This window comes from Caldisericum exile AZM16c01 (assembly GCF_000284335.1).
Taxonomy (GTDB): domain Bacteria; phylum Caldisericota; class Caldisericia; order Caldisericales; family Caldisericaceae; genus Caldisericum; species Caldisericum exile.
The window spans coordinates 922,747-980,417 of record NC_017096.1 but is presented as its reverse complement, the minus strand read 5'-3'; the positions used below and the strand labels follow the sequence as shown (position 1 = coordinate 980,417).

The window sequence follows — 57,671 nt, the reverse complement described above, 5'->3', positions numbered from 1 at the left end:
CTTTATGAATATTATGATAAACCTGAGGATCTGAAAAAGGCAAAAAGGGAACAAATAGAAGGTGCACTTGCATTTTTGCCTTGGTGTATTGCAGTTGATAGTTTTCAGCACTATATTTACACAAGTGATGCCGATGAAAATAAACGTGAAGAATATTTTGAAAATCTAATGAAGGATCTTGCATCTGGCGTTGATTGGTCGGGTCTTGAAGAAAGACTCAGAATTCTATGGATGCAACAACTTCATATTTTTGAAGTGCCATTCTACTACATCGAATATGGTTTTGCGCAGCTTGGTGCACTTGCCATGTATAAAAACTATAAAGAAAATAGAGAAAAAACAATTAAGAATTACAAAGAGTTTCTAAGCCTTGGCTATAAGAAACCAGTGCCAGAACTATACAAGGTGGCCGGGATAGAATTTAAATTTAGCGAGGACTATGTAAAGGATCTTGTTGACTTTGTAAGAGACGAATTAAAATTACTCGACTAAAAAACCTCTTGACTTATTTTTAAAAATCATTATCCTATATAGGAATTGAATTTATGATTTAGGGAGGTAACTAAATGCCGATATTAAAAGCATCGAAAAAATCTGTTAGAAAAGATGAAAAAAGAAGAGAAAGAAATGAATACTTTAGGGTTGCTTTAAAGAGAGCGCTCGACTTTGCAAAAAAGAGTGGATATACTGAAGAGAAGGTAAGAGAAGCAATTAAAATTATTGATAAACTTGAAGCAAAGGGTATACTTCATCCAAATACTGCTGCAAGAAAAAAGTCAAGATTAATGGCAAAATTTAATCAGGCAAAGAAACAAGAAGCAACCATATAACTCAAGAGACTTTTGTTAAAATATAATTTCGTAGCGTCAGGGGAAGGTCAATCTCCCCCCTTTTTGATTTTATGTCAAATTCGACAAAGACGTTGTATTGCTTTACTATGTTATCAATGTTAATTCTTTCAAGATTTTTTATAATTTCTTCAAGTGTTTTAGTTCTAAGATATGTTCCAAAAAGTGATGCAATATACTCATTAATAGATTTGAGGTTTAATCCTTCCTTATTTTTTAGGTCATTTACGATTAGATATATAGACAAGGTTTTTAAAATTTGTGATAACACAAGATTTTCTTGTCCTTTGTCTTTCAAAAAATAATCAAGCATTCTGACTGCTTCATCTTTGTTTAGAAATATTATTGCATTAACAAACTCAAAGATATCCTCTTCACCTAATTCTTTTACAAGTTCAACAATTATTTCTCTTCTAATCTCCTTTTTATCTCCGACATAGAAGGCAAGTTTTTTAATTTCAGATGAAAGGGCATAAAAATTTGTATCAAGTCTCCTAATTAATTCCTTTATTGCATCTTTTGTGATTGTCTTTCCATACTCTTTTGCCTTCTTCTCAATCCAAAGTTCCACCTGATTGAGAGGAACGGTGTAATCTTTAACAATAATAAAGTTCCCTCTAAGGGTACTTAAATCTCTTTGGTTTAAAACAAGTATCACTTTCGAAAAATCTGGAATTGGAGCACTTAAAATTTTCTGCAAGTTCTGTTTAGAGATTTGTTCCCCATCTTTTATAATTACAAGTTTCAAAGAAAAGAAGGGGGGCAAAGAAATTGTGTTTACAAATTCTTGGTATGTTAAATTTGCCCCCGTAAGCTTTATGTAATCAAGATTGTTTGTATTATTACCAAAAATTTTATCTATATATTTTTTGACAATCTGTTCCTTAAGGTAGTGGTCTTCTCCTAAAAGTATTACCAAAGGCTCTTTTGGGAGTTCGCTATCAAGTTCTCTTAAAAGTTCTATTGCAGAAATTTCCCTCATGGATATATTTTCTCAAGCATACGTGGGAATGGTATTGTTTCTCTTACATGTGGGAGTTTTGCTATCCATGCGAGAGTTCTCTCTAACCCTATACCAAAACCACTGTGAGGGACTGTACCATATTTTCTTAGGTCAAGATACCACTGGTAGTTTTCAATTGGAAGATTATTTTCTTGCATTCTCTTCAAAAGTAAATCATAATCATGAATTCTTTGGCTTCCACCAATGATTTCTCCATATCCTTCAGGCGCAAGTAGGTCTGCTGCAAGAACTGTTTCTGGATCATCTGGATCTGGTTGCATGTAGAATGCCTTTATTTCTTTGGGGAAGTGGTGTATAAAGACTGGTTTTTCGAATTCGTTTGAAAGTGCTGTTTCTTCGTCTCCCCCGAAGTCATCACCAAACTTCACATTAAAGCCTTTCTTATTGAGAAGTTCAATTGCATCCCTATAGTGTAACCTTGGGAAAGGCGGCACTACTTTTTCAAGTGGCTTAATGTCTCTTTCGATAATTTCCAATTCTGTTTTGCAATGTTTTAAAACTTCCTGAATAACATATGAAACCATCTCTTCTTGAAGTTTTAGGTTCTCTTCAAATGTTAAATACGCCACTTCCGGCTCAAGCATCCAAAACTCCATAAGGTGTCTTCTTGTTTTTGATTTTTCTGCTCTGAATGCAGGACCAAAACAATAAACTTTTCCAAAAGCCATTGCCGCTGCTTCCATATACAGTTGACCGCTTTGTGAAAGGTATGCTTTTTCACCGAAATAATCTGTTTCAAATAATGTTGTTGTACCTTCGCATGCAGCGGGTGTTAGAATCGGTGCATCAATAAGAGTAAATCCTCTTGAATCAAAAAAGTCCCTAAGTGATTTTGCAATTCTGTGCCTTATGCGTAGGATTGCCCATTGCCTTTTTGATCGTAGCCATAGGTGTCTGTGTTCCATCAAAAATCCTACGCCATGCTCTTTTGGTGTTATGGGGTAATCCTGCGTAAGATGAACAATTTCAAGTTCTTTGAGGTCAAGTTCGTAACCAAAAGGGGCACGTTTTTCTTCTCTAACAGTTCCCCTTACAATAACTGAAGACTCCTGAGTAAGTCTTTTTGCCTTCTCAAAAGTGTCCTCGCTTACTTCGTTTTTCGAGACAACGCACTGCATAATACCAGTGCCATCACGCACAAGTACAAACACAATTTTTCCACTTGTGCGCATGTTGTAAACCCATCCTTTTATCTCTACAAATTTTCCAACATTATCTTTTGCTTCGTTTATATACATAGGGTTTTTCTTTTCCCGGCAATTTTTCCGGGGCTGAGGTATTTATTACCGCCATTTTATCTGCCCATCCTCAGCAGGCGGAATTTGGGCTGTTAGTTTTTATTATAATCAAATTTCTTCAGTTTTTGATGCACATTTAGGACATTTTGGGTAGGGTGGAATAAATTCAAGAATATTGTCTCTTACAATTTCAAAAGTATCAAGATAGGAGCCCTTGTAGGTGAATTCACTCAATTCTTCTATTGGACGCTCTTCTTTTCTATTTTCGATAAACGTTTCAGGGATATAAGTTTCGTCTACCTCAATTTTCAGTTTTTCGTCAAATTCTTCAAGACAGACAACGCATGTTAATCGAAGTGTTGCTAAAATTTCTCCTGAAACACGTACTTCCCTTTTACCAAGATTTTCAAAATTAAGATGAATCTTTACAGGTTCAACAATTTTTACTGGCATCGAAACATTAGAAAAGTCGATAACTTCATCAATTTCTATCTTTTCTTCATTAATAATTCTGTCTATTTGCAATTTCATTTACAATTTCCTCCTTACTTTCTTTTATTGCTGTAAGTGCTTTCTCCAAAACTCCCTCTACTTTAGCCAATATTTCATTTGCATACTGTAATGCTTCTTTTCTGATGCGTTCTCCCTCTTCCATCGCAGTTTTAAGTATCTCCTCTTTTTCTTTTTTTGCCTCTTCAATGATGTATGACTCACTTACCTTTTTTCTAAATTCTTCTTCTGCCTGTTTTAAAATGCGCATCTTTTCATCGTAGGCATCTTGCAAAATCATATCTTTTTGCTTCGTAATATTAACTGCTTGTTTTACCTCATCTGGAAGCATTGCTTCGATTCTTATAAGACTGCCTAAGATCTCATCCCTATCAACTGTAATGTACTTTGAGAATGGAACTTTTTTTGCATTTTCTATAATCTTTTTCAAATTTTCTATTTCATCAATTATGCTTCTGCCCATGCTCATCTCCTTAATTTTTCTTTTAATCTTTTATTCACTTCTTTTGGAACAAACTGTGATACATCACCACCGTTAAGAGCGATTTCTTTAATAAGGCTTGAACTTATAAATGCGGTATGTGGTGTTGCAATCATGAAAATTATTTCGAGGTCTTTCAACATTGTTATATTTGCTTCAAACATCTCCTTTTCATATTCAAAATCCTTATAGGAGCGGAGTCCTCTTAATACCAAATTTATTTTATGCTCTTTCAAATAATCGACCAGCAATTTATCAAGTTTGTCTACTTTCACATTTTTAATATGAGTTACACAACTTTTAACAATTTCAATTCTCTCATCTAAAGAAAACAGAGTATTTTTTTCGTCCCTTTTGGCAACAAGTACAGCAACTTCATCAAAAATTTTGCTTGCTCTTTCAATTATTTCAAGATGCCCATTTGTGATAGGGTCAAATGTTCCTGGATATGTAACTATCTTCTTCATACTTAAAGTATAGATAAAAGAGAAAATCTTGCAAATTCTTTTCAAAAATCGTAAAATAGGTATATGAAAAATGCAATTAACAAAATATTGATATTTTTAATTGTAGTATTGTTATTTACAGGATGTGCACAAAGTAATACTGAGGTTGTTAAGGTTCCAAATTTTATTGGAATGAAGGCAACAGAGGCGCAGTCTCTTGCAAAAAATAACGGCCTTATCCTTCAGGTTGTTACAACCCAACCAAGCGCAACTTATCCTATTGACACAATTATTTCACAAGATCCGGCGGAAGGTGCGGAAGTTAAAAAAGGCGGCATAGTTAAAATCATTTTGAGTTCTGGTTTTTCAACGATTACAGTCCCTGATGTTGTGAATAAGGATTTTAAAGACGCAAGGCAACTCATTTTTGATGCAGGACTTACCATAGGGGAAATAAAAGAGGTTGAAGTTGACGTACCCATTGGAACTGTTATTTCTCAGTCACCAGATCCAAACACAATTGTACAGCCGGGAACAAAAGTTGATTTAACAGTTAGCATTGGTACTTTTGTTATCGTCCCAAATGTAATCGGTAAGAGTGTTGACGAGGCAAAGACGATTTTAGAAAGCGCAGGTCTTGTGTTGTATAAAGTTGATGTGTTTAATCAAGAGGTTCCAAATGCTCCACCAAATACAGTTCTTTATCAATATCCAATGCCGGATGCGAAAGTGCAAAAAGGTACACAAGTTCTTCTGAGGATTTCAAAATGAAATTTATAGTTTCTCCTTCGATTATTTCAGCAGATTTTACAAATATTAAAGAAGAAATAAAAAAGGTGGAATACTTTCAAGATAGTTTCCTTCACCTTGATATAATGGACGGTAACTTTGTTCCCAATATTACTTTTGGGCCTTTTATAGGGGAACAGTTGCGAAACATAACTAATATACCATTTGACACCCATCTTATGATTAATCATCCAGAAAAATTTATTGAAAGATTTGCAGTGTTTTCAGATTACATTACATTTCATATTGAAGAAACAACATTTCCATTTAGGCTTGTGAATACTGTAAAAGGATTAAACAAAAAATGCGGTGTTTCGCTTAATCCTTCGACACCCATTGAGCATGTTTTTGACTTGCTGCCTTATGTTGATCTGCTCTTGATTATGAGTGTTGAGCCAGGTTTTTCAGGTCAAAAATTCATAAAAGAAACTCTTTTAAAAATTGAGAAGGCTTATGAGTTTAGGAAGAAAAATGGTTTAACATTCTTAATCTCTGTTGATGGTGGAATTAACGAGGAGACGATACAACTGGTTCTTGAAAAAGGTGTAGATGTCCTTGTCATGGGAAATTTCTTCTTTAAAAACGATTTTAATTTTGTAAAAAGTGTGATTAATAAGTATAGAAAGTAATTTAGGGCCCCTTGGGGGCCCTAAATGTTTAATTAGGTAATAAATACTTTTTTAATTTGTCAACAATAACTCTTTTTGGGACAGCGCCAACTATCTGATCAACCATCAAGCCGTTTACAAATATTCCAAGCGTTGGAATACTCATGATGCCATACTCAATTGCAAGGTTTTGGTTTTCATCTACGTTAACCCTTACAACTTTTAATTTCCCTGCGTATTCTTTTTCAAGTTCCAATACAATTGGCTCAATCATTTTGCAAGGTACACACCATTCAGCCCAAAAATCCACAAGAACCGGTATCGGGGAATTTAAAACTTCATCCCTAAAGTTTGTTTCATTTACTTCCATTTTTCACCTCACTCATTAAGTAGTGCATCAATTTCTTTGGATAAGACATCCTCCATATTGGGATCATATCCAATAAGCATTTTTGCAATTCTACCGTTTTTATCGATAACAAAGAATCTTGGAATACTGTTAACTCCGTAAAGACTTGCAACTTGGCTATTAGGGTCCGTTACAACAAGGTATTTCATCCCTTGTTCATTTATAAATTGTTGTACTTTACTCACGTCTCCAGTGTCAAGATTAATTCCAATAACAACGACACCTTTATCTTTATATTTTTCGTAAATTGCTTCAACATGTGGGATAGTCATTCTACAAGGACCACACCATGTTGCCCAGAAATCAAGAAGGACCACTTTGCCTTTGAGATCAGATAATTTTATAACATTTCCATTGTTGTCCTTCCAAGAAAAATCAGGAGCAACTTCTCTATTACTTCCTGTTTGTGTGGTCGTATTATTGGTGTTCGTTGTATTGCTTGTGCTTGTTTGCGAGCAACCAGTAAGAAGCCCTGCAATAAGCAAAATTACAGCTATAACTATAACAATTTTTTTCATTTTTTCACCTTCCTTTATGGAATTATAATTGAAAACATTTAATTTGTCAATAAGCTTTTTTGACTTTGAAAGTCCTTTATCATTTTACTAATCGCATCTTTTAACCAGTATTTTTTACCAAACCTGTATTCGTAATACAGATTCAGAAGGATTTGCAATTCTTTATCTTTCCTCTTTCTTTTTGCAAATTCAAGGATTGTTTCGTTCTCACTTTTATCGTTTCCAATGAGGTTTATTATTTTCTTCGTTATTATATCTATTTGATTTCTCTTTCTTTTCTTTATCAAGGAAGAAACTAATATTAACAAGCCAATTATTAAAACGGAGTAAATATTTGATCTCAGAACTTCTACTAAGTTGAGAGTGTTTTTCCCAAAATTCGTGAAAGTTTCTTGTATATTTGAAAATAGTCTTACTTGTGATTCAACATTGTATGTTACAAAGTTTTTGTACCAAAACATCCTTATTGAGTCAGCAAATAAACTTATTTTACTAACTTGCGTTTGCGAAGGTGGCGTTGGGTCAATCCTAACCCAGGCATTGTTCATATAAACTTCTGCCCACGTATGAGCATCTTTTGCTCTCACAATGTAATATTTGAGGGTATCATTCCACTCCGTTGTTACAAAACCAGACACAAGACGAGCGGGGATATTTGATGCTCTTGCAAGTATAACAAACGCTGTTGCAAAGTGCTCACAATAGCCACTTGCATGGTTTAACATAAAATCGTCTATATTTCTTGCGGTTGGGTTTAAAGAATATTCGTTTGATGTTTTTAAATAGTTGAGTATTGCGTTTAGTTTGTCTGTTTGCTTAGATGAGTTCTTACTAATTGAATTTGCAAGTTCAATTATTTGAGGATTAACACCTCTCACGTCTAAGTACCTTTTTAAATCTTCGTTTGATAATTTTTCTTTCAGTGGAAAGTCCTCGAAAAATGAATCATATTTTACGGTTTTAAAAAAGGGAGTTTCAAAGAAAAGATTCCCGATGTTATCTTTGTATATAAGGTTAAAATTTCCATAAATTCCTCTTGCATAATCAACCATAAATATTACATTGGTATTATTTGGTTCGAGGTAAATTGTAGCCTTTTTCATAGTTCTTTCGAGAAAAACGCCTAATAAATCTGGATAAACTTTCTCTTTTTGCTCGCTTTTGTACCACTTTCCGTTTAAAAAAGTCGTGTATCTTAATCCCGAAATGTAAAGTGGCATATTTTGTTTATTTTTTTCTATCCTCATCACTATGGAGTAATCAAGCGTAATTGGATTTGAATCTATTGAGACATCTTCAGAGAAATTTGAAGTTGCCTTAGCGCCAATTGGATTTCCATGAATTACTCCCAAAGTGAAGCGTGGAAGGGAGAAAAATAGAATAAGCGAAAATAAGAGTGAAGTAGCAATATATATAAATATGTCTTTTTTATCTGGTGCCGATTTTTTTAAAGGTATGGAATTTTTGAATTGAGTTTGTATAAGAAAAAAGAACGACGATATGAGGAAAAATATTGCAACAATACCGAATCCGAAGGCTATTGTTCCAATAGATGAAAGAAGCGAAAGCATTAGCCCTACAACAAAAATCTCAAAGTAGTCCTTTGGGTCGTTTGAAAGAACGAATTTGGCACTTATGGAGGCAAGAAGCAAAGACGATACCACTACAAATAAATCTGCTCTAACTGCAAGAAGAAAGAGGAAAGTAAGCAGTGGAAAAATTTCAAATCCTTTTTTAAAGTCTTTTGATACTCGTGTATCCTTTAAGATACAAGCAAGAATAGGAAAAATTAGAAGCAATATAAGTCCATTGTAAATAAGCATGACAAAAGCAATGGAGGAAAGTGAAAAAAACAGAAAAGAAATACAAAGACTACTAAATTTAAATAAGTTCGATATTTTCATAGGTAATTCCCTTTGTATTTCTGATAGGTTCATTATCTTCACGAGTAACTTCTGATAGATACTGCATTATTCTTAAATAGTCTTCAAAATTTGTGCACTTAAGATTTATTTTTGGACTTATAAAGTCAAAATTTAGACGTATATGGAATAGCTTGTATACAAGTGATGCAATTTTTACTACTACAATCTCAAAACCCTCTTCGGTAAATAATTTTTTTGAGTTGTTAAAAACTATAGTATAGTTTGAGCCTTCTGAGTTTGCAAACATAATTACTTTTTCTTCACCTAATTTTGCAGAAATTTTCCAAGAAATTCTCCTTGCATCAATTCCTTCTTTATAATCGTCAACTGAGTAAAAGTCTCCATCGTTTTCTTGTCTCAAAGCGTTCAGTTGAATTGAATTTTTTTGTGAAATTAATATATCTCTTATTTCTGGAAAAACAAAAAATACTTCATTTGATGTAATTTCTTTTTCCCTTATAAAGAAGCCGAAAGGATAAGAAGACCTAACCTTAATCTTTCCAATTTCAAATTTACCTCTTTTGTTAAATGTAAAACTGTTACTCTTTTTCTCGTTTTTTTCTACTACATCAAAATGGAAATTTTTTCCCATGAGTTCAACATCAATAACAAACTTTTTCCTATCTTCTTTGTTTAACAATATAACAGAGAGGAAAGTTTCTTTTCCTACATAAATCTCTTGCGGGGATTCAATTTTAATATCAATATGAGAGAGATTCCTTACCGCAAGATATGAAGAAACTCCCATTAGCGATAAAGCAATTGCAAAAATAAGGTAAATCATATTATTGCCCGAGTTAAATGCCGCAAATCCTATAATTATCAAAACTAATATGTAGAGGATACCTTGACGAGTTATCCTAATTTTACTATATGGGAACTTGCGTTTCAAAAACAATGTTTTCAATGATTTCATCTTTAAACTTCTCTTCATACTCTTTGAAAATTAGCCTGTGTTTAAGAACGGGTTTTGCAAGTTTTTTTACATCTTCAGGAATTACGAAATTTCTCCCCATGATTTTTGCAAATGCCTTTACTGCTTTTACAAAGTCTATTGCACCTCTTGTGCTTAATCCAAGTCTTATAAATTTTGACATACGCGTTTTCCTAACAATTTCGTATATGTAATTCAAAACGGATTCCTCTACAAGAACCTCTTTTGCCTCACTAATAATATCCATTAGCTCATTTAAGGATAGCACTGGGTTTAAATCTTTTGCTTCAAGTTTCTTACCGTTTTGAAGAATTTTTATCTCTGTTGTAGGCTCTGGGTATCCAACTTCTAAAGAAAGCATGAATCTATCAAGTTCGCTTTCAGGAAGTGGATATGTGCCTGCAAATTCAACTGGGTTCTCTGTTGCAATAACTATAAAAGGATTTGGAAGTGAGTAGCGCTTGTTTTCAACCGAAACTGTCCTTTCGCTCATTCCTTCGAGCAAGGCAGATTGCGTTTTTGGTGGTGCTCTGTTAATTTCATCTCCGATTACAATATTTGCAAATATTGGGCCCTTTCTAAATTCAAACTGTGAAGTTTCTTTATTAAAAACAGTTATTCCAATTATATCTGTGGGTAATAAGTCTGCGGTAAATTGAATTCTCGAGGTTGCAACATCGATTGATCTTGCAATTGACTCTCCAAGAGTTGTCTTGCCGACACCTGGTACATCAATGTATATGAGATGTCCTTCTGCAATGAGAGGTACAAGCGAAAGAAGAATAATTTCTCTTTTTCCTAAGATAACCTTCTCAATATTATCCACTATCTTTTTTATTCTCGGATCTATTTCCATTCAAACTCCTCCCTATGTTCTAAAAGGTATTTAATTTCATCGTTTTTGTCCTTTATTTCTCCTTTTAATTTTAAAGAAGTGAGAATATCGAAGATTTTTCTATACTGTGGGCCTTCTTTTAATCCCAACTCTTTTAAGTCAGACCCTCTGAGTTCATTTTTAATGAATCTCAGTTTTTCAAGATAATCTTTGAAGAATTTTTTAACTTCTCCTTTTGTTTTGTAATAATATGCATGAACGTATGTTAAATCAAGATTATTTAGTTTAATAACAATAGAAGGTAGGTCCTCTTTACTGAAACTTTCTTTAATGTTTTTGAAAACCTCGATTGCCTCCTTTATCTTAAGGATTTCATGTTTTCTAATTCCAAAGATTTTGTTAACTTCTTCCTCATTTATATGGCATTTTGAAAGGTAAATAAGAAAAAGGAATGCATGTATTCGCTTGGTTGTATCTTTTTCAGTCTTATAAAATGATTTTATTGCACTAACTGTTGCTTTTGGGATGCCGTTAATTCTAAAAATTTCTTTTAAAATTCCGTAGTTTGTAAAAAATTGAATCACTTGATCTATTTCATCTTTTGCTATTAACTCTTTGAGTTCTTCTTGTACTCTCTGGGATTTACTTGAAAATAATGCCCCAATTTCGACTGCTTTCTTAAGAAGGATTTCACTTTCTCTTGAAAACTTGAATTTTAGTTCAACCATATATTTTATTGCTCTAAAGATTCTTGAAGGATCTTCTATAAAAGAAAGTGGTTTTAAAACTCTTATAATACCTTTAAGAAGATCCTCGTAACCGTTAAAATAATCGTAAAGGATGCCAAAATTTTTCTCTCTTATATCAACTGCCATTGCGTTAATGGTAAAGTCTCTTCTTGCAAGATCCTCTTTCAAAGTAGCCTTCTCAATTACCGGCACAAGAGAGTTATCTACATAATATTCCCTTCTTGCTGTAACAAAATCAAAATTCATACCATTGAAAACAAAATGGACTGTTTGTGTTTCTTCAAATATCTCAATTGTGCCATTAAATTTTTCTTTTAACCTTTTTCCAAAACTTATTGCGTCATTTGTCACAAAATCAAAATCTACGATTTTCTTGCCAAGAAGTGCATCTCTCACTGCTCCACCAACAAGGTAGATTTCAAGATTTAATTCACTTGCAATTTTACCAAATTCTTTTAGGAGTTTAAAAATTTGTTTACTTGTTGCATTTTCAATTACCTTCGAAATGTATTTTTTGTCGGGAAGTTGTGTTGTTGTTACGTTTCTTGGGATTTCTTTCATCATATCTTCAAACTTATATGCCTTAAGTAGGTCACTTCGTGAGATGATACCTATAATGTGTCCGTTGTGTTCTACAAGCACTCTCCCGACATCTTCATTTACCATTTTATCTTCAATTTCCCTTAAGTTATCAAATGCTTTAACCATAACAATCTTTGGAGAAAAAAATTGTTTCACAGAACTGTTCTTTTTTCCAAAAAGGTAGGCCTTTTCTACATTTTTCTTTTCTATGATGCCAATTATTTCTCCGTTTTCTTCTACTGGTAGTCCAGAGAAACCCATTTTTACCATTATTTCAAGTGCTTCTTTAATTGTTGCATTTGATGAAATTGTTTTTACAGGTGAACTCATTATGTCTCTTGCTTTGAGTGAATAAAAGTTTGCAAGATTAACTGCTTCAAGGATTTTGTTAACGACAATTTCGATTGGCTCGCCCTTTACTGTTCCTGACACTGCAGTTGGATGTCCTCCTCCGTTAAATGTATCTGCAATCTCTGTAAGACTAAAGGATTCGTGGACGCTTCTTCCTATAATGTGCACAGTTTCTCCGATTTTAACGAGGACAAAGATCACATCAAGGTCAATCATTTCAAGAATTTTGTGTGCTAAAATTGATACTCCTGGCACATATTTTTCCAAGCTTGCATGGGTTATTCCAACTTTGTGTCCATTTATGTTGTATTCTTTTAGCTTTTCAAGGAACGTTCTAAGCAGAGAAATTTGTCCCTCCTGAAGAAAAGGCGATGTAAATCTGTGAACGAGTTTCATGTCAACGCCAAATGAGAAGAGAAATTCAAGTGCCCTAAAATCATCGCTTGTAACGGATGGGAAAGAAAGTGAACCCGTATCTTCATAAATACCTAAAGCAAGTATTGTAGCTTCGATTGGAGTAAGACGCACCTTTTTTAGCATTAAAAGGTTTACAAGTATCGTTGTGTTAGCGCCAACATTTTTTCCCACTACAATTGCGTTTTCTATATCTGTTTCTCCTGGATGATGATCAATTACAACAATTTGGGCGTTCTTGTTCTGAAGGAGTTCTACGCCATTTCCAATTCTATTTTTTAGCCTTGTATCAACAATAACGATCCTTGATATATTTTCAAAAAAATCTTTTGGAAGATCTCTCATTTTTTTGAAATTGAGAACATCAGAGAACAGTGCAATGATTTTTTGAGCGTTTATATCCGTTGATCCTGGATGAATAACAACTGACCCAGGGTATAGTTTGGAAGCTGCAAATGCAGAGGCGATGGCATCAAAATCTGCCCCTGCGTGTGTCAGAATTGCCGTGTTATTGCTCATTAAAAGAGTTTATCAACCCCTTCGGCTGATACTCTGTAATAGATGAGTGGAGGTGGCTCAATAGGTGTGTCACTTACTTCTATAAGTGAATTAAATCTATTTAATGCTTCTTCTAATTTTGCTTCATTGTTTGAAAGGACAGTTCCAATTTGCTGTCCTTTTTCAATGTAGTCTCCTAATTTTTTGGGGAATATTATACCACATGAAAGGTCGATAACATCATCTTTTTTTTCTCTTCCCGCACCCAAGAATTGAGCAAGTCTTCCAATGCCCTTTGTATCAATTCTCGAAATATACCCTGTTTTTTCTGAAATTATATCTTTCTTAAATTTTGCTTGTGGAAGGAGATTGAAATCGTTTATTACTTGTTTGTTTCCTCCTTGTGCTTCAATGATTTCGGCTAATTTTTGGAGTGCCTTTCCACTTGCTATTGCTTCTCTTATAAGGCTTTTACCCAATTCTCTATCTGAAGCCCTCCCGCCTAATACTAACATTTCACTTCCAAGTGTTTCTATTACCTCAAACAATCTCTTACTTCCTTTTCCCTTAAGTATATTTATGCCCTCTTCAACCTCAATAGAGTTTCCTATTGCATCACCAAGAGGCTCGTTCATGTCGGTAATATATGCAACAGTTTTTCTACCTAATGAGTTCCCAATCCTAACCATTGCTTCCGCAAGCTTAAGTGCATCACCAAGATCTTCCATAAATGCACCATTACCAACCTTAACATCAAGCACTATCGCATCAGTTCCGGAGGCAATTTTCTTACTCATAATACTAGATGCAATAAGTGGTATACTGTCAACAGTTCCTGTAACATCCCTAAGTGCGTAGATCTTTTTATCTGCAGGAACTAACTCTTCACTTTGAGAAATAATTGCTCCACCTACTCTATTTACGATATTTATAAACTCTTCGGTAGGAACTTCTACTCTAAATCCTGGAATCGATTCAAGTTTATCAATTGTTCCACCCGTATGTCCTAAACCTCTTCCAGACATTTTTGCAACTGGAACTCCCAAGGATGCAACGATTGGCACAAGTGGTATTGTAACTGTGTCTGCAACACCACCAGAACTGTGTTTATCGACTTTTATGCCATGTATTTTTGATAAGTCTATTGTTTTGCCACTATGAATCATGATATCCGTAAGAGTGGACAGCTCTTTATCGTCCATTCCTCTAAACCAGACAGCCATAAGAAATGCAGCTACTTGATAATCTGGAACGATGCCTTCAACATAACCCATTACGATTTCTTTTATTTCGTTATCTTCAAGGTGCTTTCCGTATTTTTTCTTTTCGATAATCTCGACAATACTCATTTAAACCTCCTGAAGAAACTCGCTTAAAATTAAAGAGATTTTCTCTCCACATTCCTTTGCAATTTGAACAACTTTCTCGTGTTGGACTTCTCCCTCTGCAAAGGCGTTGTCAGTAATACAGGAAAGCCCTACGACCTTCATTCCGTAATAACGAGCAAGTATCACCTCAGGCACAGTTGACATTCCAACTGCATCAATTCCGAGTCTTTCCATAAGCAGTAATTCTGCAATAGTTTCGAAACTTGGCCCCATAACTGCACAATAAACACCTTCCTTGATTGGAATGCCATGTTTATATGCGATTGTCTTAATGATCCTTCTATACTCTTCATCGTATACATTTGTCATGTTTACAAATTTTTCGTTTCCAGGCTCTCCTCTTAACGGGTTATCCGCAAATATGAAATTCACGTGATCTCTTATAAGCATCAAATCTCCTGCTTTGAGAGTTGGATTCACGGCACCAGATGCATTTGATACAATGAGATTTTTGATGGAAAGTGCATGTGCGGTTCTTACAGTCATTGTGACTTCCTTCATTGAATACCCTTCGTAGTAATGGAATCTTCCGTTAAAAAACACAACATTATATTTTCCTAATTTTGCAAAAACTAATTCAGATGCGTGTCCCAATACTGTCGAAATTGGGAAGTGTGGAATATCCTTGTACGGTATTTTTTCGTAAATTTCTGCGTTTTCAAGCATACTTCCAAGTCCTGTACCTGTGATGATTGCAAATTGAGGTGCGTATTTTTTCTTAAATTCTTCAAAAAATTTATTGAGTTCTTCCACTTTTTCCTCCTATTCTATTGATGCTAAGTAATAGTAAAATGGTTGTCCACCATATACAAGGTCGAATTCAAAATCAGGAAAAATTTCCTGAAGTTTTGAGAGCATTGCCTTTGCGATTTTTTCTTCTGTATCCCTGCCATAGTAAATTGAAATAAATTCGTGCCCTTCAATTTTATCTTTTACATCCTCAAGTAATTTAATGAAGGTTTCTTCAGGATTTGTGCCAGTTGTTGCTAAATTGTCATCAAAGAATCCTATTATGTCGTTCTCTTTGATTTGGAGACCGTTAAAACTTGTGTCTCTTACTGAGTAGGTAATTTCAATAACATGAATACGGTTTAAAACTTCATTTGCAATCTTTAAATTTTCTTCAATTGACTCTTCAGAATTAAATGAGAGTATTATGGGAATGCCCTGTGCCGGGTTTTTTGTAGGTATTATCTCAACCCTTTTATCTTTTGAGAGTTTCTTTGCTTCTTGTGATGCAAGGACAACATTTGGATTATTTGGCAGAACAATTACAGTATCTTTAGAACATTCGTTAACTGCGTTTAGAATGTCCTGAATAGATGGGTTCATTGTTTGTCCGCCTTCAACAACCTTTTCTACTCCAAGGCTTTCGAATAATTTCCTAAAACCATCACCCTGTGCAATTGAGACTATAGAGAATGCGAATCTACTTTCAATTTTCTTTGGTTTTTCTTCTTTTGTCTGTGCAAATGTATCAGTTTGAATTTGCATGTTCTCGATATGAGCCTCTTTTATATCACCTTTGTCAAGAATGTAAGCAATAACTTTATTGGGCTCATTTGAATGAATGTGAATTTTTGTAAGGTCCTCTGCATCAGCAACAACTATGCTATCCCCGAATTGCTCGAGGTCTTTTCTTATTAAGTCTCTTGGATAACTTCCAAGATAGCACAAAAGCACTGTATCAAATTTGTATTCAAGAGATTCTGGGCCAATGTGGGCTTCACCTATTACTTCTTCGGTTTCCTTTGCTTTAGTAAGTTCACCTTTAAGTGCTTTGTATCCGCCTTCGAATATATATACAAGTCCTTGACCACCCGAATCAATAACACCTGCTTCTTTTAAGACAGGAAGCATTTCTGGTGTTCTTTTAAGTGTTCTTTTCCCTTCTTCAATTATATAAGATAAAAGCGCAAGGATATCCTCTTTATTGGCAAATTCAATAGAAGATTGCGCCATGGTTCTTATTATTGTAAGAATTGTGCCTTCAACAGGCTTTATAACCGCTTGGTATGCAACCTTTGTTGCATTTTGGAGAGCTCTTGAGAAAACAAATCCGTCAATATGTTCTACGTTATCTACTGGTTCAAAAAATCCCTTTAAAATTTGAGAAAGTATTACGCCTGAATTTCCTCTACCACCTATTAAAGCACCTTCACAAAGAGCCTTTGCATAGTCTTTCATACTTTGTGGTTTTTTCTTGTCCACATTTTCTATTGCAGTTTTGAGTGTAAGGTACATATTCGTGCCAGTATCTCCATCTGGCACCGGAAATACGTTCAATTTATTTACTTCTTCCCTTTTTTCTCCAAGGTATTGTAAGGCACCTCTAAAGAAATTATCAAGGTCATTGAGTTCAAGGTATTTCATTATTCTTCTCCTTTAATTCCCTTTATTATTACATCGACGTCAACATTTTTGATTTTTGTTAATTGTTTTACTTTATATGAAACTTGCGAAATAATTGTATTTGCAATTTCTAAGACATTCGTACCACCTTGAATGATTACGTATAAAGTTATTTTTACATTGTCGTTACTTTTTATGTCAACGTCTACCCCTGCCTCGTACTCTTCTACTTTAAGCGTCCTCAAAATCTTATCATAGAAAGTTTTAGGTGCAAGGCCAACAACACCATAACACTCTATTGTTGAATATGCTGCTATTTTTTTAATTGCATTTTCGGTTATTATAATCTTTGCCATTTTTAACCTCCAAAGTTTTATAAATTATAACATAATTGGGAATTTTTGAAAATTTATCGAAAACTCTATTAAACATTTTAGAAGATACTTTATTTTGTACCTAAAATTACTTTAAATTCCACGTATCTCAGATTAAGTCTTATTATACAAAGACAGGGTGAATCTTGATTAAAATCTCATATCTCTTGCAAGTTTAGATTTGTGCCTTGCAAATTTAAATTTGCCTACCAACTCTTTAGGTATCTCAATTCCTTCTTCCAATATGAACCTGACGACTCTTGTTTTCTTTAACTACCTCTTCACTTTCACTTATGGGTGCAACTTCAAAATTTGCTCTCAATCCTGCAAGTGCCTTTACAAAACTTGAAGATTCCAAATTATCAGTGTGGACATTGCTGAAATCTATAACTTTACCCATATTTACCTCCCAATTATACTAAAAAATTGTTATGAAAATTACGATTTAATTGGTTTTTGGATAAGGGAAATATGCTATTACATTGATATTATTTGCAGTAATTGAACTTAAAAGATGCCGTTATAAAATTTGGCTAAATTGGAACAAGATTTTTTAAATTGTTCAAATACAGCACCGTGTTGCCTCACATAATTTTCTATATGAAATATTATCTGGTTGCCTCATCTAAATTATATATGAAATTATTCTGAGTCAAAGGAAAATCAGTATATGATTTTCTCTCTTCTTTCTCTTTCCTTTCCATTTTCCTTATCTTTTTATCATATGCTTTTGAAAGTTCTTTTGAGATTTTATCTAAGTCTCTTTTAAGTAAAAGAGGATTTAGTGTTTCATACATTCTCCTGAGATTCTTCTTTATTTCTTCAGATACTAACTCACATTCAAGAATCCTTTGATAGGGTGTCTTGGGTTTGTCGTACTTCTTTAATACCTTACTCCCAATTCTTGTTTTCTCTTTTAGTTTCATTGAAGGTAAGAAAAAGTTCGTATAGAGCCTCAATGTATTGTAGAGTTCATTCATTATCTTCAGTTCCTCATCCGTATCATACCTTATGTATCCTACAGCCCTTCTTACCACAGAATAGTTCTTCTGTTCCACAAAGCAATTATCATTCTTTCTATAAGGTCTTGCCCTTGTAAATGTGATATGCTCTTTTTCACAATAATTCAATAGATGTGCATTGATGAATTCACTTCCATTATCTGAATCAATACCTTTTATTGAAAAAGGGAATCTCTTCCCAATCTCCTTTAATGCATTGAATGTCCATATCTGTGCTTTGTTTTTTATTGCCTTTGTTTCTGTCTATCCAGTATGTATGTCAGTCACATCAAGGGAATAGAGAAATTCTCCTCTTAGATTACCTCCATCATGACCAACAAGGTCTACTTCAACAAAGCCTGGCTCTTTCTCATTCCATTCAGAGAATGTCCTTATCGGAATGCTATGCTTTAATAGAGTCCCAGGTTTAGTTAGTGTTTTTCCTTTCATCTTTAACTTAAACTTATCCTTTTCTTTCTTAAGCAACCTATCTATTGTAGCAGGACTTATTGAAAGCAACTTTTCTTTTATCTCTTTAGAGTAAGGGAACTCATTAAAGTTCTCTAAGATAGGTATTATTTCTTTCATATACACATTCAGTCTTTTCCCACATAGGTAATCCGACATCTTCCATAGATATACAAGGGCATTGAAGACTTCTTCACCGTATACCCTTTCCCTTTTTCTCTTCCTTATCTTAAGTCCTTTACCACTATACAGATCATCGCCTATGAATACAGTTCTTTTTCCATTTTCTAAATCAACAACAACTTTACTTCCATATGTTCTCAATACATATGATGCATAACATCTTGAGTATCCTGTGAGTTTCACAAATTCATCAAGCATCCTGCTTTTCTCTTTCTTCGTTAACTTCTTGTATATCGCTGCCTCTTCTCTTATCACAGCCTTTCTCTCTTTCAAGGATAGACTCATAAAACCTCCTTCTTCCAGTTTCTTTAGAACTTCTTCTACTTTTTTCATCATTTTACCTCCGTTTCTATTTTTGAATAGATTTTTATGTGAGGCAACGATTCAATTTCATATAGATTTTTGATGAGGCAATTCGAGCACTTGCAAATATTAACAAAATCTATAAAATATATAGGTAATTTTTGAAAAAAGCACTATATAGTTTGGAGGTAAGATATGGCAAATAAATGCGAAATTTGTGGTAAAGGGCCTATAACAGGGCATAGTGTAAGTCACTCAAATAGAAAAACTAAAAGAAGATTTCTTCCAAATCTTCACAAAGCTAAAGTAATGATAAATGGGGAAATAAAAGTGTTGAGAGTTTGCTCGGATTGCCTCAATAAATACAAGATATAGTTAGATTATGGAAATCCGTTCCCTTTATTTTGATGGAAGCATTCTTCATATCTTAGACCAGAGATATCTTCCTTTTGAAGTTATAGATGTGCAGTGTAAAACTGAATGTGATGTATGGGAAGCAATTAATAAAATGAAAATTAGAGGAGCGCCTGCAATAGGCGTTGCCGCTGCCTATGGAATGTATTTAGGACTTAGAAATTTTGAAGGTTCAACTGAAACATTTATCCAAAAGGCAAAAGAGTTGAAGGATTACCTTGATAGTGCAAGGCCAACTGCAGTAAACCTTGCATGGGCGACAAAAAGAATCCTTGATAAAATTCTTTCAAATGGGGAAAAAAGCCCTGAAGAATTAAAACAAATAGCGCTTATTGAAGCAAAGAATATTGAAAATGAAGATATTGAGAGAAATTTCAAAATTGGGGAATTCGGATCTGAATTATTCACAGATGGTGATACAATAATGACAATCTGTAATACGGGTGAACTTGCAACAATAAAACATGGCACAGCATTTTCTGTAATTAAAAGGTCTTTTGAAAAGTACAAAAATATTTCAGTAATTGCGCTTGAAACGCGCCCGTATTTGCAAGGTGCTCGTCTTACAGCGTTTGAATTAAAAGAGGCAGGAATACCCTTTAGACTCATAACAGATAATATGGCTGCATTTGTGATGCAAAAAGGTCTTGTCTCAGGGATAGTTACAGGCGCAGATAGGATTGCATCAAATGGTGACACTGCAAACAAGGTTGGCACATATATGCTTGCAGTTTTAGCACACTATCACAAAATACCTTTTTATGTTGCAGCACCTCTTTCGACAATTGACTTAAACATTGAAAGTGGTAAAGAAATCCCAATTGAGGAAAGAAATTCTGATGAAGTAACACATTGTATGGGACAAAGAATCGCTCCCAATGGAGTTGAAGTTTATAACTTCTCTTTTGATGTAACTCCTCATGAATTGATCACTGGGATTATTACAGATAAAGGGATTGCATACCCGCCTTTTAAGAAATCAATTAAAAAATTATTCGAATTTTAAAGAGGCTTTAACTGCTTCTATATCTTCAACAATGAGGGTAATAAAACCCTCTTTTTTTGCTTTATAAGATATTAAAGCCGTATAAATTGGTACAAATTCTTTCCTTCCGTCAAAATGCTCTAAAATTTCTTCTTCTTCGATAATAAGTGTTGTTCCTTTTTTTCCTTTCAGGAACTCCTCAATATGGATAATATCTTCAAAATCGTTTTCCTTAAAAATTGGTATATCGATTTCATTTTTTAACTCATTTATAAAAATTAAATCCGAGTCTTTATTTATTCCTTTAATGTATATTCCATCTGCACCTAACTCAGAAAGCCTGTAAGAGAAAATTCTGTAGTTTTCAAAGTTTACCTCTTCTTTTTCAGAAATCTTCAATTTGTTTAAGTCAAGTAATCCTAATATTTTCAAATTAGCCCTCCTTTACGAGTTCATATACCTTATTAAAAAGGAATCTTCTATATGCTATTATAAGATAGTGGTCGCTTAATAGGTTTATAAGTGTTGAAGTGTTAATTGCTTTTTTAAGTGCAAGGGTTGATTCCTTAGGAAAAATTTCGTCAAATATGGCACGAACAAGAATAACTTTACGTCCGTTTATAAGAGGCGCGAAAGTAAGGGGGTCAAACAAGAAACACTCTTTTTTAAATTTAATTCTATCAATATCCGATAGATTTTTAATCTTTTTGAGTATTTCCCAATAATCCTTATGTATTTCGGCACACTTTTCGTAAGTGCAGCCATAAGTTTCATAGTTTGTGTGCGTTTTGTACTTTTGTCGGATAACTTTTGTTGCTATACTCTTCCAAGTGATATATTCAAAGTTTCCGCCAGTAACCGCAAGTAACCCGTTTTTAATTCTTTCTTCAACGCCCATTAAAATCGTGCCAATCATTCCTCCAAAACTAAAACCCAAAAGTGTAAAGCCACTTTTATCCAAGCCCTTACTTTCAAGATAATTCAAATTTTCTCTTATATCTATAATTGCTTGCCTATAGTCCCTTATAGTATCTTCTAAATCGTCTATAAGAAATTTCTCACCATCCTTATACCCTTTAATTCTTCTTTCATTATGAAAGGGAAGTATAGGCGTAAGAAGTGGAATTCCAATCTTTGCAAACCTATGCCCGAAGTATTCAAGGTGCCTTACATTCCTTTCTCCCATTCCATGTAATAATATGATAACCCTGTCGAAAGAGCCTCTTGTGGGAAAGAATAGATATGCAATATTTATGTCATTTTCTTTAAAGTTAGACTTAATAACGCTATCTGAAGTAATTCTTATAATTTTGTAATCCGTAAATGTTTTGAAATTCTCCTCTTTAAATTTAACTTCCACTTGAGGTATATCGTAAATCACAAAAATATTATACCAGAGATTTGATTAAATAAGCACTTTTTATATAATATCTTCTGGAGAGGTGGCTGAGCGGTTGAAAGCGCCTGACTCGAAATCAGGTAGAAGGGCAACCTTCTCGTGGGTTCAAATCCCACCCTCTCCGCCAGAGCGATATGGAAAAACATGATGTAATTATCATTGGTGGTGGTCCTGCTGGTGCAACGCTTGCCCATTTTTTGGGTGAATACAATATTGAATCACTTGTAATTGAAAAAGGCCATCATTTTAGAGATAAAGTATGTGCAGGTGGACTACCAAAGGGAATTTTTAGTATTTTACCTGTGAGTGTAAAAGATAATTTTTCTTATAGTTCCTACAAACTCTTTAAAGTCTTTTATAAAGGAAAACTTGTTGCCTCAGAAATATTTGATAAACCTTTTGCATATGGCGTGATGCGTGATCAATTTGATGAGCACCTGCGCCAGGGTATTACTATACACTATAATGAGAAATTTGTTTCTTACGAGGAAAACAAGAACGGCATCGTAGTGAAAACCGACAAAAATATCTATAAGGGCAAACTCCTTGTTGGTGCAGATGGTATAGGAAGCATGGTATCGGTTCTTTCGGGGCTTAACAAGAAAACAAAAATAGTTATTGCAGAGGAAAAAGAAATTCCAAAAAAAGATCATGAGGAAAGTTTAAATGTATTTTTAGGAGATTTCCCTCTTGGCTACGGTTGGAAATTTAACAAAGATAATGTATCTTCTGTTGGAGCAGGAGCTTTAAAGAAGCATTACAAAAAAGGTCTCTCTAATTTAATCGATAACACATACACTTTAGTAAAAACCTATCCTATATCTCTTTGGGACAGAGACATAAGTCTTTTTAAAGGAAGGATTGTGCTTGTAGGCGAAGCTGGTTCAATTGTAGATCCCTTTAATGCTGCAGGTATATATCACTCAATTTATTCGTCCAAACTGCTTGCCGAGTCAATTAAAGAAAATTTCGAAAGGGGTATTATATCTTTTGAAAACTATATCGAAAAACTAAGTGAAACAATCTTTGAAGAGTTCAAATATGCATTAATTCTTTCAAGTGCGTTCTATCCAATGCTGCCTCTATTGGGTAATGTCGTTTTCAAACCTCACATCCTTGAATTTATAGCAAACGCCCAAAATGAAAGTGGTTATTTATCATATAAATCCGTATTTGAAAGATTTTCAAAGTCGAAGCATATTGAAGTAAAAATTGCATTGTTTATTCTAAAATTACTTAAAATAGTTTAGGAGGTATTATGAAAAAAGATTTGAAAAAGGTTGTGTTTGTATTTTTTGCGCTTGTTTCCGTGTTTTATAGGTTTATTCCTTTTAAACTTCCCAATGTTGAGTTCTTTTCGAGCCTTATTGCATTTACCTTGTTAGGTTTTAACAAAAAAACTGCGTTATCGGTAGTTCCAATTCTCGTTATTCTTTCAGATATCTTGCTTAATATTACTTTGCATGTGCCTTTTGATTTTAGATGGGAGGCAATAGTAATTGTTGGATGGGTTTTGGTTATTTTAACCCAGTATTTACTTAGAGGAAGAAAAATCTATAATGTAATCCTTATGGAGATTGTGGGGACACTTGCCTTTTATTTTATCACTAATAGTATGGTTTTCTTTGTTTTTAATTTTTATCCCAAAACTCTTTTAGGCTATATTACTTGCATGCTTGCAGGTTTGCCATTTTTAAGGAATCAGGCGCTATTTAATTTTGCATTTTCTTTTATTGTTTTTGCATCTATTAACGAGTTAGGCTTTGGAAAAGAGGTTTCAAGAGAGCCAGTAATTAATGAAAACGCTTAAAGATTATTTTAGAAAAGAATTCTTTAGATATGTTGCAATCGTTACTCTTTTAATAGTTGTTGACTTTGCGCAGGTCTATCTTCCGCAATTTACTAAATCTGCGATTGATAGTATCTCGGTAAAAAACACGACAAATCTTTTTAAGTATTCTATCTATATTCTTGTGCTTTCTTTTGGAATAGTAAGTCTCAGATTCTTATATCAAAGTTTGCTACGTAAGGCAGTTTTGAGTTTTGACTATGAACTTAAAAACAAAATTTTTGAAAGTTTTGTATTTTTTAAACGCAAAACACTTGAAAAGTTTGAGATAGGAGATTTGATGTCAAGGGTAACGAATGATACTCAAGCCGTTAGAATGTTTCTAATCATGGGATTTCTTGCAATTATTGATGTGTTTGTCCTTGGGCTTACAACGTTCATATTTATGATGAGAATGAACCTTAAACTTACTCTTGCAGTAAGCGTTCCTCTTTTATTTCTTTTTCCGCTTGCTTTGAATTTTGGCACAAAGATTCACAGGATTTACAAAAGAATCAACATGATATTCGCTGACATGAGCGTGCGTGTGAGGGAACTTGTTAACGGCATAAGGGTTATCAAGGCATTTGTTAAAGAACAATATTTTACAAAATTGTTCCACAATGTCAATCAGGAGTATTTAAAGGAAAATATGCAACTTGTAAAACTGGATGGTTTTTTTGATCCAATTGTTAATTTTATGATTAATGCGGCAAACCTTGTGCTCATTTTCTACGGTGGGCTTCTATATATTAAAGGCGTTGTTGGAATGGGAACAATCGCAGCATTCTTTCAATATATAGAAACTCTCACATGGCCAATGATGGCTGTTGGTTTTTCTATTGCTCTTTACCAGAGAGCAACTGCGTCCCTCTCACGAATTGAGGAGGTACTAAATCAACCTAAAGAAAAGTCAGGAAGACTTATTACAGACATTGAAAGAATTCATATAAAAGACTTACATTTTTCATTCGATGATAATGTCGAAGTACTTAAAGGCATTAGTCTTAATATAAGTAAAGGTGAAGTAATAGGTATAACAGGTGCACCTGGTTCTGGAAAAACGGCCTTAATTCATTTACTACTTAAAATAGTAGATGCGAAGAAAGGCTCGATTTTTTATGATGGAATAGATATTAACAGCATTTCGTTTGAAAGTATAAAGAGAATATTCTCATATGTTCCTCAGGAAGGGTTTTTATTCTCTGACACCATATATAACAACATAAAGATTGGTAATCCAGATGCAACAAGAGAGGAAATCGAAAATGTTGCAAAGGTTGCCTGTATTTACGACGATATTATGTCCTTTAAAGATGGTTTTAACACAGTTGTTGGAGAACAAGGAATAACTTTATCCGGTGGAGAAAGGCAAAGGATTGCAATAGCGCGTGCATTATTAACTAAACGTCCGTATCTCATTCTCGATGATGCCCTTGCAAGTGTTGATTTCAAAACTGAAAGTAACATTATAAAAAATCTTGAAGAGTATTTCATAAAAAATGGGCTAACTGTTATTATGATTTCCGAAAGACTGAGTTCTCTTCTTATCGCAAATCGTATTTTTGTACTTGTTGACGGGAAAATAATCGAAGAAGGCACATTTAACGAGCTAATTTCAAAAGAAGGGTACTTTTACCATCTTTATCGCAAACAACTCTTAGAGGCTAATCTATGAGAAGAGAATCAATTAAAAGGTTTATAGCCTACTTTTTGAAATACAAAATTTTGCTTCTCATAACGTTTTTTGGAATGCTTATTGCCTCAATTACTTCTGCAATTATTCCTTATCTTATTAAGAATGTTATTGATACACTTATCTCAACAAAGGATTTTGGGAATGTAAAAAAATTTCTTATACTCGTCCTTGTTGCAGTTATTTCAAATATTCTTTTCAAGTTAATTCAAATCTATGTAGGAAACTATGCAGGACAGAGAATAATGCAAGATATAAGGCGCGATTTATTTTATACAGTGGCAAGGTTTAAAATTGAATCCTTCTCAAGAGAACCTTCAGGAAAAATAATTACGCGCATTACAAACGATGTTGAAAATATGAATGATCTTCTCAATGCAGGGCTTGTCTCGTTGTTTGCGGATCTTTTATTTATAGCGCTTGCCGTAGGTTTTCTTATCTACATCAATCCAAAACTTGGGCTTATTGTTCTTTCACCTTTACCTGTTGCAGTAATATTCTCTCTATATTTAGGCAATCTGGTTGAAAAAATTTATGAGAAAGTTCGAGATGCCTTAACAAAAATGAATATTCATATGCAAGAAGTTCTTACAGGCATTCATGTAGTCCAGATATTTAATATGGAGAAAAGTGCAATTGAAAAATTTAGAGGATATGCAAAAGATTTTAGGGACAATTTTTATAAATCTCAGGTTACAAATGTTGTATTAAGGCAAACTGTTAATATTTCATCGTACCTATCGATTTTCCTCCTTGTATTTGTAGGTGGTATTTTTACAATAAAAGGCAACGGAACAATAGGCACAATAATTTCATTTTCAAGCTACCTTTCATACCTTTATGGACCCTTAGGGGACCTTTCGGACAAATTCTCGATTTTACAAAATGCGGTTTCGTCTATGGTTAAAATTGATGAGTTTTTAAAGGAAAACGAACTTGAGGAGAATCTTGAGGACGGCGAAAGGTTTGAAGTAGAAGGGAAGGTAACTCTTAATAATGTTTATTTTGCATATGAAAGTGCAAATGATGTGTTGAAGGGAATAAATATCGAGGTTGAGAAAGGGGAAAGTGTTGCGATAGTTGGATTTACAGGTGCAGGGAAAACAACAATTGCGAATTTGATATTTGGATTTTACGATCCAATTAGTGGTGTTGTTTCAATTGATGACCACGATCTCAAATTTGCTTGCAAAGGCCATTTTAGAAAGTATCTTGGAATGGTGTTACAGAATGTGTTTATTTTTAGAGGGACTGTCCTTGATAATATAACTCTTGGAGATGATTATTCGATAGAAAGTGTCGAAAATGTCTGCAAAATGCTTGGAATTTACGACTATATTAAAAGATTACCGAAAGGTTTATACACGGAGTTATCAACCGAAGGAAAGAATATTTCGATGGGAGAGCGTCAACTTATCTCTTTTGCAAGAGCGCTAATTCATAATCCAAGAATATTAATTTTAGATGAGGCAACATCTTCTATTGATTCACGCACAGAAGAACTTATAGAAAAAGGAACGAAAATCCTTATGAAAGGAAGAACTTCTATTATCATTGCACATAGACTCTCGACTATTAGGAACGTTAATAGAATTTATGTATTAAATAAGGGAAGAATTGTTGAAGAAGGCACGCATGAGCAACTACTTGAAAAGAAAGGTCTTTACTATGAATTTTACAAATCTCAATACAAATAAAAAATGGGAAGGCGATGGGGGCACCTTCCCTGGCATGAATAAGAAAGGAGGTAGGTATCAGGTATTCGGTGGCGAATATCTGTACTTACTTGGATGTTAGTATAACAAATTTGAAAACAATGTCAAGAGGGCAGAGGGTATGTTAAGAAAAATTTATAAAATAGGAGGATGAAGTGGAAAAAAGAAAGAATGTTTTAATCTTTGTACTTTTTGGACTAATTACAATGCTTATTGGATTTAATTGGTTCATGTGGGGACCAATTTTAAAGACATTCGTTGAAGAGGGGATGGGAGTAAAGCCTGTCTTTGCTGAACTATTAATTTCTGCTGTTCCGTTTTTGCTTGTTCTCTTCTCCTACTTTGCGGGTGCATATAGTGATAGGAGTCCAAAAAGAACTACGACAATTGCTTCTTTGCTTTTGGGCATTTTTACTGTCTTGAGAGCACTATTTTCATTTAATTTTACACTCTTACTTCTTGCACATTTTGGGTTTGCGCTAAGTGCAACTTTTGCATTTACCTCATGGTCACCCTTAACTTACAGATTATTCTCAAAGGAAAGCGCTTCAAAAATTACCGCATACTTTACGGCATTTCTCGTTTTGGGCCAAATCGTTGCGTTCTTTGTTTCATATCCCCTTGCAAGTATGTTAGGAATTAAGATTTTTCTAATTATTACATCCCTTATTACTCTTGTGACTTCAGTTATATATGTGCTTGTTATTATGGATTGGGATGATTCAATTAGGAATGTACCCTTGAAAAAAAGATTACCATTAAAAGATGGTTTTAAACTTGTGTTTTCAAATAAATCGCTTGTAGTACTTTCTTTAATTTCGTTTTTTGATATCGGTGTTTTTAAGTGGCTTGCAGGATGGTATCCAAAGTTAAATGTTGAGTTTTTGGGTCTTGATCCGACAAAAGCATCTTTTATAAATGCCTTTATCCTTATTGGGTGTCTGCTCGGTGCAATGACAATTCCTGATTTGAGTCATAGGATACGAAAAGTTAAGATATTTTTCATTATACTTCCCATTGTTGTTATCTTGATGATTTTTTTGAGCATGTTTATTAATGTATTTAGTTTGCTTCTTTTTGAGTCTCTCATTTTGGGCATTGCTTTGTTTCCTATATATCCGCTTGGTGTCCATCTTCCAAGTGCTTTTAGTAATGTTGGAATTGAAAACGCAGGAATTGGCAGTGCAATAATACTTATATTTGCAAATCTTGGTGGGACAATTTTTCCTTTATTAGGATCTCTTACGAAAGGTTTTGAGATTTCTTTACTTGTATTTTGTATTGTTCCTATGGTTTTAATTGCTATTCTTGGTCTTATTTTTGAGGATCCAGATACGTATAGACTATCAACTCACTAAACTTTTTGGGCTTGGGTTATCTCAAGCCCATTTCTTTTTCTGAGAAGGCGAGAACCGTGTACACCTCAACTTCTAAATTTTTGTATCTAAAGCAATCACCGTTCAAACCTGCTTTTAAACAGAGATGGGTAAAAAAGTCTTCATGATTTGGTAATTCTTCCCAGACTTGTGGTAGGAAAGTAGCCTGGTAAAATCCTTTTCTTATAATTACGCCGTGTTTGAATGGCTTAACCTTTTCAAAAAGATCTTCTGTGTCCTTGAAATAAATTTTTTCAGGGGGTGATAAAATTGAGATTTCAATTTCAATATAAGGAAGTTCAGATTCATCCACTGGATAAAAACGTGGATCTTTAAAAGCAGCATTTATAGAGTTCTCGATGACATCTAATATAAGAGGTCTTACAGGATAAATTGACCCTATACAACCTCTTAGAGAACCGCTTTCTGTTAATGTGACAAAGGTGCCTCTATCCTGCCAAAATTCTTCATCTGGAAATTCGTCTTTCGTTACTTTTAATTTTCTGCGCTCTTTTAGATAAGTTTCGATTGTTCTCCGAGATAATTTCAAGAGCAGTATTTTATTATTTGCATTCATAAGGTATCTCCGTAGAATACTGCCGATAAATAACCTACGACCTGAGTTTTTGGTCCTGCTGTGTCGCCGCTTGTTGCATACTTAAGCACCTTGCTTTTTAGATTGTTTGCTTTTGCAAAATCAATTACAGTTGCGATACCAGTCTTGCCACAGGCCTCACAATTTAAAATATGTTTCTTGTTAAGTTCCTGAACTGCCTTAATGCAGTGAGAATCTTTTTTGATTGCAATATCATACGGATAGTAATGACTTAAATCAGTACTTACTACAAGGATTGTATTTTCATCAAAAATGGATAGTATTCCTCTTAAAAGTGATTCTTCTGAGATCTCGCTGTATAGAATTGGTACAATTTCAAAGTGTGATAAAGTGTACTGCAAAAATGGAAGTTGCACTTCTATGCTATGCTCTTCAAGGTGTGCATCAAGAATAAAATGAAATTCTTCAAGTTGAAGTAACTTTTGAGCATCTTTCGAAACATTTACAAAACCCAAAGGAGTTTTATAGGCATCAAAGAGACCAACTGAAGCGCCATGAAAATAGGCATAATGTGATGGAGCAATTATTATCACTTTGATATTTTTGAGGTAATCTATGTTCGTGAGCTGTTTATAACTATATCCTGCAATTGGGCCTGAATAGATATAACCTGCGTGTGGTGCAATAATTGCCTTTATATTATCTGTGTCTTCAAGAGGAGCACTTTCTACAAACCTTCTAATCATGCTTTTCAATTCTTCCCTATCTTCAGGGTAAAATGCTCCTGCCACTGCAGTATCCCTTATTTTCATGTTCTCCTCCTTGATCAATTATACCACAGATTTATTCACTTTAGCAAAAATTTTTAAGAAAAATTAAAAAAATTTGTAAAATCTCGATCAAATCAGTATAATAATTTGGAAATTAATTAACTTTTGGGAGGTTTCTATGGACGAGGAAGAAAAAAGAAACGAAGAGATGACTGAAGAAAGTGAGATACCTGAAAAAAGTGAAAGCAATGAAGGACCCAAATCGACAGAAGAATCAAAGAAAACTGAAGAATCCAAAACAACTGAAGAATCAAAAGATAATTTACCACTTCATACCCCTATTCCTCCCACAGAAGAAAAACCACAAAAAGAAACAAGATATATCCTTTTTCTTGTTTACAATGAAAGAGCGCCTGTTGACAGGGATGATGTATTTGATCTTATAGATCAACTGAATAAGATTACAACACCACCTGAAGAAACACGGATTGATATGGTGATCTTGTCAAACGGTGGATATCCCCATCCTGCATACCAAATGATGAATATTGTTCGATCAAAATGTAAAAAATTAAAGGCTGTTGTTCCTCTTTTTGCAAAATCAGCCGCAACTCTTATGACTCTTGCATCTGATGAGATAATAATGGGTCCACAATCCGAAATCGGTCCTCTTGATATGCAGATGGAGCATCCTTTAATTGAAAATCTGCACATATCAGCACTTGAAGGGTATTATCCATTTATGCAACTTTATGGGAAGTTTGTGACCGACTTTTTTCCTCTTGCATTGAAAATGGCTCAGGATATAACGCAAACTGTCCCTATTAAGCGTGAAGATGCTGTTGATATTGCAATGAATACAGCAATGAGTTATCTTGTTCCGATTGTTCAACAGATTAATCCGACTGTTGTTAATATGTGTTACAGGGCACTAACCACCGGAGAACAGTACGCTTATAACTTTCTATTCAGATATATGTTTAAGGATAAGCCAGAAAGAGAAAGGGCAATTCTTGCTTCTCAAACAGCACATGCACTTGTTTGGAACTTCCAAAACCACGGACAGGTGATTTCAAGAGATGACGCAAAATTGCTAAACTTATATGTTGGATTCGGTGAAAGCTACGATTTGTTTGATATGATGTATGTGATTACTAAAGAAATGCTTAGAATACTTGGACAGAGCGGTATAGAAAGGGCTATAAGAGTTGTCTCAATGGAGCAAATAAAGAGGTTACTTAACGTTGATAGTTATCTTGGATATATAACATTCATTGTTTATAAGGCTTATTCACTTGTCGAGCCATTAAGACAATCGTTACAAAATGTTACTGATGTACAGAAGATTTCACTTGCTATTAGACAATTCTTAAGTCAATCTCTTGCAAGCCTACCTCCAATGCCTGAGCAGGAGAAAAACGATATTGCACAAGTTTCTCTTGAACTACTTGAGGACATCTTCCTTAAAAACTTCAAGGATGAAAATGCAATTTATTCTGTTGCTTTCAATAGAATAAGAAAAGAAAAAGCGTTCTCAAAGCCCGTATCAGAAGTTATTGCTGGAAGGATTGTCGAAGCAGTAAGAGAACTTACTCAGACTATTGAAATTGAAATAGACACAACTCCACCAGAGGTTGTGAGTAAGTACATTTTGCAGATTCTTGCATTTCTCCTTGTGTACAATATTAAATTCTGAGGTCTAAAATGTGGAACACAGAAAAGCATACAAAAGCAGAAAACAAAGCTTATATTGATGGAAGAAGTGGTGAGTGGGCGAATCTTCCAATCTATGTAACAGAAATACTCGTTCCGCCTTTAATGGGTTTTATCAAATGGTATATTTTGATTGTTGTAATTTATATTTTAAATCTTCTTTGGGGTTTTGTAAGTGATAAGTTCATTAATTTGAAAATTTCATATATCCTGTGGCAGATAAATAAGTTTCGCTGGATTGTTTTTATTGTATCGGGATATTATTACATTTCAAAGAGTATGTATATAGAAGGTGCTCTTAGTTTGCTTTGGCCATTCATTTCATTGATACTTGCTTTCCTGAATTTCTATAACAAACAGAAGGATATAAAGGCAAAAATTGAAGAAATATTGTATAATAAGGAGCAAAACTAGATTTATCTGAAAATTTATGAAAGGGGTGTTTTATGGAAAGAGTTAGAGTGATTATTATGGGTGCAGCAGGAAGAGATTTCCACAATTTTAATGTGTTTTTTAGAAACAGATCCGAGTATGAAGTAGTTGCGTTTACTGCCACGCAAATACCTAACATTGAAGGAAGAGTTTACCCGAAGGAACTCGCAGGCGAACTTTATCCTAATGGTGTTCCAATTTATCCAGAATCAGAACTTCCAAAACTTATAAAGGATTTGAACGTCCAAAGAGTAGTTTTTGCTTACAGTGATGTTCCGCATGAATACGTTATGCATAAGGCTTCCATTGCTCTTGCAAACGGGGCAGACTTCTGGCTTATGGGTCCAGAAGCTACGATGGTAAAGTCAACAAAGCCGGTTGTCTCTGTATGCGCAGTACGTACAGGTTCAGGGAAAAGTCAAACAACAAGAAAAGTTGTTAAAATTCTTCGCGAAATGGGTAAGAAGGTTGTATCAATTAGGCACCCAATGCCATATGGAAACCTTGTTGAGCAGGCCGTGCAACGCTTTGCAACTTACGAAGATCTTGATAGATACAAGTGCACCATTGAAGAACGTGAGGAATACGAGCCACACATTGACCTTGGTGCCGTAATATATGCTGGTGTTGACTATGAAAGGATTTTGCGAGAAGCAGAGAAAGAAGCAGATGTTATAGTTTGGGATGGTGGAAATAATGATTTCCCATTCTATAAGTCAGATCTTAAGATAGTTGTTGCCGATCCTTTAAGAGCAGGACACGAGCTTTCATACCATCCAGGTGAAACAAACTTTAGAAGTGCTGATGTCATTGTGATTAATAAAGAGGATACTGCAGATTTTGAATCTATTGAACTTGTGAGGAATCATGTAAGGGAAGTAAATCCCAATGCAATTATTGTTGACGCAGCATCACCAATTTTTGTTGATAATGGCGAAATTATAAGAGGAAAGAGAGTGGTTGTGGTAGAAGATGGCCCCACATTAACACATGGTGAAATGAGTTACGGTGCAGGTTATATTGCTGCAAGAAAACTTGGTGCAAGTGAAATAATTTCGCCTGTCCCTTATGCAGTTGGCTCAATAAAGGCAACCTATGAAAAATACAAACAAACAAAGGATGTTTTGCCAGCAATGGGATATAGTGAAGTGCAGATAAGAGAACTCGAAGAAACAATCAACTCTATTCCTGCAGATGTAGTAGTGATAGGAACCCCAATTGATTTAAGAAGAGTTGTTAAACTCAATAAACCTGCTGTGCGAGTAAGATATGAACTTCAGGAGATTGGTAAGCCAGATCTGAAGGATATTTTGACCAAAAAGTTTGGAGGTTAAAATGGCAAAAAGTCTTAAAGGGCGTTCACTTCTTTGCTTAAAGGATTTTACAAAGGAGGAACTTGAGGAGTTTATTTTCCAAGGAGAGAAATTGAAAATTGATTACTATGCTGGAAAAAAAGAGAAACTCCTTGATGGAAAAACAATTGCGGTGTTATTTGAAAAGCCATCAACTCGAACAAGAATTTCTTTTGCAGTGGCAATTCATGAGTTGGGGGCATTCCCATTAATTCTTGAGACATCAAATCTTCAACTTGTAAGAGGTGAAACTGTCCCAGATACAGCGAAAGTTATGGGACGAATGGTTCAGGGAATTGTTGCAAGAGTTTTTGCACAGAAAACACTTGAAGAACTTGCAGAGTTTTCAGGAGTTCCTGTAATAAATGCTCTTTCTGATTTCTCGCATCCATGCCAAGCACTTGGAGATTTCTTAACGATAAAGGAGAAAAAAGGAAAATTGCAAGGAATTAAACTTACATATCTTGGTGACGGAAATAATGTTGCTAACTCGCTTTTAATCGGTGGAAGTATTCTTGGACTTGATGTATCTTTGGGATGTCCAAAGGGTTTTGAACCAGCAAAAGAAGTTATTGATATGGCTCTCCATTTTGCAAAGAAATCGGGATCAAAGATAGAAATAACAAACGATCCTGCTGAAGCTGCAAAGAATGCAGATGTCCTTTACACTGATGTATGGGCGTCAATGGGGCAGGAAGCTGAACATGATAAAAGAGTTGCGATAATGAAGCCATACCAAATTAATTCCTCTATTTTATCCCATGCAAAAGAGGACGCTATTGTGATGCATTGCCTTCCAGCACATCGTGGCGAAGAAATTACTGATGAAGTTCTTGATGGACCTCATTCGGTTGTATTTGATCAAGCAGAAAATAGGCTTCATATTCAAAAGGCAATCCTTTCGCTACTCATATAAAAAACCTTGTATAAATAAAGAGGCCCCCAAATCTTGGGGGCCAAAAAATATTTTCTAATTTTCTATATTAATTTAATGCCTAATGCTTCGTAAACTGATTGAAGGAAAGCATCTTCTGGTAGCGCTCCTTCGAATTCTGCCTTGCCACCGTTTATGACCACTTTAGGAACTGCGTAAACATTAAATTCGTTTGACCAATCTGGAAACTCGTTTGCTTCAATCATTGCACCTATAATATTAGGATTTTCAAGCGCAAATTGATGTGCTGTTCTTACTGCTCTTGGGCAGTATGGACAAGTCGGAGTTACAAAAACAAGTATTTCAACAGGACTTGAGATTTTTCTTACCTTTTCTTTGATGTCAACTGGAAGTTCTGTTTCACCCTTTGAAACATCAACAATGTCTTCTAAAAGTGATGAAAACTCATGACCAGATGGTATACCATAGTAAACGATGTTTTTATTTGTTTTTGAACCTTCGATGAAGAGTGCAGAAATTGCCTTGACCCCATATTCTTTCTCTTTTTCTACGTCATCTTTGTAGATATTTAATTTTATTTTTGGAGAAAGTTCGGCAACTTCTTTTACAATTTCTTCCGTGTAAGGAAGATATTGTTCGTTGAATTTTGTAATCTTTTCACCATTTGTTTCAAAGAATAAGGTAAGTGTTACATCATCCTTTAAATTCTTCTCAAATAAGTCTTTAATGTACGCTGCATCTTTTTCTTTTAAAAGTCTTTCCATTTCTCACCTCTTAATTATAGATTTTTAATATATTTATCAACTTCGGCTGCTGCAATAGCAGCATCACCGCAAGCAGTAATAACTTGCCTCAATGGTGTGTTTCTCACATCGCCAACGGCATACAGGCCTGGTAAATTTGTTTCCATTTTCATATTAGTAACTACAAAACCTCTGTCATCAACATTTACAAGACCTTTTACGAGTTCTGAATTTGGTTTTTCGCCTATTGCAACAAAAACTCCTTCAACTTTGAGTACTTTGTGTTCTTTTGTTACCACATGTTCTACTTCAAGGCCTTCTACCTTTTTGTCTCCAAGAACATGCGCAGGAATGTATTCGAGTTCAAAGGAAATCTTCGGATTAGAAAATGCGGCTTCTTGAAGAATTTTAGTTGCTCTTAATTCCTTTCTTCTATGAACAACTATTACTTTATCAGCAAATTTTGAAAGGGTTAATGCGTCGTGGATTGCAGTATCTCCACCACCAATCACTGCAACAGTTTTATTTTTAAAAAATGCCGCATCACACGTTGCGCAATAAGAAATACCTCTTCCTCTGAACTTCTCCTCTTCAGGAACTGGAAGTTTAACTGGCTCTGCGCCAGTTGCAAGAATTACCGTCCAAGATCTGATTTTTCCATATTCAGTTTCGAGATAAAAAAGATCACTTATCTTTTCTACTTTTCTTACATCAGTAAGCACAATATTTGTTCCAAAGCGTTCAGCCTGTTTTTTGAATAGGTTTACGAGGTCTACCCCAGATATTCCATCTGGAAAACCTGGGTAATTTTCCACCCATTCACTTACTGCAATCTGTCCTCCTACCGCAACTTTCTCAAATAATACGAATTTAAGCTTAAAACGAGCTGCATAGATTGCAGCAGTAAGTCCTGCGGGTCCACCGCCTATAATTGCAAGATCATAAATTTCTTCTGTATCCAATTTTTCTTTCTTTACCTCGTGAACCGAAAAAAATTCTTCCATAAATACAGCCTCCTAAAAATTATTACTTCCGAAGTATTATATTAATCTGAGAAAATTTGTCAAGATTTTAGCTTTCTCTTAGGAGTTATTTTTGGGCCTACTTCTTCCCAGATTCTTTCAAGATCGTAAAATTTTCTCTTTTCCTCGGTCATAATATGCACTATTACGCTTCCATAATCCATTGCAATCCAACTTGAATCTGTACCTTTGTCAATAGAAATAGGAGTTATCTGTTTCTTTTTGAGCTTTTCTTCTACTTCATAAGAAATTGCATCACAATGTTCTGATACATTACCTGTACAAATTACAAAATAATCAGTTACTATAGTAAGTTTTTTAACATCAAGAATTTTAATATCCTCGCCTTTCTTTTCTTCCATTACTTTTACAATAAAATTTGCAAGTCTTTTACCTTTCATACTCATATTATACCAGAATAATAGCATTTTAATTTAAATTTTGGTATAATTAATTGAATTGGAGGTAAAAAATGGACAATTTAGAAAGCATTATTAAGTCTTTAGGTGAAGAAATTAGCGAATCAGTTTTTGTTGGAATTACAGGAAAAGACGGGTTGCCAGTTTCTATGTATGCTAAAGAAAGCATAGAATCTTCACTTGCAAGCGCAGAAGTTTCCTCGATTTTTTCAATTATTGAAAGATCATTAAAAAATCTTTCTTTAGGAAAAGCAAAGGAATTTTTTGTTTTGTCCGACGGCTATGGTATATTTGGGACTCCTCTTATTTATGATTGTTATTTATTTGTTATCGCAAGGGAACCTATTAATCTTGGTAAAGTAAGAATTGAGTTTAAAAAATATGTACCTAAGATTGAGGAGATGATGAAATAATGGAAAAAATTCTTTCTAAGCTAAAAGGTCTTCCTGGAGTTTTAGGCGTTTACCTTGTTGATAGTGATGGAAATCTCCTTTATGTAAATTCAAGCCTTGACAACCCTCCAATTGAACTATCGTATGCGCTTTCATCTTTAAGAGGGTATCTTAATGATTTGCTTGATTCCACAAAAATGGGTAAATTTGTTGATTCTTTTATAGATGGAAGCGTAGGAAGGATAATTTTTAACAGTCTTAAAAATGGTGATTTGTTAGTTGTGTTTGCAAGTAATGTTAGTAATTTAGGTATGATTAAATTTGAAATGTCTAATGCCATACAGCAAATTGAGAATATAAGATAAGGAGTGTTTTATGGAAAAGTTTTACATTACAACTGCAATTTACTATGTGAATTCAAAGCCACATATCGGATCTGTATCTGAAGCAATTGCAGCAGATGTAATTGCAAGGTACAAAAGGCTATCTAACTTTGATGTTTTCTTTTCCACTGGGACCGACGAACACTCTCAAAAAATTGAAGCAAAAGCAAAAGAATTAGGTATCGATCCTCAAAGGTTTGTTGACGAGGCAGCAAGTCTATGGAGGAACATATTCGATAAATTTAACATATCTTATTCAAGATTTATCCGTACAAGTGACTCTGATCATATGGAAGTCGTGAAAGATTTCTTTACGAAAATGTATGAAAATGGAGATATTTACTTAAGCACATATGAAGGTTGGTATTGTGTAAGAGATGAAACTTTTTTGAAAGATTCAGAACTTGTTGATGGAAAATGTCCTCATTGCGGCGGGGAAGTTCAAAAACTCTCTGAAGATAATTACTTTTTTAGGCTGAGTAAATATAGGGATGCCCTTCTTAATTTTTATTTAGAAAATCCTCAATTTGTAGAACCTGAGAGCAGATATAATGAACTCTTAAATATTTTGAAAAGTGGGCTTCAAGATATTTCTGTTTCAAGGAAGTCTTTCAAATTTGGTATTCATGTTCCATTTGATGAAGACCATACAATTTATGTTTGGTATGACGCACTGATTAACTATGTGTCTGCAGTAGGATATCTTACAGACAAAGATAAGTTTAATAAATATTGGCCTGCAGATTTGCATCTTATTGGGAAAGATATCACGCGCTTCCATGGAATTGTATGGCCTGCAATGTTAATGAGTGTTGGTTTACCTTTACCAAAGAAGATTTTTGCACACGGTTTTTGGAATCTTGAAGGAATGAAGATGTCAAAGTCCCTTGGAAATGTAGTAGATCCAATAGATTTTGTAGAGAATTTTTCTAAACTTTCAAACATCTCTTTTGAAAAGAGTGTAGATGTTCTAAGATACTATCTTTCAAGAGAAGCAATTTTTGGTTTGGATGGCGACTTTAGGATGGAATCGTTCTTTAGAAGATATAATTCGGACCTTGCAAATGATTACGGAAACCTTATTAATAGGACTTTAAATATGCTTGCAAAGTATAAAAACCTTGAAGTACCTTCTTACAGTGTAGATCCGGAATTTGTAGCATTTTCAAAAGAGAAATTTGCAAGTTTTGAAGAGAGTTTTGAAAAATATGGACTTTCATTCGCTTTGGATAGAGTTTTCGAAATCATCTCTTATTTAAATAACTACATCCAGGTGAAGGAACCTTGGAAACATACAAATGATATTAATACACTAAATACTGTTTTGAGTACTCTTCTTGAAGGGATTGCATATGCAACTATTCTTTTGCAACCTTTTATGCCAAATGTTACCAAGTTTGTACTTGATGAGTTTGGTGTAGAACGTAGAAATATTTCGGAGTATAACGGTAAACTTGTAAAGAAAAATGTTTTAAAACTTTTTGAGCCTATCTTCCCAAGACTTGAGAAAGAGACAATCGAGCTTGAGAAAAAGGGTGAAACAAAAGAGGAAAATGTAGTTATAGTGTCAAAGATAAAATACGAGGATTTTACAAAACTTGATCTAAGGGTTGCAAAAATTTTAAGTGCAAGGCGTGTAAAGAATTCAGATAAACTTATTGAATTAAGAGTCTCCTTAGGAAGCGAAGAGAGGACAATAGTTGCAGGTATTGGTAAGTTTTACTCAGAGGAAGAACTTGTAGGGAAGAAAATTGTAATTATTGCAAACCTTGAGGAAAGAAAACTAATGGGCATAACATCGCAAGGGATGCTTCTTGCGGCTTCTACACCTAATAAGGAAAATCTTTCACTTCTTATTGTTGATAAAGATATAGAAGAAGGAGCAAAAATAAGTTAATGATTGTTGACTCACATGCACATGTATTTAAGGAATATTATACCGAAAGTGAAATAGAAGAAATCCTTGAACAAAAAAGTTTAATAGTAAATGTTGTTGGATATGACCTTTCAAGTTCAATAGAGAGCCTTGAATTAGCTTCAAGATACATTAACATTTTTTCTACATGTGGAATTCATCCTTACGATATTAATAAATTGAACAATGAAACATTAGATAAGTTGAAAAAACTTCTTGGCAATAAGAAAACTGTTGCCGTTGGAGAAATTGGGCTTGATTACTTTCGAGATTTAACAAAAAAAGATGACCAACTTAAAGGTTTTAGAAAACAAATTAAACTTGCAAAAGAAACAGATCTGCCTATTGTTATTCACTCTCGAGATGCATTTTTCGACACTATCTCCATATTACTTGATGAGGGGTATTTTAAAGGTGTCTTCCATTCCTTTGATTATGGTGTTGAAGAAGTAAAAAAGGTTTTAGATATGGGTTTTTATGTCTCATTTTCTGGGATATTAACATTTAGCAAAAGAGAAGATTTAAGAGAGGCTTTAAGAATTGTGCCTCTTGATAGGCTTCTTTTGGAAACTGATTCGCCATATTTGACGCCTGTTCCGTTGAGGGGGAAGAAAAATAAGCCCCAAAATGTTGAGATTATTTACGATTTTGTTGCAAATTTAAAAGGTGTTGAAAAAGATGTGCTTCACAAAACTGTGTGTAATAATTTTTTTGATATATTTGATAAGGCAAATTTAACAATGGGGAAGGAGGTAGCATGTTTAAAATCTTAAGAAAAGAGATTTTGGGACCTGAGATGGTTCTTATGGAACTTGCAGCACCAAACGTTGCAAAAACTGCTGAGCCTGGACAATTTGTGGTTGTAAGGGTTTACGAAAAAGGGGAACGAATTCCCTTGACGATTGCTGATTTTGATAGGACAAAAGGCACTGTTACTATTGTGTTTCAGAAGATTGGAAAGACAACTCATCTTCTTGGAACAAAGAATGAAGGTGATGCTCTTGCTGATGTTTTTGGCCCACTTGGTAATCCAACTGAAATTGAAAGTTTTGGAAAAGTGGTGGTAGTAGGTGGCGGTATAGGGATTGCGCCGATTTATCCAATTTCAAGAAAACTTAAAAGTAAAGGAAATAGAGTGATAAGCATTATTGGATACAGGGCTAAAGATTACGTTTTTTGGGAAGAGAAAATGCGATCTGTATCTGATAAACTCCTAATTTCAACAAACGATGGAAGCTATGGAGAAAAGGGTTTTGTTACAGATGTTTTGAAAAGGGTGCTTGAAGAGGAAAAAGACATTGAGCGTGTATTCACAATTGGGCCAGCTGTGATGATGAAAGCAGTTGCGGACATGACACGGCCTTATAGTATAAAAACAATTGCAAGTTTAAATTCGCTCATGGTTTGTGGAATGGGAATGTGTGGTGCTTGCAGAGTTACTGTTGGCGGAGAAACAAAATTTACATGTTCAGACGGTCCTGATTTCGATGCGCACCTTGTTGATTTTGATGAACTTATGAAAAGGCTAAATATCTATAAGGAAGAAGAAAAGTTGTCTTTTGAAAAGTGGAAGGAGGAAGTAAAATGAACGTTAATAAAAAACTTACTCCAATGAAAGAGCAGGAACCGCACGAGAGAAGAAACAATTTTTTTGAGGTTCCTTTAGGATATACAAAAGAGGAAGCGATTTTAGAGGCTTCGAGATGTTTGCAGTGTCCTACGCATCCTTGTATTGAGGGATGTCCAGTTCACATAAATATTCCTGCCTTCATTAAAGCAATTAAAGAAGAAAAATTTGATCTTGCAATAGATATAATCCATGAATCAAATCTTCTTCCTGCAGTAACAGGAAGGGTTTGTCCACAGGAGGAGCAGTGTCAGGCTGTTTGTGTAATGGGTAAAGTTGGTGATCCGGTTGGAATTGGGCGTCTTGAAAGATTTGTTGCCGATTTAGATCTTGAAAAAAGGCGAAAAGGAGAAGTTACAGTTCCCAAAAAGGAAAAAGATAACGGTATAAAGGTTGCAATAGTTGGTTCGGGACCTGCTGGACTTTCCTGTGCTGCAGATTTATCTAGAATGGGATATGACGTTACAATTTTTGAAGCATTCCATGTTGCAGGTGGTGTGTTAGTATACGGAATACCGGAGTTCAGATTGCCAAAGGCGATTGTTGAAGAGGAAATATCAATGCTATCAAAGATGGGAGTAAAGTTCGTGTTTGATTTTCTTGTAGGTCGAACAAGGACAATCCAAGGACTTTTTGATGATGGATTTAAGGCAGTATTTTTAGGAACAGGCGCAGGACTTCCCCAGTTTATGCATATACCAGGTGAGAATCTTGGCGGGATATATTCTGCAAATGAATTTCTTACAAGGGTAAACCTTATGAAGGCATACAAATTCCCAGAATTTGATACTCCAATAAAGAGAGCAAAAAGAGTTGCCGTTATTGGCGGTGGAAACGTTGCAATGGATGCTGCAAGAACTGCTCTAAGACTTGGAGCAGAGCACGTTTATCTTATTTATAGAAGATCAAGAGAAGAAATGCCTGCAAGGGCTGAAGAAATAGTACATGCAGAAGAAGAAGGCATTGAGTTTGTATTGTTATCTAATCCCGTAAGGTACATTGGTGATGAGAAGGGATTTGTAAAACAAGTAGAGTGTATTAAGATGCAGTTGGGCGAGCCTGATAGTTCTGGAAGACGAAGACCAATTCCAATAGAAGGTTCAGAATTTACAATAGACATTGATGAAGCAATTGTTGCAATTGGAACTACGCCCAATCCAATCATTGCAAAGACAACCGAAGGTTTAAAAGTTGGAAGACATGGTGAAATTCTTGTTGATGAAAATTTACAGACATCCGTTAAAGGTGTTTTTGCAGGTGGGGATATTGTTACAGGTGCAGCGACAGTTATTACTGCAATGGGTGCAGGCCGTCTTGCCGCAAAGTCAATCGACAGATTCATAAAGGGAGAGATTTAGTATGGATGAAGCCCTCCTCTGGGAGCCTCTTGAAGGGAACAAGGTTCGGTGTAATCTGTGTAACTTTAGGTGTGCCATTCCAGATGGTAAATCTGGCATCTGTAAAGTAAGAATAAACAAAAGCGGAAAACTATATACGCTACTTAATTCTTATGTTTCTTCATGGGCACTTGATCCAATCGAAAAAAGCCTGTTTACCACTATTATCCAGGGAGCCTTGTCCTTTCATTTGGAACATGGGGGTGTAATTTCCGTTGTCGTGGTTGTCAAAATTATGAAATTTCCCGATTAAAAGAGCCAAACTTTGATTTGTCTTTGATTTCAGAAGAAATACCTCCAGAGGAGGCAGTGCGTTTAGCACTACGTTATCATGCACAAGGAATTGCGTGGACTTATAATGAACCAACAATATGGTTTGAATATACTTTTAAATCTGCTCAACTTGCAAAGAAAAACGGACTATACACAGTTTATGTAACAAATGGTTCAATTACAAAAGAGGGGCTTGACTTAATTGGACCATACCTTGATGTTTTTAGAGTTGATATAAAAGCGTTTTCACAGGAAACTTACAACAAAATCACGCCTATCTTTGACTTTCACAAAATCCTTGAAAGTGTTATCTATGCAAAAGAACGTTGGAATATGCATATTGAAATTGTAACAAACATAATTCCGACAATTAATGATAATATTGAAGAGTTGAGAAATCTTGCAATATTTATTCGTGACAACCTTGGCAAAAAAACGCCATGGCATATAACCCGTTTTTATCCATATCTTGACCTGTCGCACCTTTATCCAACGCCTATAGAAACACTCGAAAAGGTTAGGGAAATGGGTATTAGTGAGAATTTGGATTTTGTTTATATTGGAAATGTTCCAGGACATCCATATGAAGATACCTATTGTCCAAAATGTAAAAGAAGAGTTATAAAGCGATCAGGATTCGAAATAGTTGAAAATCATACGCATAATGGAAAGTGTGATTTTTGCGGGGAGGATCTGGGAATTGTTGAGTAAAAAAATTGTTGTTACAATTTCAATATTTGTTTTACTTATTCTTCTTTTAATATACTTTGCGAATCTCTCATATTCTGTTGAGATATACAGCATGAACACTGTCATTGATATAAAAGTTTGGGGGATAAATAGATTTAAAATAGTTAATGAGATAGAAAGCGAAATTAACCGCCTTAACTTACTGTTTGATGATTTTAATCCTAATTCAGAAGTTTCTAAGATAAATAGTAACGCAGGTGTTAAACCAGTGGATGTTTCACCTGAAACAGTTGACATAATCAAAAAGGCTAAGGATATGTATTTTAAAACAGATGGAAGTTTTAACATTATGATTGCGCCTGTCCTTAATCTTTGGGGGTTTAAAACAGGTGAGTTCCGAGTTCCGAGTGATTCCGAAATAGAATCTGCGTTAAAGTTGACTAATAATATAAACGATATTGAAATTATTCATAACAGTGTCTTTTTGAAAAGAAGTGGTGAAGAAATTGATTTAGGAGGGATTGCAAAGGGCTATACACTTGATAAAGTTTACGAAATTTTGAAGAGAAATAATATAAATAAAGCAATAGTAAATATGGGTGGGAATGTACTGGTTTATAGCAAAAATCCAGATGATGTATTTAAAATAGGGATAAAACATCCAAGAAGTAACGGTATTATTGCGGTAGTTCAGGTAAAAAGTGGTACATTTATTGCAACTTCGGGTGATTATGAGCGTTTCTTTGAGTACAACGGCGTTAGGTATTGTCATATAATTGATCCTAAAACAGGCAAACCTGCTCAAAGGGTAGTTTCAACAACCGCAATAACAAATGTCGGATATATTGGTGATGTCCTTTCGACTGCTATGTTTGTTGAAGGAAAAGAAGGTACCTTTTCGTTAGCAAATAAATTTAATATAGCGTCTGTTGTTGTTGATGATAGTCTAAAAATTTTTTACACTGATAATTTGAAGGGGTTAATTACTCTTGAAACCGGGGGATAAAATAATTTTACTGTTGGTGGTTGTTTCTCTTGTTTTGGGAATTGGAATTAGGCTTTATGGGAATAGAAATTCTTCTAAATATGTTGTTGTCATGGCCGATGGAAAACTTTACCAAAAGATTCCTCTTTTAAAAGACCTTAAAAAGAGCATAATAATGGTAAAAAGTAATGAAGGTTATCTTTACTTAGAAATTGAACAAGATAGAGTAAGAGTGATTGACTCTACATGTCCTGATAAACTTTGTATTAAACAAGGATGGATTTCAAATATTGGTGAGACAATCGTTTGTCTTCCAAATAGAATTACTATTTCAATTGTAGGAGGTAATGTTAGTGTCGACTCAATTTCCTACTAATTCAAAGATACGAACTATTGTATATCTTTCACTTCTTATTTCAATTGGTGTAGTTCTGAATCTTATTGAGCCTGTTCAACTGTTTCCGCTATTACCTGGCGCAAAACTTGGACTTGCAAATCTTTCGACTGTTCTTGCGATTTTACTTTTTAATGGTGGATATGGAATACTTGTTGCAATTTTTAGAACCATTGTAAGTCAAGTGTTTAGAGGATCATTCAATTGGCTCTCTTTTGGAACAAGTTTCTTTGGTGGAGTAAGTGCCGCCGTTTTAATGGCAATAGTATTTCACTTATTCAGGAAAAAAATTAGTATAGAAGGAATATCTGCACTTGGTGGAATAGTAAATAATATTTCACAAGTAATTTTTGTTTACTTGGTAACTAAAAATTCATTTTTTCTTTTTTATCTCTTTTTTCTTATCCCAATTGGTGGTGTTTCAGGTTTTGTTATTGGAGTTTTGTCTAAGGCTGTGTATAATAGGTTGAAGTTGCGATGAAGAAATTTTCTTACGGAAGATTCTTTATTTTTGTAATTTTGGGGCTTATCATTGGAACGCCTCTTGGTGTATTTATTGGAAAAGTTTTTCCAGTATTTGATTACGGATTAAATTTTGGTTTTCCTACTATGAGTCTTGACTTTGTATTTATTAAGTTAACTTTTGGTGTATCGATTAAGATCAATGTTGGCTCAATTATTGGAGTTATCCTTTTTGTGCTGTTCTTTACTCTAACATGAGATTCATTCTTGCAAGTAGCTCCGAAAGACGCATTGAATATTTAAAAAATTTTGGCTTTGACTTTGAAGTAAAGAAAATTGAAGTAACTGAAAAAATCTTTAACAATGACCCTGTGAAGACTGTTGTATATAACGCATACATGAAGGCATATAAGGTACGTAAGCACTATAATCTTCCCGTCGTTGGAATGGATACAATAGTCGAATTAAACGGAAGAATTTTTGGAAAACCTAAAGATGAAAAGGAAAATGTTAAAATGATTAAAAAACTTCTTGGGAATAGCCATCGTGTCATAACGGGAATTGTTGCTTTAAAAGATGAATTTAGTATAATTGATTACGAAATTTCTATTGTACACTTTCGAAAAGAGGTTGATATGGAACTTATTAAAAAATATGTTGCCTCAAAAGAAGGTCTTGATAAAGCAGGTGGATATGCGATACAGGGGCTTGGGTCTATTTTCATTGACGAAGTTTCAGGGCCTTTAGATAACGTTATTGGAGTTCCGATTTTGAAAGTGCACGAAATTTTAAAAATGATGGAAGAGGTGTAAATATGGGACTGTTTTCTAAAGAACTTGCAATAGATTTGGGTACAGCAAATACTGTAGTATATGTTAGAGGAAGAGGTGTTGTTGTAAGAGAGCCAACGATTATTGCGCTTGATCACAATAAAAGGGTAGTTGCGGTGGGAAATGAAGCAAAGTCAATGGCTGGAAGGACTCCATTTGAGATTGATGTAGTACGACCCATAAAAGACGGAGTCATTAACGATTTTGAAACGACCGAGGCGTTGCTTGATTACTTTATTTCAAAAGCAGGTGGCAAAAGGGGAATTTTTAGACCTATAGTTTTGATTGGTGTCCCAAGCGGAGTTACACCTGTTGAGAAAAAAGCAGTTATTGATGCTGCAATCCATGTAGGGGCAAGACAAGCATATGTAATTCCAGAGCCTCTTGCAGCAGCAATTGGGGCAGGTCTTCCAATAGAAGAGGCAAGAGGTTCAATGATCGTAGATATCGGTGGTGGAACAACGGAGGTTGCAGTAATTTCGCTAAAAGGTATTGTCGTTGGAAAATCTACAAGGATTGCAGGCGACGAGATGAACGAAGCAATAATAAATTATATTAGAAGACAATACAGTATCTTAATTGGTGATGTAACTGCGGAGCAAATAAAGATGCGTATTGGAAGCGCTTTTCCTCTTGATAAAGATGAAAAAATGGAGATACGCGGGAGGGACCTTATTGATGGTCTTCCTAAATCAATTACAATAACCTCAGAGGAAATAAGAAAAGCCCTTCAACCGATACTTGAGGAGATACTCAATGTGATAAAAAGCACGCTCGAAATTACTCCTCCGGAACTTGCATCAGATGTTATGGATAGAGGAATAATGCTTTCTGGTGGGGGAGCGTTACTTAAGAATATCGACAAGTTTTTAACTCATAGAACAGGAATCTTATTTACTGTCGCAGAAGACCCGCTTTCTTCAGTTGCTCTTGGTGCAGGCAAAGTGATAGAGAATTTTGACTACTATAAAGATGCAATTTCCTCGTGAAAGGCTTGCTTTATATGCAGTTTTAACAATCTTGTTCTTAATTTTCGTTGCAGGCCTTGTTGGTTATGGTATTACACCGAAGAGTATTTATGAAGTTTTAGTATTAAAACCTGTAAGTCTAATAATAGATTTTTTCAATAATACTTACTCCTCTGTTCAAAATTACTTTATTTCTATTGTAAAAGGCAAGGCTTTGATTATAGAGAATCAAAATCTTAGAGACTATATTTCAACACTTGAAAGTAGGTTAAAGATTCTTTTGGGATACTATTACGAAAATATCGAACTTAAAAATCTTCTTGGGATAAAACACAATATAAAGTTCAACACAATTGGTTGTAATATAATCTTGTATAGTAAATCTGGCAACTTCCTTGTAATTGATAGAGGGAAAGATTCTAATTTAAAGATTGATATGCCCGTCGTATACTCTGTTGACGGTGTGACTTCTTTTCTCGTTGGTAAAATCACTGAAGTTTCTAACAATACATCTAAAGTAACTCTTGAAACAAGTCCGAATTTTAAAGTTGGAGTTAAAAACGCTTCTCGAGGGGGGATTGATGTTGCCTCTGGTAATGGAAATGGTTTAACAGTTGTTCGTCCTTCCCAAGACGTCTCCGATTCCTTATCTGACATATTTGTAACAGTTGAGGAAAGTGGTATTTTTCCGAAAGACATTGTTGTAGGAAAGGTATCTAAAATAAAAAAAATAAGTGCAGTAGAGAATGAAATTGAACTTGAGCCTTTGATTGACTTTTATACTATTAGAAATGTATTGGTAATCACATCTTATGAAAAAAATTGATATTATAAATGCGACTGTATTTTTTGTACTTCTACTATTTGATATTGCCACTAATAAGAATACAAATTTTTTAATTTCTTTATCATTTATAACCGCAGTTTCTATAAAGAATGGGTCTTTAGTCAATATCCTGTATTTTTTATTAATGGATTCTCTATTTGGAAAATTTCTCGGATTTTTTACACTACCTGTCTTTATTGGAGTTATTTTTGCAGGTTTCGTTTCGTCTAAAATTAAAGTTCCTTTATTTCTTCAGGTATTAAGTCCCTATACTTTCTTGTTTTTTGTTTTACTTAGTTTCACAAAAAATCTTTTTTATTCCTTTCAGTTTATGGTTTCGAGTATAATATTTTCAACATTTTTTATTTTTATAATATCTTTAAAAGACTATGAACAGAAGAAAACTTGAATTCAATTATATAATTTATTCTTTAATTTTAGTCCTCATCTTTACCCTTATGGGGCGAGCATATTATCTTCAAATAGTTAAAGGGGATTACTATAACGAATTGTCTCAATATAGAAGTGTAAGAATCATTGAAACTCAACCCATGAGGGGACGTATTCTTGATAAGAATGGCGTTGTTCTTGCAGAAGACATACCCTCATATAGTGTTGCAGTAGTTATGGAAGATGTTAAAAACCCACAGGAAGAGTTTAAGATACTTTCCTCAATAATTGGCATAGAGCAATCAGACATTGAGGAAAAGATAAGAAAAGCAAATGTCCCACCTTATGAGAATGTTATCATAAAGAAAGACATTTCAATCAAAGAAAGAGTCCAGATAGAGGAGTTGCAGGATAGATTACCAGGAATAAACGTTATCACATCTTATAAAAGATATTATCCTTTTAAAGAAATTGGTTCTGCCTTTCTTGGGTATGTAGGACCAGTTACCCTTGATGACATAAAAACGGATAGTTATTACGATATAAACGATGTAATCGGGAAACAAGGACTAGAACTTCAGTATGAGAAATATTTAAGGGGAATTAAAGGAAAGAAAGAGGTGCTTGTTGATGCCATTGGCAGGGTAAAATCTGTTTTATACGAGGAAAAACCAATTCCTGGAAATGACATTTATCTTAATATTGATATAAATGTACAAAAGAATCTTGAAGATCTTGTTGGAGATAGAACTGGCGTTTCAATTGTGATGGACCCAAGGACTGGTGGTATAATTGCAATGGTATCACATCCAACGTTTGATCCAAATCTTTTTGTAAATGGAATAAGCGAAAAAGACTATAAAACCCTTTTAGAAAAGAATGCCTTTATAAATCGTGCGGTGCAATCAAGATTTCCACCTGGTTCAACTTTTAAGAGTTTGACACTTATTTCTGCTCTCGAAAAAGGTGTTATTACAAAGGAAACCATCATTGACTGTGGCCCTTATGTAACAATAGGTGGAAGAAATTTTAAAGATTGGGTTTATCCTTCTTCATTTGGAAGACAAACTCCTTCTGTTGCTTTAGCAAATTCAAGCGATGTGTTTTTCTACAAATTAGGTCTTATGACTGGAGAAGATACGATAAAACATTATGCTGACCTTTTAAAGGTAGCCGATTTAACTCAAATAGACCTTCCTTTTGAAATAAGTGGGATTGTTCCGTCTCCTCAATGGAAGAAGGAAATAATGGGAGAACAGTGGTATTTGGGCGATACTGCGAATATGTCAATTGGTCAAGGGTTCGTATCCCTTACTCCGATTGAAGTTGCTTCTTTTTATCAAATAATAGCCAATAATGGAGTTGGACTAACGCCACATTTATTAGATAAAATAGTATCTCCAAAAGGGGAAATTATTTTTGAATATAAACCACAAGTTAGAGTTGAATACAAGTTCAAGCAAGACACACTTAACACAGTGAAAGATGGCCTTGAAGGTCTTTCTAATAAACCCGATATGAGGATTATGCGTGTAAATGGAGTGATTGTTTGTTCAAAAACAGGCACTGCTGAAGTTGGTGATAAAGAAGCACATGTTCACCATTGGCTTGTCTCTTTTTCACCTCGTGAAAATGCTTCAGTTTTAGGGCTTTTCTTTTTTGAGTATTCTACTTTTCCATCGTCGCATGCACTTGCTCCTCTTATGAGGGACTTGCTAAAAAACTTTTTTTGAGTAAAAATATGTAAGGAGGAAACCATGAAGGACATTGTGACTCTTAAAGGGATTAATGGCGATGTTGTTTTAAAGATTGACCCGGTAGCACCATTTGAGGATGTGCTTGATAGAATTAGGAACCTTATAGAAAGCGAAAGAAACTTCTTTAGTAAGGGCTTTTTATCAATAGATACTCAAGGAAGAGAGCTAAGTGAATTAGAAATAAGCAAATTGGAAAGTCTTTTTAATGGAATAAACGTTTCGTTTAGAATAAACGAAGGGGAGAAGGTTTTTGGTGGGACTTTCGAACAATCACAGCCATCGTTTTTTGTTGTTGACCATACGGTGCGCTCCGGCCAAGTCGTGCGATATAAAGGTGATATCGTAATTCTTGGAAATGTAAATCCGGATGGGGTTGTCGAGTCAGAATCTGACGTATATGTGTATGGTGTTATAAAGGGAAAAGTTACAGCAGGAAAGCGAGTTGTCGCACTTGGATTTCAACAACAGTATTTGAATATAAATGGTATCGAAGTTGAAGCAAAGACTCCCGAAAAAAGTCGAAAGCCTTATATTATAGAAATAGATACAGATAAAAAAGTTACAATTGTTCCTTTGGATGAAAGAGAAGCAAAACCTGTAAGGAGAAGAAAGAATGGGTAGATCAATTGTGGTAACGGCTGGAAAAGGTGGAGTTGGTAAGACTACAGTAACTGCAAATTTAGGTGCATCCTTGTCGAAACTTGGGAAAAGTGTTGTAGTTATTGACATGGATATTGGGCTTAGGAATCTTGACGTTGTTATGGGACTTGAAAATCGTGTTGTTTATAATATTATGGATATTGTTGAAGGACGTTGTAAGATTAACCAGGCTCTTGTCAGAGATAAACATTTGGAGAATCTTTTCTTACTTCCCGCTTCTCAAATTCACAACAAAGATGACGTGGATATCGATCGAATAGTCGACATTGTTACAACGCTTGAAGGTAGTTTTGATTACATTTTGTTAGACTCTCCAGCAGGCATTGAAAAAGGATTTGAATCTTCTGTTGCACCTGCAAAAGAGGCGCTTGTTGTTGCAACGCCTGATGTTTCTTCTGTAAGAGACGCAGATAGAGTGGTTGGTATTATAGAAAGCAAAGGAATCTTCTCAATAAGTCTTATAGTAAATAGGTATGACCTTGCTTTAGTAGCGAAGAAGAAAATGCTCGACTTTGACAGCATTGTTGATATCTTAGGCATTGATGCAATTGGAGTTGTTCCTGAAGATAAAAATGTTATTGAAACAACAAATAGGGGAGAAATACTTGTGAATTACTTGCCTGGATCTCCTGCAGCAAAGGAATTCGGGTTAATTGCAAGAAGAATTGAAGGTGAATCGATTCCAATAAAAATTGAAGAGCAAAAAGGATTTTTGGGTAATTTATTTAGGAGAGGTTCATGAATATCTTTAAAGGCGGGAAAAATGCAAGTGATATAGCGCAGGAAAGACTAAAATTGATTCTTATTCAGGACCGCTTATCGCTTTCTTCAAAAGAGTTTGAAATGTTAAAAGAAGATATTATAAAAGTACTCTCTAAGTATTTTGATATTGAAGAAAATGGAATAAAAATAAATTTAGAAAGAACAAAAGAAAAGAGTATATTTGAAGCGATCGTGCCGCTAATTCAAACAAAAAAAGAAAAGTGAGAAAAGTTCCATATTTATTAATTTTTTCTGTTACAATTTTGACGTTTTTTTCGATAACTGCGCTTTATATTATCAATTTTAGGAAATTTGTGCCAAAAGAAGTTATTTATTTTCTTGCAGGGTTCTTCATTTTTTTAATTGTTTCTTCAGTAAACTTTAGAGTATACAAATTCTATGCAATCCCACTTTATTCAGCAGTTTTAGTGCTTCTTATTGGTGTCCTTATAGTGGGTGTTGCAATAAATAGTTCGAGAAGGTGGATAAGTATTGCAGGGCTTTTTACAATACAACCTTCCGAATTTGCAAAAATTTCTCTCATAATAGTCCTGGCCTGGATTTATGAACATAAAATGTGGAATAACTTTCAAAAATTTGTATATTCTGCATTATTACTTATACCATATGCGATGATTGTATTTTTGCAACCTGATATGGGAACTTCTCTTGTGTTTGCGTTCATTTACTTTTTCTTAATTTTGGCTTTTCTTCACTACAAATATGCATTAACATTGGTTATTTTAGCGCTGTCTATGATTCCGCTGTTACCAAAAATACTCAAACCGTACCAAATTGAAAGGATTTTAACTTTCTTTGATCCATACCGAGATCCATTGGGAAGTGGCTATAATGTTCTACAATCCATAATTTCATTTAGTTCAGGAAGACTTTTTGGAAAAGGAATTTCAGGAAGTACAATGACTAAACTTAACTTTGTTCCTGTGCAATATGCTGATTTTATACTTTCGGCAATTGGAGAAATTTGGGGTTTTATAGGAGTTGTTGTGGTTTTACTATGTTATTCTTACATTTTATACTTTACTTCAAAGGCAGCGTTTTCGACAAAAAATATTTTCGGAAGAGCAATTGCGCTTGGTGTATTTGCAATGTTTTTCTTTCAAATACTCATTAACGCTGGAATGAACATGGGTATTATGCCGGTTACAGGAGTCCCCTTGCCTTTTTTAAGTTTCGGGGGAAGTTCAGAAATTGTGAATTTTCTTGCACTGGGGCTTTCGGTAAGCGTGTATAATTATAAGGATGAAATTAACCTATGATTAAGGATTATGAACTTATAAAATTTAAGAAGCCTTATTATTATTTTGGAAATGAATTTAATAGTATCCATAAAGAGGGCATTGGATTACTAAAAGTTGCGCTTGTATATCCCGATACATATGAAGTTGGCATGTCCTCTTTTGGTTTCAAAATTCTGTATCACCTCGGAAATGAGTTAAATGGAGTTTCCGTTGAAAGAGCATTTGCACCTTTGAGAGATCTTGAAGAGTATTTAAGGCAAAAGTCAATACCATTATTTTCTCTTGAATCAAGAACACCGTTGAATGAATTTGATCTTATTGGGTTTTCCGTTCAAACTGGACTTGACTACACGAATATACTTAACATACTTGATTTGTCAATGATTCCTTTACACGCAGACAAAAGAAATCGTCCCATTATTTTTATGGGTGGAACTTCTTCGTATAATCCAGAGCCTCTTTCAAAGTTTATGGACTTTTTTGTTTTAGGAGAGGGAGAAAATTCATTTATAAAAATCCTTGAAATTGGAAAGGAAATAAAAGATAAAGAAAAATTTTTGGAAGAAGTTTCAAAGATAAGAGGCGTTTATGTCCCTAAATTTTTTGAATTCGAAAAGTACAACAGTTTAATAGTTGAGAAAAATGGTAAAAAAGTAGTAAAAGATGCAATAAAAGATTTTGAGCATTCATATTTTCCGACAAAGCCTATTGTTCCACTTGGAAGTATAATAATGGATAAGGCGTATGTTGAAATTTTTAGAGGTTGCACTCGTGGTTGTAGGTTTTGCGAAGCAGGTGTTGTCTATAGGCCTGTACGAGAGAGGAGCATTGAGAAAATAGAAGAATATTCTTATGAAGTATTAAAAAATACAGGTTATGAAGAGATTACGTTCCTGTCTTTGAGCACTAACGATTATTCAGATATGAATGGCTTAATTGCCCTTATTAGGAAACTAACAAAGGATTTTAATGTATCTATATCACTTCCTTCGCTTAGAATTGATAAATTTACCAAGGAACTTGGAGAGGCAATTCTTGAACAAAAAGTTCATAGTCTTACTTTTGCAATTGAGGCTGCAACGCCAAGACTTAGACGAGTAATCAATAAAACGATTTCAAATGAAGAAATTCTTAATGTGGTAAAAACGGCTGTTTCTCTTGGATTTCATACGCTGAAATTTTACTATATCGTTGGCCTTCCCACTGAAACGATGGAGGATGTTCTTGAGATTGTAACATTAACAAAAGAAATGCTTAAAGTTGGCGAAGCAAACAAAGCATTTAGAAAGCCTTTTGAGATTCATTTGAGTATTAATCCGTTTATGCCACAACCAAATACTCCATTCCAATGGGCTCAATTTGAGAGCATTGAATCTCTTGAAGAAAAAAAGAGAGTTCTTTTAAAAGAATTGAGAATAAGGAATGTAAAAGTTGATTTTTCCGATTTTAGGATGAGTGCGCTTGAAGTAATTCTTGATAGGGGTGATAGACAAATTTCAAACGTTATCGAAAAAGCGTTTAAGCTTGGTGCAAAAATGGATTCATGGAGCGAGCATTTCAATTTTGAAATCTGGAAAAGGGCTTTTGAAGAGGAAAGCGTTGATATGAATCTATATTTAAGGGAGTTTAAAACAGATGAAAAACTCCCCTGGGAGCATATAGATTCTGGAGTTTCAAAGCAATTTTTATTGAAAGAATATAAGAATGCAATAAACGGCGTTATAACTGAAGATTGTAGGAATGGCATTTGTGCCGGGTGTGGTATAAATATACCTTTATTTTGCCCAATTCTTGAGAAAAAGGTTTCAGCCTCTTGACAAAAAGAAAAAATTTATTATTCTATATAGCGAGACCGGGTTCCCCGTTAGCTCAACCGGCAGAGCGGGTGGCTGTTAACCACTAGGTTGTAGGTTCGAGTCCTACACGGGGAGCCAAATTTATTTTATGAGTTTCTAAACTAGATAACTGTCTTAGCTTGACTCCACAAACTTTTTTATTGGTTTTCATATTCTAACGTTTGAAAACTTATCCTATTCAAACGAAAAATTAGCCTTTTCCTAAGATTCCTTTTTATTAGGTTGTATTAATAAAGGTATAATAAAAGGATAGAAGCACTTTATTGAGTTTGTAAGCCATTGTTTTCTTAATTCCAAGAAGATCTATTTAAAGTTTAGATAATATGCACTGTGTAGTTTTTGATTTTTTTAAATCGCTTTCGTCATAAACAAATTAAATCATACGGCACTTTTCAAAATCAATGTTTCTTGAAAATGCAATTTCAGATAAAATACAACTTTTATGTGCATAAAACTCCTATCTGGTTGCAGGACTATGAAATGTTTATTGAAACTTAAAAGTTGAGTTACTAAATGCAAAGGCAATGAAAAATTTGAATATGAGTATAAAAAATTTCCAAGGTTCAATAGATCGTTTTATTTACACTTCTTTACTGGTTAATAAACTTTAAACTGTTTCAAAAACATTTCCCAAAGCTTTAATACTCCCTTAAAAGTTTCGCTTGGGGAAATTTATTGTAGCAAACTCAATCAAATACTTGAAGATTTAGGTCAATTATATCTGTTGGGCATTTTATTTTCTCTTTGTTGAAAATTCGACAAAAAAACCTCAATTAATGGTATACTTTAAGTAGGATAACGACCTACAATTAAGCAAAAGTTTCTTATACATATTGAGTGGAGAATTGCTTTAGATTTGGCTAAGAAACTTTGCAGGCATTGAAAATATATTTTAGGAGATTGGAATATGAGAGGAAAAAATATTCGAAAAAGTGGAGTTTTAGTTCACATTACAAGTTTGCCAAGTAAGTTTGGAATTGGTGATGTTGGATATTCAGCAAAGAATTTTATTGATTTACTTAAAAACTCATCTCAAAAATTAATGCAGATTTTACCGATAGGCCCAACGGAGCCTTTCTTTGACAATTCGCCGTATCACTCAGTATCCGCTTTTGCAATAAATCCGTTGTTTATAAGTCTTGAAAAACTTAAAGAAGAAGGACTTCTTGAAAGCAATCTTTCTGATTACGAAGTTGTGGAATCTAATATTGTTCCCTTTGGAGAAGTTATTGAGAATAAATTCAGGGCCTTTGGTGTTGCGTTCAAAAATTTTAAAGAAAGTGATGAATTTGAGAAATTTTGTGCTGAGAATTCTTTTTGGTTAGATGATTATGCAAATTTCACAGCATTAAAAAAGAGATTTGGAAATAAACCGTGGCAAGAGTGGCCTTTAGAGTTTAAAAATAGAGACAAAGTTGCCTTAAATCTTGCAAAAGATATTTTAAAAGATGAAATTCGTTTTGTTAAATTTTTACAATTTATCGCATACAAACAGCTCTTGGAGATGAAAGCCTATGCAAATGAAAACGGAATTGAAATAATTGGAGATCTTCCAATATACGTTGATCTCGATAGCCCTGATGTGTGGGCAAATAGAGAGTTATTTAACTTAAATGAGGAAGGGTATCCTATAAAAGTTGCAGGAGTTCCGCCGGATTACTTCAATGAAAATGGACAATTATGGGGTAATCCTGTTTATAATTGGGATAAGCATAAAGAAATAGGTTTTGAATGGTGGATAAGAAGAATTTCTCATCTTTTAAAATTTGTAGACATCGTAAGGATTGATCACTTTAGAGGATTTGTTGCATATTACGCAATAGATGCAGGGCGAGAAAATGCAAAAGTTGGCGACTGGATAAGGGTTCCTGTGTATGAATTTTTTGACGCCATTAAAAATCATTTTCCATCGATGCCTTTTATAGCAGAAGATCTTGGACTAATTACAGAGGATGTTGTAGAGGTAATTGAGCACTACAATATTCCAAATATGAGGATTCTTCAATTTGCATTTGATGGATCTCCTGAAAACGGGTATCTTCCACATAATTATAAAAATCCAACGGTTGTGTATACAGGCACACATGATCATAACACAACAGTGGGTTGGTTTAAATATGAACTTACAGAAAAAGGCAAGGAGTATCTTGAAAAATACTTGGGGAAGGCAATAACGATTCAAACAATTAATTTTGATTTAATAAGACTTGCTCACTCTTCTATTGCACAATTTTCAATTGTTCCTGTCCAGGATGTTTTGGGTCTCGATGAACGCTTTAGAGTGAATACTCCAGGCACATCGACGGGAAATTGGCGCTTCAAATTAAAATTTAGCGATATAGATGAGGAAAAATTTTTACAACTAAAGGAAATTACAGAAGTTTACGGACGGTGAATTCATTCATTTATTTTGCAAAGTCCCAGAAGAAAACCTCTCTCAATTTATCTATAACCTCGGGATTTGAAAGAATAATTCCAACCTCTCTGTTATTGTCCAGTGAATTTGAAGATAGGTTTTCCGATCCCACAAATGCATACTTTCTGTCAACAATGATTATCTTTGCATGAATAAATGGGCTCGTTATATATTTGATGTCAATACCGTATCTTTTTAATTCTGATATTACCACATCGTTTCCCTGAATATTCTTTGGGTCTGCAATAATTATTTTCACATCTGCACCATATGCTCTACGCTTTTTCAATATGTCCATAACCGATGGATCTTGAATTTCCTCTGCATAAATGAGAATTTCACCTATTGCGCTTTTAAGAAGAGTTTCAATCTTTTCTCTTGAATTTTCAGGACTTACAACAAGAGGAGTATCTCCTTTTGGATTGTATGGTGACCTCTTCCAATCAGCCTCAAAAATTTTAATAAGTTCCTGCACGATATTTTCATCATTTACAATAACCCCAAATTCTCTATTTTTAGTAAAAGCAGATTTTGTAAAATTGAGTGTCATTATATAGCCAGTTCTACTATCAATAATCATGAACTTTGAATGTGTGTAGTTATAAGCCTTGTTATCCCATTTCGTTTCTATCCCATAGTAAGAAAGTTTATCCTTTGTTTCTTTGTTTGCACTGTATCCACCATACGGGTTTTCCTCAAGAATAACCCGTATCTTTACGCCTCTTTTTTTGGCGCTAACAAGTTCTTGGAGAATTTCTGTATCTGAGAATGTGTAAATTTCGATATCGATTGAGTTTTTTGCATTTTTTATTCCATCTACTACTGAAGTTTTTCCCATATCAGGGGTGTAAAAAATATTGACAGTACCACTATAAGATTGAAT

General features: G+C 34.3%; 62 protein-coding genes, 2 tRNA genes and 1 pseudogene (2 of these 65 only partly in view). 39 read left to right on the top strand and 26 right to left on the bottom strand.

What is annotated here, in order from left to right:
- Both CSE_RS04860 and rpsT read left to right on the top strand, forming a co-directional pair.
- Positions 1-492: the final stretch of a M3 family oligoendopeptidase gene (locus tag CSE_RS04860; RefSeq protein ID WP_014453532.1), read on the top strand. Its footprint begins 1,218 nt before the window's first position; 492 of the gene's 1,710 nt are visible here — the last part of the coding sequence; the start codon falls outside the window, past its left edge; the stop codon is at positions 490-492.
- A gap of 74 nt (positions 493-566) precedes the next feature.
- Complete coding sequence (gene rpsT, locus CSE_RS04855; RefSeq protein WP_014453531.1) at positions 567-830, top strand: 30S ribosomal protein S20; 264 nt, start codon at positions 567-569, stop codon at positions 828-830.
- Between the two features lies 1 nt (position 831).
- On the opposite strand, the gene holA is transcribed toward rpsT, so the two are convergent.
- The 5 genes from holA to coaD all read right to left on the bottom strand — a co-directional run bounded on the left by holA (position 832) and on the right by coaD (position 4,568).
- Positions 832-1,830, bottom strand: a complete 999-nt coding sequence (holA, locus tag CSE_RS04850; protein ID WP_014453530.1) for a DNA polymerase III subunit delta — start codon at positions 1,828-1,830, stop codon at positions 832-834.
- Positions 1,827-3,110 carry an asparagine--tRNA ligase gene (gene asnS, locus CSE_RS04845; RefSeq protein ID WP_014453529.1) on the bottom strand — a complete coding sequence of 428 codons (1,284 nt, stop codon included), beginning with the start codon at positions 3,108-3,110 and terminating at the stop codon, positions 1,827-1,829. The genes holA and asnS overlap by 4 nt, the downstream gene beginning before the upstream one ends.
- A gap of 108 nt (positions 3,111-3,218) precedes the next feature.
- Positions 3,219-3,641: a YceD family protein gene (locus CSE_RS04840; RefSeq protein WP_014453528.1), complete on the bottom strand. Its 423-nt coding sequence runs from the start codon at positions 3,639-3,641 to the stop codon at positions 3,219-3,221.
- Positions 3,613-4,083, bottom strand: a complete 471-nt coding sequence (locus CSE_RS04835; protein WP_041726090.1) for a hypothetical protein — start codon at positions 4,081-4,083, stop codon at positions 3,613-3,615. The genes CSE_RS04840 and CSE_RS04835 overlap by 29 nt, the downstream gene beginning before the upstream one ends.
- A 2-nt stretch (positions 4,084-4,085) precedes the next feature.
- Positions 4,086-4,568: a pantetheine-phosphate adenylyltransferase gene (coaD, locus tag CSE_RS04830; RefSeq protein WP_014453526.1), complete on the bottom strand. Its 483-nt coding sequence runs from the start codon at positions 4,566-4,568 to the stop codon at positions 4,086-4,088.
- A gap of 63 nt (positions 4,569-4,631) precedes the next feature.
- Between coaD and CSE_RS04825 the strand changes: the two genes are divergently transcribed.
- Together CSE_RS04825 and rpe are read left to right on the top strand one after the other, a co-directional pair.
- A complete protein-coding gene (locus CSE_RS04825; protein ID WP_014453525.1) occupies positions 4,632-5,318 on the top strand; it encodes a PASTA domain-containing protein in 687 nt (228 codons plus the stop codon).
- Positions 5,315-5,965, top strand: a complete 651-nt coding sequence (gene rpe, locus CSE_RS04820) for a ribulose-phosphate 3-epimerase (protein WP_014453524.1) — start codon at positions 5,315-5,317, stop codon at positions 5,963-5,965. The genes CSE_RS04825 and rpe overlap by 4 nt, the downstream gene beginning before the upstream one ends.
- A 28-nt stretch (positions 5,966-5,993) precedes the next feature.
- Here rpe and trxA read toward each other — a convergent pair whose 3' ends face one another.
- The 13 genes from trxA to CSE_RS08415 all read right to left on the bottom strand — a co-directional run bounded on the left by trxA (position 5,994) and on the right by CSE_RS08415 (position 19,258).
- Positions 5,994-6,314, bottom strand: a complete 321-nt coding sequence (gene trxA, locus CSE_RS04815) for a thioredoxin (protein ID WP_014453523.1) — start codon at positions 6,312-6,314, stop codon at positions 5,994-5,996.
- Positions 6,315-6,322: 8 nt separating this feature from the next.
- Positions 6,323-6,871: a peroxiredoxin family protein gene (locus CSE_RS04810; protein WP_014453522.1), complete on the bottom strand. Its 549-nt coding sequence runs from the start codon at positions 6,869-6,871 to the stop codon at positions 6,323-6,325.
- Between the two features lie 38 nt (positions 6,872-6,909).
- Positions 6,910-8,775 (bottom strand): transglutaminase family protein, encoded by a 1,866-nt coding sequence (locus tag CSE_RS04805; RefSeq protein WP_041726088.1) that lies wholly within the window; start codon positions 8,773-8,775, stop codon positions 6,910-6,912.
- Positions 8,753-9,712: a DUF58 domain-containing protein gene (locus CSE_RS04800; protein ID WP_041726085.1), complete on the bottom strand. Its 960-nt coding sequence runs from the start codon at positions 9,710-9,712 to the stop codon at positions 8,753-8,755. The genes CSE_RS04805 and CSE_RS04800 overlap by 23 nt, the downstream gene beginning before the upstream one ends.
- Positions 9,666-10,586 (bottom strand): AAA family ATPase, encoded by a 921-nt coding sequence (locus tag CSE_RS04795; RefSeq protein ID WP_014453519.1) that lies wholly within the window; start codon positions 10,584-10,586, stop codon positions 9,666-9,668. The genes CSE_RS04800 and CSE_RS04795 overlap by 47 nt, the downstream gene beginning before the upstream one ends.
- Complete coding sequence (locus tag CSE_RS04790) at positions 10,577-13,180, bottom strand: CBS domain-containing protein (protein ID WP_014453518.1); 2,604 nt, start codon at positions 13,178-13,180, stop codon at positions 10,577-10,579. The genes CSE_RS04795 and CSE_RS04790 overlap by 10 nt, the downstream gene beginning before the upstream one ends.
- Positions 13,180-14,508 carry a pyrimidine-nucleoside phosphorylase gene (locus tag CSE_RS04785; RefSeq protein ID WP_014453517.1) on the bottom strand — a complete coding sequence of 443 codons (1,329 nt, stop codon included), beginning with the start codon at positions 14,506-14,508 and terminating at the stop codon, positions 13,180-13,182. The genes CSE_RS04790 and CSE_RS04785 overlap by 1 nt, the downstream gene beginning before the upstream one ends.
- The gene (locus CSE_RS04780) at positions 14,509-15,300 is read right to left on the bottom strand and encodes a purine-nucleoside phosphorylase (RefSeq protein ID WP_014453516.1); all 792 of its coding nucleotides are present in this window, start codon (positions 15,298-15,300) and stop codon (positions 14,509-14,511) included.
- 9 nt (positions 15,301-15,309) lie between these two features.
- Positions 15,310-16,920 (bottom strand): DAK2 domain-containing protein, encoded by a 1,611-nt coding sequence (locus CSE_RS04775; protein WP_014453515.1) that lies wholly within the window; start codon positions 16,918-16,920, stop codon positions 15,310-15,312.
- Positions 16,920-17,255 (bottom strand): Asp23/Gls24 family envelope stress response protein, encoded by a 336-nt coding sequence (locus CSE_RS04770; protein ID WP_014453514.1) that lies wholly within the window; start codon positions 17,253-17,255, stop codon positions 16,920-16,922. The genes CSE_RS04775 and CSE_RS04770 overlap by 1 nt, the downstream gene beginning before the upstream one ends.
- A gap of 244 nt (positions 17,256-17,499) precedes the next feature.
- Positions 17,500-17,673 carry a hypothetical protein gene (locus CSE_RS08425; RefSeq protein WP_014453513.1) on the bottom strand — a complete coding sequence of 58 codons (174 nt, stop codon included), beginning with the start codon at positions 17,671-17,673 and terminating at the stop codon, positions 17,500-17,502.
- A 208-nt stretch (positions 17,674-17,881) separates the two neighbouring features.
- The gene (locus tag CSE_RS08420) at positions 17,882-18,403 is read right to left on the bottom strand and encodes a hypothetical protein (RefSeq protein ID WP_014453512.1); all 522 of its coding nucleotides are present in this window, start codon (positions 18,401-18,403) and stop codon (positions 17,882-17,884) included.
- 135 nt (positions 18,404-18,538) lie between these two features.
- Positions 18,539-19,258 (bottom strand): hypothetical protein, encoded by a 720-nt coding sequence (locus tag CSE_RS08415; protein ID WP_050981335.1) that lies wholly within the window; start codon positions 19,256-19,258, stop codon positions 18,539-18,541.
- A 165-nt stretch (positions 19,259-19,423) separates the two neighbouring features.
- Here CSE_RS08415 and rpmB point away from each other — a divergent pair, with 165 nt between their 5' ends.
- Complete coding sequence (rpmB, locus tag CSE_RS04760) at positions 19,424-19,603, top strand: 50S ribosomal protein L28 (protein WP_014453510.1); 180 nt, start codon at positions 19,424-19,426, stop codon at positions 19,601-19,603.
- 7 nt (positions 19,604-19,610) lie between these two features.
- Positions 19,611-20,648, top strand: a complete 1,038-nt coding sequence (gene mtnA / locus CSE_RS04755; RefSeq protein ID WP_014453509.1) for an S-methyl-5-thioribose-1-phosphate isomerase — start codon at positions 19,611-19,613, stop codon at positions 20,646-20,648.
- Here the strand turns inward: mtnA and CSE_RS04750 are convergent.
- Both CSE_RS04750 and CSE_RS04745 read right to left on the bottom strand, forming a co-directional pair.
- Complete coding sequence (locus tag CSE_RS04750; protein WP_014453508.1) at positions 20,634-21,059, bottom strand: hypothetical protein; 426 nt, start codon at positions 21,057-21,059, stop codon at positions 20,634-20,636. The genes mtnA and CSE_RS04750 overlap by 15 nt on opposite strands.
- A 1-nt stretch (position 21,060) precedes the next feature.
- Positions 21,061-21,987: an alpha/beta fold hydrolase gene (locus tag CSE_RS04745; RefSeq protein ID WP_156785897.1), complete on the bottom strand. Its 927-nt coding sequence runs from the start codon at positions 21,985-21,987 to the stop codon at positions 21,061-21,063.
- A 76-nt stretch (positions 21,988-22,063) separates the two neighbouring features.
- Here CSE_RS04745 and CSE_RS04740 point away from each other — a divergent pair.
- The 6 genes from CSE_RS04740 (at position 22,064) to CSE_RS04715 (ending at position 28,623) form a co-directional block, all read left to right on the top strand.
- A tRNA-Ser gene (locus CSE_RS04740) sits at positions 22,064-22,153 on the top strand.
- 7 nt (positions 22,154-22,160) lie between these two features.
- Positions 22,161-23,276 (top strand): FAD-dependent monooxygenase, encoded by a 1,116-nt coding sequence (locus CSE_RS08305; RefSeq protein ID WP_014453506.1) that lies wholly within the window; start codon positions 22,161-22,163, stop codon positions 23,274-23,276.
- Between the two features lie 8 nt (positions 23,277-23,284).
- Entirely contained in the window at positions 23,285-23,836 is a 552-nt protein-coding gene (locus CSE_RS04730; protein ID WP_014453505.1) for a DUF6580 family putative transport protein, read from the top strand.
- The gene (locus CSE_RS04725) at positions 23,823-25,532 is read left to right on the top strand and encodes an ABC transporter ATP-binding protein (protein ID WP_014453504.1); all 1,710 of its coding nucleotides are present in this window, start codon (positions 23,823-23,825) and stop codon (positions 25,530-25,532) included. The genes CSE_RS04730 and CSE_RS04725 overlap by 14 nt, the downstream gene beginning before the upstream one ends.
- Positions 25,529-27,247: an ABC transporter ATP-binding protein gene (locus CSE_RS04720; RefSeq protein WP_014453503.1), complete on the top strand. Its 1,719-nt coding sequence runs from the start codon at positions 25,529-25,531 to the stop codon at positions 27,245-27,247. Before CSE_RS04725 ends, CSE_RS04720 begins: the two co-directional genes overlap by 4 nt.
- Before the next feature lie 173 nt (positions 27,248-27,420).
- Positions 27,421-28,623 carry an MFS transporter gene (locus CSE_RS04715; RefSeq protein ID WP_014453501.1) on the top strand — a complete coding sequence of 401 codons (1,203 nt, stop codon included), beginning with the start codon at positions 27,421-27,423 and terminating at the stop codon, positions 28,621-28,623.
- 16 nt (positions 28,624-28,639) lie between these two features.
- Here CSE_RS04715 and amrA read toward each other — a convergent pair whose 3' ends face one another.
- Complete coding sequence (gene amrA, locus CSE_RS04710) at positions 28,640-29,218, bottom strand: AmmeMemoRadiSam system protein A (RefSeq protein ID WP_014453500.1); 579 nt, start codon at positions 29,216-29,218, stop codon at positions 28,640-28,642.
- Entirely contained in the window at positions 29,215-30,009 is a 795-nt protein-coding gene (amrB, locus tag CSE_RS04705; RefSeq protein ID WP_014453499.1) for an AmmeMemoRadiSam system protein B, read from the bottom strand. Before amrB ends, amrA begins: the two co-directional genes overlap by 4 nt.
- 136 nt (positions 30,010-30,145) lie before the next feature.
- On the opposite strand from amrB, the gene CSE_RS04700 reads away from it, so the two are divergent.
- Genes CSE_RS04700 through argF form a run of 4 tightly spaced genes read left to right on the top strand, consistent with a single transcriptional unit; the run spans position 30,146 to position 34,380 of the window.
- Positions 30,146-31,663, top strand: coding sequence for an SDH family Clp fold serine proteinase (locus CSE_RS04700; RefSeq protein WP_014453498.1), 1,518 nt, complete (start codon positions 30,146-30,148; stop codon positions 31,661-31,663).
- Positions 31,664-31,671: 8 nt separating this feature from the next.
- Positions 31,672-32,094: a hypothetical protein gene (locus CSE_RS04695; protein ID WP_014453497.1), complete on the top strand. Its 423-nt coding sequence runs from the start codon at positions 31,672-31,674 to the stop codon at positions 32,092-32,094.
- A 32-nt stretch (positions 32,095-32,126) separates the two neighbouring features.
- Positions 32,127-33,446, top strand: a complete 1,320-nt coding sequence (locus tag CSE_RS04690) for a cyclic 2,3-diphosphoglycerate synthase (protein ID WP_014453496.1) — start codon at positions 32,127-32,129, stop codon at positions 33,444-33,446.
- 1 nt (position 33,447) lies between these two features.
- On the top strand, positions 33,448-34,380 hold the full coding sequence (argF, locus tag CSE_RS04685; RefSeq protein ID WP_014453495.1) for an ornithine carbamoyltransferase: 933 nt from the start codon (positions 33,448-33,450) through the stop codon (positions 34,378-34,380).
- Between the two features lie 62 nt (positions 34,381-34,442).
- Here argF and pdo read toward each other — a convergent pair whose 3' ends face one another.
- The 3 genes from pdo to rsfS are packed head-to-tail and all read right to left on the bottom strand — an operon-like array spanning position 34,443 to position 36,525.
- A complete protein-coding gene (pdo, locus tag CSE_RS04680) occupies positions 34,443-35,123 on the bottom strand; it encodes a protein disulfide oxidoreductase (RefSeq protein WP_014453494.1) in 681 nt (226 codons plus the stop codon).
- 14 nt (positions 35,124-35,137) lie between these two features.
- Positions 35,138-36,106, bottom strand: a complete 969-nt coding sequence (gene trxB, locus CSE_RS04675) for a thioredoxin-disulfide reductase (protein WP_014453493.1) — start codon at positions 36,104-36,106, stop codon at positions 35,138-35,140.
- Positions 36,107-36,165: 59 nt separating this feature from the next.
- Positions 36,166-36,525, bottom strand: coding sequence for a ribosome silencing factor (gene rsfS / locus CSE_RS04670; protein WP_041726080.1), 360 nt, complete (start codon positions 36,523-36,525; stop codon positions 36,166-36,168).
- 71 nt (positions 36,526-36,596) lie between these two features.
- On the opposite strand from rsfS, the gene CSE_RS04665 reads away from it, so the two are divergent.
- The 23 genes and pseudogenes from CSE_RS04665 (at position 36,597) to malQ (ending at position 56,767) form a co-directional block, all read left to right on the top strand.
- Positions 36,597-36,956, top strand: coding sequence for a roadblock/LC7 domain-containing protein (locus CSE_RS04665; RefSeq protein ID WP_014453491.1), 360 nt, complete (start codon positions 36,597-36,599; stop codon positions 36,954-36,956).
- Complete coding sequence (locus CSE_RS04660) at positions 36,956-37,300, top strand: roadblock/LC7 domain-containing protein (RefSeq protein ID WP_014453490.1); 345 nt, start codon at positions 36,956-36,958, stop codon at positions 37,298-37,300. Before CSE_RS04665 ends, CSE_RS04660 begins: the two co-directional genes overlap by 1 nt.
- Before the next feature lie 10 nt (positions 37,301-37,310).
- Positions 37,311-39,215, top strand: a complete 1,905-nt coding sequence (gene metG, locus CSE_RS04655; RefSeq protein ID WP_014453489.1) for a methionine--tRNA ligase — start codon at positions 37,311-37,313, stop codon at positions 39,213-39,215.
- Positions 39,215-40,006: a TatD family hydrolase gene (locus CSE_RS04650; protein WP_014453488.1), complete on the top strand. Its 792-nt coding sequence runs from the start codon at positions 39,215-39,217 to the stop codon at positions 40,004-40,006. Before metG ends, CSE_RS04650 begins: the two co-directional genes overlap by 1 nt.
- On the top strand, positions 39,991-40,821 hold the full coding sequence (locus tag CSE_RS04645) for a sulfide/dihydroorotate dehydrogenase-like FAD/NAD-binding protein (protein WP_014453487.1): 831 nt from the start codon (positions 39,991-39,993) through the stop codon (positions 40,819-40,821). Before CSE_RS04650 ends, CSE_RS04645 begins: the two co-directional genes overlap by 16 nt.
- Positions 40,818-42,218, top strand: coding sequence for an NADPH-dependent glutamate synthase (gene gltA / locus CSE_RS04640; RefSeq protein ID WP_014453486.1), 1,401 nt, complete (start codon positions 40,818-40,820; stop codon positions 42,216-42,218). Before CSE_RS04645 ends, gltA begins: the two co-directional genes overlap by 4 nt.
- Before the next feature lies 1 nt (position 42,219).
- Positions 42,220-42,510, top strand: coding sequence for a hypothetical protein (locus CSE_RS08510; protein ID WP_014453485.1), 291 nt, complete (start codon positions 42,220-42,222; stop codon positions 42,508-42,510).
- Positions 42,462-43,241 (top strand): annotated as a pseudogene (locus tag CSE_RS04635) (radical SAM protein); the annotation flags it as partial. The gene CSE_RS08510 and the pseudogene CSE_RS04635, both read left to right, overlap by 49 nt.
- Complete coding sequence (locus CSE_RS04630) at positions 43,234-44,226, top strand: FAD:protein FMN transferase (RefSeq protein WP_014453483.1); 993 nt, start codon at positions 43,234-43,236, stop codon at positions 44,224-44,226. The pseudogene CSE_RS04635 and the gene CSE_RS04630, both read left to right, overlap by 8 nt.
- The gene (locus CSE_RS04625) at positions 44,210-44,581 is read left to right on the top strand and encodes a NusG domain II-containing protein (RefSeq protein ID WP_014453482.1); all 372 of its coding nucleotides are present in this window, start codon (positions 44,210-44,212) and stop codon (positions 44,579-44,581) included. The genes CSE_RS04630 and CSE_RS04625 overlap by 17 nt, the downstream gene beginning before the upstream one ends.
- Positions 44,559-45,080: a Gx transporter family protein gene (locus CSE_RS04620; RefSeq protein WP_014453481.1), complete on the top strand. Its 522-nt coding sequence runs from the start codon at positions 44,559-44,561 to the stop codon at positions 45,078-45,080. The genes CSE_RS04625 and CSE_RS04620 overlap by 23 nt, the downstream gene beginning before the upstream one ends.
- The gene (locus CSE_RS04615; RefSeq protein ID WP_014453480.1) at positions 45,077-45,319 is read left to right on the top strand and encodes a DUF4321 domain-containing protein; all 243 of its coding nucleotides are present in this window, start codon (positions 45,077-45,079) and stop codon (positions 45,317-45,319) included. The genes CSE_RS04620 and CSE_RS04615 overlap by 4 nt, the downstream gene beginning before the upstream one ends.
- Positions 45,316-45,873: a Maf family protein gene (locus CSE_RS04610; protein WP_014453479.1), complete on the top strand. Its 558-nt coding sequence runs from the start codon at positions 45,316-45,318 to the stop codon at positions 45,871-45,873. Before CSE_RS04615 ends, CSE_RS04610 begins: the two co-directional genes overlap by 4 nt.
- Before the next feature lie 2 nt (positions 45,874-45,875).
- Positions 45,876-46,880 carry a rod shape-determining protein gene (gene mreB / locus CSE_RS04605; RefSeq protein WP_014453478.1) on the top strand — a complete coding sequence of 335 codons (1,005 nt, stop codon included), beginning with the start codon at positions 45,876-45,878 and terminating at the stop codon, positions 46,878-46,880.
- The gene (mreC, locus tag CSE_RS04600) at positions 46,849-47,685 is read left to right on the top strand and encodes a rod shape-determining protein MreC (protein ID WP_156785896.1); all 837 of its coding nucleotides are present in this window, start codon (positions 46,849-46,851) and stop codon (positions 47,683-47,685) included. Before mreB ends, mreC begins: the two co-directional genes overlap by 32 nt.
- Positions 47,686-48,074: 389 nt before the next feature.
- The gene (mrdA, locus tag CSE_RS04590; protein ID WP_014453475.1) at positions 48,075-49,808 is read left to right on the top strand and encodes a penicillin-binding protein 2; all 1,734 of its coding nucleotides are present in this window, start codon (positions 48,075-48,077) and stop codon (positions 49,806-49,808) included.
- Between the two features lie 24 nt (positions 49,809-49,832).
- Positions 49,833-50,453: a septum site-determining protein MinC gene (locus CSE_RS04585; RefSeq protein WP_014453474.1), complete on the top strand. Its 621-nt coding sequence runs from the start codon at positions 49,833-49,835 to the stop codon at positions 50,451-50,453.
- Complete coding sequence (gene minD / locus CSE_RS04580) at positions 50,446-51,234, top strand: septum site-determining protein MinD (protein WP_014453473.1); 789 nt, start codon at positions 50,446-50,448, stop codon at positions 51,232-51,234. Before CSE_RS04585 ends, minD begins: the two co-directional genes overlap by 8 nt.
- The gene (minE, locus tag CSE_RS04575) at positions 51,231-51,479 is read left to right on the top strand and encodes a cell division topological specificity factor MinE (RefSeq protein WP_014453472.1); all 249 of its coding nucleotides are present in this window, start codon (positions 51,231-51,233) and stop codon (positions 51,477-51,479) included. Before minD ends, minE begins: the two co-directional genes overlap by 4 nt.
- A complete protein-coding gene (locus CSE_RS04570; protein WP_014453471.1) occupies positions 51,476-52,534 on the top strand; it encodes an FtsW/RodA/SpoVE family cell cycle protein in 1,059 nt (352 codons plus the stop codon). Before minE ends, CSE_RS04570 begins: the two co-directional genes overlap by 4 nt.
- Positions 52,531-54,333, top strand: coding sequence for a TIGR03960 family B12-binding radical SAM protein (locus CSE_RS04565; protein ID WP_014453470.1), 1,803 nt, complete (start codon positions 52,531-52,533; stop codon positions 54,331-54,333). Before CSE_RS04570 ends, CSE_RS04565 begins: the two co-directional genes overlap by 4 nt.
- Positions 54,334-54,374: 41 nt before the next feature.
- A tRNA-Asn gene (locus tag CSE_RS04560) sits at positions 54,375-54,450 on the top strand.
- 829 nt (positions 54,451-55,279) lie between these two features.
- Positions 55,280-56,767, top strand: coding sequence for a 4-alpha-glucanotransferase (malQ, locus tag CSE_RS04555; RefSeq protein ID WP_014453469.1), 1,488 nt, complete (start codon positions 55,280-55,282; stop codon positions 56,765-56,767).
- A gap of 10 nt (positions 56,768-56,777) precedes the next feature.
- Here malQ and CSE_RS04550 read toward each other — a convergent pair whose 3' ends face one another.
- A protein-coding gene (locus CSE_RS04550; RefSeq protein WP_014453468.1) for a phospholipase D-like domain-containing protein crosses the window boundary here: on the bottom strand, positions 56,778-57,671 show its 3' portion. 144 nt of this gene lie beyond the right edge of the window; 894 of the gene's 1,038 nt are visible here — the last part of the coding sequence; its start codon lies beyond the right edge, outside the window — the gene reads right to left on this strand; it ends in the stop codon at positions 56,778-56,780.

Coding starts and splice junctions, on each gene's coding strand:
- CSE_RS08415 (WP_050981335.1), bottom strand. CDS start 19,258: ATGAAAAAAGTAGAAGAAGTTCTAAAGAAACTGGAAGAAGGAGGTTTT.
- CSE_RS08510 (WP_014453485.1), top strand. CDS start 42,220: ATGGATGAAGCCCTCCTCTGGGAGCCTCTTGAAGGGAACAAGGTTCGG.
- argF (WP_014453495.1), top strand. CDS start 33,448: ATGGCAAAAAGTCTTAAAGGGCGTTCACTTCTTTGCTTAAAGGATTTT.
- CSE_RS04665 (WP_014453491.1), top strand. CDS start 36,597: ATGGACAATTTAGAAAGCATTATTAAGTCTTTAGGTGAAGAAATTAGC.
- trxB (WP_014453493.1), bottom strand. CDS start 36,106: ATGGAAGAATTTTTTTCGGTTCACGAGGTAAAGAAAGAAAAATTGGAT.
- CSE_RS04615 (WP_014453480.1), top strand. CDS start 45,077: ATGAAGAAATTTTCTTACGGAAGATTCTTTATTTTTGTAATTTTGGGG.
- minD (WP_014453473.1), top strand. CDS start 50,446: ATGGGTAGATCAATTGTGGTAACGGCTGGAAAAGGTGGAGTTGGTAAG.
- CSE_RS04785 (WP_014453517.1), bottom strand. CDS start 14,508: ATGAGTATTGTCGAGATTATCGAAAAGAAAAAATACGGAAAGCACCTT.
- CSE_RS04645 (WP_014453487.1), top strand. CDS start 39,991: ATGTTTAAAATCTTAAGAAAAGAGATTTTGGGACCTGAGATGGTTCTT.
- asnS (WP_014453529.1), bottom strand. CDS start 3,110: ATGTATATAAACGAAGCAAAAGATAATGTTGGAAAATTTGTAGAGATA.
- CSE_RS04840 (WP_014453528.1), bottom strand. CDS start 3,641: ATGAAATTGCAAATAGACAGAATTATTAATGAAGAAAAGATAGAAATT.
- CSE_RS04720 (WP_014453503.1), top strand. CDS start 25,529: ATGAGAAGAGAATCAATTAAAAGGTTTATAGCCTACTTTTTGAAATAC.
- CSE_RS04790 (WP_014453518.1), bottom strand. CDS start 13,180: ATGAGCAATAACACGGCAATTCTGACACACGCAGGGGCAGATTTTGAT.
- CSE_RS04610 (WP_014453479.1), top strand. CDS start 45,316: ATGAGATTCATTCTTGCAAGTAGCTCCGAAAGACGCATTGAATATTTA.
- CSE_RS04585 (WP_014453474.1), top strand. CDS start 49,833: ATGAAGGACATTGTGACTCTTAAAGGGATTAATGGCGATGTTGTTTTA.
- rpsT (WP_014453531.1), top strand. CDS start 567: ATGCCGATATTAAAAGCATCGAAAAAATCTGTTAGAAAAGATGAAAAA.
- CSE_RS04650 (WP_014453488.1), top strand. CDS start 39,215: ATGATTGTTGACTCACATGCACATGTATTTAAGGAATATTATACCGAA.
- rpe (WP_014453524.1), top strand. CDS start 5,315: ATGAAATTTATAGTTTCTCCTTCGATTATTTCAGCAGATTTTACAAAT.
- CSE_RS04565 (WP_014453470.1), top strand. CDS start 52,531: ATGATTAAGGATTATGAACTTATAAAATTTAAGAAGCCTTATTATTAT.
- CSE_RS04775 (WP_014453515.1), bottom strand. CDS start 16,920: ATGAAATACCTTGAACTCAATGACCTTGATAATTTCTTTAGAGGTGCC.
- pdo (WP_014453494.1), bottom strand. CDS start 35,123: ATGGAAAGACTTTTAAAAGAAAAAGATGCAGCGTACATTAAAGACTTA.
- CSE_RS04805 (WP_041726088.1), bottom strand. CDS start 8,775: ATGAAAATATCGAACTTATTTAAATTTAGTAGTCTTTGTATTTCTTTT.
- metG (WP_014453489.1), top strand. CDS start 37,311: ATGGAAAAGTTTTACATTACAACTGCAATTTACTATGTGAATTCAAAG.
- holA (WP_014453530.1), bottom strand. CDS start 1,830: ATGAGGGAAATTTCTGCAATAGAACTTTTAAGAGAACTTGATAGCGAA.
- mrdA (WP_014453475.1), top strand. CDS start 48,075: ATGAACAGAAGAAAACTTGAATTCAATTATATAATTTATTCTTTAATT.
- CSE_RS04825 (WP_014453525.1), top strand. CDS start 4,632: ATGAAAAATGCAATTAACAAAATATTGATATTTTTAATTGTAGTATTG.
- CSE_RS04730 (WP_014453505.1), top strand. CDS start 23,285: ATGAAAAAAGATTTGAAAAAGGTTGTGTTTGTATTTTTTGCGCTTGTT.
- CSE_RS08425 (WP_014453513.1), bottom strand. CDS start 17,673: ATGGGTAAAGTTATAGATTTCAGCAATGTCCACACTGATAATTTGGAA.
- CSE_RS04700 (WP_014453498.1), top strand. CDS start 30,146: ATGGACGAGGAAGAAAAAAGAAACGAAGAGATGACTGAAGAAAGTGAG.
- CSE_RS04800 (WP_041726085.1), bottom strand. CDS start 9,712: ATGAAATCATTGAAAACATTGTTTTTGAAACGCAAGTTCCCATATAGT.
- CSE_RS04725 (WP_014453504.1), top strand. CDS start 23,823: ATGAAAACGCTTAAAGATTATTTTAGAAAAGAATTCTTTAGATATGTT.
- CSE_RS04770 (WP_014453514.1), bottom strand. CDS start 17,255: ATGGCAAAGATTATAATAACCGAAAATGCAATTAAAAAAATAGCAGCA.
- CSE_RS04660 (WP_014453490.1), top strand. CDS start 36,956: ATGGAAAAAATTCTTTCTAAGCTAAAAGGTCTTCCTGGAGTTTTAGGC.
- minE (WP_014453472.1), top strand. CDS start 51,231: ATGAATATCTTTAAAGGCGGGAAAAATGCAAGTGATATAGCGCAGGAA.
- mreB (WP_014453478.1), top strand. CDS start 45,876: ATGGGACTGTTTTCTAAAGAACTTGCAATAGATTTGGGTACAGCAAAT.
- amrB (WP_014453499.1), bottom strand. CDS start 30,009: ATGAAAATAAGGGATACTGCAGTGGCAGGAGCATTTTACCCTGAAGAT.
- coaD (WP_014453526.1), bottom strand. CDS start 4,568: ATGAAGAAGATAGTTACATATCCAGGAACATTTGACCCTATCACAAAT.
- CSE_RS08305 (WP_014453506.1), top strand. CDS start 22,161: ATGGAAAAACATGATGTAATTATCATTGGTGGTGGTCCTGCTGGTGCA.
- CSE_RS04695 (WP_014453497.1), top strand. CDS start 31,672: ATGTGGAACACAGAAAAGCATACAAAAGCAGAAAACAAAGCTTATATT.
- trxA (WP_014453523.1), bottom strand. CDS start 6,314: ATGGAAGTAAATGAAACAAACTTTAGGGATGAAGTTTTAAATTCCCCG.
- rsfS (WP_041726080.1), bottom strand. CDS start 36,525: ATGAAAGGTAAAAGACTTGCAAATTTTATTGTAAAAGTAATGGAAGAA.
- CSE_RS04690 (WP_014453496.1), top strand. CDS start 32,127: ATGGAAAGAGTTAGAGTGATTATTATGGGTGCAGCAGGAAGAGATTTC.
- CSE_RS04810 (WP_014453522.1), bottom strand. CDS start 6,871: ATGAAAAAAATTGTTATAGTTATAGCTGTAATTTTGCTTATTGCAGGG.
- rpmB (WP_014453510.1), top strand. CDS start 19,424: ATGGCAAATAAATGCGAAATTTGTGGTAAAGGGCCTATAACAGGGCAT.
- malQ (WP_014453469.1), top strand. CDS start 55,280: ATGAGAGGAAAAAATATTCGAAAAAGTGGAGTTTTAGTTCACATTACA.
- mtnA (WP_014453509.1), top strand. CDS start 19,611: ATGGAAATCCGTTCCCTTTATTTTGATGGAAGCATTCTTCATATCTTA.
- gltA (WP_014453486.1), top strand. CDS start 40,818: ATGAACGTTAATAAAAAACTTACTCCAATGAAAGAGCAGGAACCGCAC.
- amrA (WP_014453500.1), bottom strand. CDS start 29,218: ATGAATGCAAATAATAAAATACTGCTCTTGAAATTATCTCGGAGAACA.
- CSE_RS04795 (WP_014453519.1), bottom strand. CDS start 10,586: ATGGAAATAGATCCGAGAATAAAAAAGATAGTGGATAATATTGAGAAG.
- CSE_RS04835 (WP_041726090.1), bottom strand. CDS start 4,083: ATGGGCAGAAGCATAATTGATGAAATAGAAAATTTGAAAAAGATTATA.